35 protein-coding genes, 1 tRNA gene and 1 pseudogene are annotated in these 40543 nt (G+C 67.5%); 17 read left to right on the forward strand and 20 right to left on the reverse strand.

The features are described 5' to 3' along the window. The 7 genes and pseudogenes from ACQKJZ_RS04690 to ACQKJZ_RS04720 form a co-directional block, all read right to left on the reverse strand. Positions 1 to 820: pseudogene (locus tag ACQKJZ_RS04690) on the reverse strand (methyl-accepting chemotaxis protein); the annotation flags it as partial. A 153-nt stretch (positions 821 to 973) separates the two neighbouring features. Next, positions 974 to 1483: a lactoylglutathione lyase gene (gloA, locus tag ACQKJZ_RS04695; RefSeq protein WP_427730151.1), complete on the reverse strand. Its 510-nt coding sequence runs from the start codon at positions 1481 to 1483 to the stop codon at positions 974 to 976. Positions 1484 to 1563: 80 nt separating this feature from the next. Beyond that, positions 1564 to 1989 (reverse strand): organic hydroperoxide resistance protein, encoded by a 426-nt coding sequence (locus tag ACQKJZ_RS04700; RefSeq protein WP_312490940.1) that lies wholly within the window; start codon positions 1987 to 1989, stop codon positions 1564 to 1566. A gap of 75 nt (positions 1990 to 2064) precedes the next feature. Beyond that, positions 2065 to 3453: an efflux transporter outer membrane subunit gene (locus tag ACQKJZ_RS04705; protein WP_427730152.1), complete on the reverse strand. Its 1389-nt coding sequence runs from the start codon at positions 3451 to 3453 to the stop codon at positions 2065 to 2067. After that, positions 3450 to 4628, reverse strand: a complete 1179-nt coding sequence (locus ACQKJZ_RS04710) for an HlyD family secretion protein (RefSeq protein WP_427730153.1) — start codon at positions 4626 to 4628, stop codon at positions 3450 to 3452. The genes ACQKJZ_RS04705 and ACQKJZ_RS04710 overlap by 4 nt, the downstream gene beginning before the upstream one ends. A gap of 3 nt (positions 4629 to 4631) precedes the next feature. Then, on the reverse strand, positions 4632 to 6278 hold the full coding sequence (locus ACQKJZ_RS04715) for an MFS transporter (RefSeq protein WP_427730154.1): 1647 nt from the start codon (positions 6276 to 6278) through the stop codon (positions 4632 to 4634). 215 nt (positions 6279 to 6493) lie between these two features. Then, a complete protein-coding gene (locus tag ACQKJZ_RS04720) occupies positions 6494 to 9013 on the reverse strand; it encodes a PAS domain S-box protein (RefSeq protein WP_427730155.1) in 2520 nt (839 codons plus the stop codon). A 262-nt stretch (positions 9014 to 9275) separates the two neighbouring features. Between ACQKJZ_RS04720 and acs the strand changes: the two genes are divergently transcribed. Beyond that, on the forward strand, positions 9276 to 11228 hold the full coding sequence (gene acs / locus ACQKJZ_RS04725) for an acetate--CoA ligase (RefSeq protein ID WP_427730156.1): 1953 nt from the start codon (positions 9276 to 9278) through the stop codon (positions 11226 to 11228). Between the two features lie 135 nt (positions 11229 to 11363). On the opposite strand, the gene ACQKJZ_RS04730 is transcribed toward acs, so the two are convergent. Continuing rightward, positions 11364 to 12230 carry a peptidylprolyl isomerase gene (locus tag ACQKJZ_RS04730; RefSeq protein WP_427730157.1) on the reverse strand — a complete coding sequence of 289 codons (867 nt, stop codon included), beginning with the start codon at positions 12228 to 12230 and terminating at the stop codon, positions 11364 to 11366. A gap of 94 nt (positions 12231 to 12324) precedes the next feature. Between ACQKJZ_RS04730 and ACQKJZ_RS04735 the strand changes: the two genes are divergently transcribed. From ACQKJZ_RS04735 to ACQKJZ_RS04765, 7 genes are all read left to right on the forward strand, one after another. Then, positions 12325 to 12415 (forward strand) — tRNA-Ser (locus ACQKJZ_RS04735). A gap of 349 nt (positions 12416 to 12764) precedes the next feature. Next, complete coding sequence (locus ACQKJZ_RS04740; protein ID WP_427730158.1) at positions 12765 to 13292, forward strand: beta-carotene hydroxylase; 528 nt, start codon at positions 12765 to 12767, stop codon at positions 13290 to 13292. Further along, the gene (locus ACQKJZ_RS04745; protein WP_427730159.1) at positions 13289 to 14074 is read left to right on the forward strand and encodes a fatty acid desaturase; all 786 of its coding nucleotides are present in this window, start codon (positions 13289 to 13291) and stop codon (positions 14072 to 14074) included. Before ACQKJZ_RS04740 ends, ACQKJZ_RS04745 begins: the two co-directional genes overlap by 4 nt. Then, positions 14071 to 14844 carry a sterol desaturase family protein gene (locus ACQKJZ_RS04750; protein ID WP_427730160.1) on the forward strand — a complete coding sequence of 258 codons (774 nt, stop codon included), beginning with the start codon at positions 14071 to 14073 and terminating at the stop codon, positions 14842 to 14844. Before ACQKJZ_RS04745 ends, ACQKJZ_RS04750 begins: the two co-directional genes overlap by 4 nt. Before the next feature lie 286 nt (positions 14845 to 15130). After that, positions 15131 to 16288 (forward strand): OprO/OprP family phosphate-selective porin, encoded by a 1158-nt coding sequence (locus ACQKJZ_RS04755; protein WP_427730161.1) that lies wholly within the window; start codon positions 15131 to 15133, stop codon positions 16286 to 16288. A 335-nt stretch (positions 16289 to 16623) separates the two neighbouring features. Continuing rightward, the gene (locus ACQKJZ_RS04760) at positions 16624 to 17235 is read left to right on the forward strand and encodes an OB-fold-containig protein (protein WP_427730162.1); all 612 of its coding nucleotides are present in this window, start codon (positions 16624 to 16626) and stop codon (positions 17233 to 17235) included. Continuing rightward, on the forward strand, positions 17232 to 18887 hold the full coding sequence (locus tag ACQKJZ_RS04765) for a flotillin family protein (protein ID WP_427730163.1): 1656 nt from the start codon (positions 17232 to 17234) through the stop codon (positions 18885 to 18887). The genes ACQKJZ_RS04760 and ACQKJZ_RS04765 overlap by 4 nt, the downstream gene beginning before the upstream one ends. A gap of 664 nt (positions 18888 to 19551) precedes the next feature. Here ACQKJZ_RS04765 and ACQKJZ_RS04770 read toward each other — a convergent pair. The 6 genes from ACQKJZ_RS04770 to ACQKJZ_RS04795 all read right to left on the reverse strand — a co-directional run bounded on the left by ACQKJZ_RS04770 (position 19552) and on the right by ACQKJZ_RS04795 (position 24495). Then, entirely contained in the window at positions 19552 to 19776 is a 225-nt protein-coding gene (locus ACQKJZ_RS04770; RefSeq protein ID WP_312489087.1) for a hypothetical protein, read from the reverse strand. Positions 19777 to 19797: 21 nt separating this feature from the next. Further along, positions 19798 to 20802: an SDR family oxidoreductase gene (locus ACQKJZ_RS04775; RefSeq protein WP_427730164.1), complete on the reverse strand. Its 1005-nt coding sequence runs from the start codon at positions 20800 to 20802 to the stop codon at positions 19798 to 19800. Positions 20803 to 20929: 127 nt separating this feature from the next. After that, complete coding sequence (locus ACQKJZ_RS04780) at positions 20930 to 22189, reverse strand: methyl-accepting chemotaxis protein (RefSeq protein WP_427730165.1); 1260 nt, start codon at positions 22187 to 22189, stop codon at positions 20930 to 20932. Positions 22190 to 22403: 214 nt separating this feature from the next. After that, positions 22404 to 22586, reverse strand: coding sequence for a DUF1289 domain-containing protein (locus ACQKJZ_RS04785; protein WP_427730166.1), 183 nt, complete (start codon positions 22584 to 22586; stop codon positions 22404 to 22406). 11 nt (positions 22587 to 22597) lie between these two features. Continuing rightward, a complete protein-coding gene (locus ACQKJZ_RS04790) occupies positions 22598 to 22735 on the reverse strand; it encodes a hypothetical protein (protein WP_427730167.1) in 138 nt (45 codons plus the stop codon). Beyond that, positions 22732 to 24495 carry a M14 family metallopeptidase gene (locus tag ACQKJZ_RS04795; RefSeq protein ID WP_427730168.1) on the reverse strand — a complete coding sequence of 588 codons (1764 nt, stop codon included), beginning with the start codon at positions 24493 to 24495 and terminating at the stop codon, positions 22732 to 22734. The genes ACQKJZ_RS04790 and ACQKJZ_RS04795 overlap by 4 nt, the downstream gene beginning before the upstream one ends. 261 nt (positions 24496 to 24756) lie before the next feature. On the opposite strand from ACQKJZ_RS04795, the gene ACQKJZ_RS04800 reads away from it, so the two are divergent. The 6 genes from ACQKJZ_RS04800 to ACQKJZ_RS04825 all read left to right on the forward strand — a co-directional run bounded on the left by ACQKJZ_RS04800 (position 24757) and on the right by ACQKJZ_RS04825 (position 31956). Beyond that, a complete protein-coding gene (locus tag ACQKJZ_RS04800) occupies positions 24757 to 26799 on the forward strand; it encodes a TonB-dependent siderophore receptor (protein WP_427730169.1) in 2043 nt (680 codons plus the stop codon). A gap of 135 nt (positions 26800 to 26934) precedes the next feature. After that, entirely contained in the window at positions 26935 to 27675 is a 741-nt protein-coding gene (locus ACQKJZ_RS04805; RefSeq protein ID WP_427730170.1) for an ABC transporter ATP-binding protein, read from the forward strand. Continuing rightward, positions 27672 to 29111 (forward strand): ABC transporter permease, encoded by a 1440-nt coding sequence (locus ACQKJZ_RS04810; protein ID WP_427730171.1) that lies wholly within the window; start codon positions 27672 to 27674, stop codon positions 29109 to 29111. The genes ACQKJZ_RS04805 and ACQKJZ_RS04810 overlap by 4 nt, the downstream gene beginning before the upstream one ends. After that, entirely contained in the window at positions 29108 to 30370 is a 1263-nt protein-coding gene (locus tag ACQKJZ_RS04815; protein WP_427730172.1) for a DUF3526 domain-containing protein, read from the forward strand. Before ACQKJZ_RS04810 ends, ACQKJZ_RS04815 begins: the two co-directional genes overlap by 4 nt. Positions 30371 to 30452: 82 nt before the next feature. After that, positions 30453 to 31013, forward strand: coding sequence for a pseudouridine synthase (locus ACQKJZ_RS04820; protein WP_427730173.1), 561 nt, complete (start codon positions 30453 to 30455; stop codon positions 31011 to 31013). Positions 31014 to 31125: 112 nt separating this feature from the next. After that, on the forward strand, positions 31126 to 31956 hold the full coding sequence (locus ACQKJZ_RS04825) for a 23S rRNA (adenine(2030)-N(6))-methyltransferase RlmJ (RefSeq protein WP_427730174.1): 831 nt from the start codon (positions 31126 to 31128) through the stop codon (positions 31954 to 31956). A gap of 12 nt (positions 31957 to 31968) precedes the next feature. Here the strand turns inward: ACQKJZ_RS04825 and kynU are convergent, their stop codons facing one another. From kynU to ACQKJZ_RS04840, 3 genes are read right to left on the reverse strand one after another with little or no spacing between them, the layout of a single operon-like run. Then, positions 31969 to 33207 carry a kynureninase gene (gene kynU, locus ACQKJZ_RS04830; protein ID WP_427730175.1) on the reverse strand — a complete coding sequence of 413 codons (1239 nt, stop codon included), beginning with the start codon at positions 33205 to 33207 and terminating at the stop codon, positions 31969 to 31971. After that, on the reverse strand, positions 33204 to 33851 hold the full coding sequence (kynB, locus tag ACQKJZ_RS04835; RefSeq protein ID WP_427730176.1) for an arylformamidase: 648 nt from the start codon (positions 33849 to 33851) through the stop codon (positions 33204 to 33206). Before kynB ends, kynU begins: the two co-directional genes overlap by 4 nt. 8 nt (positions 33852 to 33859) lie before the next feature. After that, a complete protein-coding gene (locus tag ACQKJZ_RS04840; protein WP_427730177.1) occupies positions 33860 to 34684 on the reverse strand; it encodes a tryptophan 2,3-dioxygenase in 825 nt (274 codons plus the stop codon). Positions 34685 to 34834: 150 nt separating this feature from the next. Here ACQKJZ_RS04840 and ACQKJZ_RS04845 point away from each other — a divergent pair, with 150 nt between their 5' ends. After that, on the forward strand, positions 34835 to 35332 hold the full coding sequence (locus ACQKJZ_RS04845) for an Lrp/AsnC family transcriptional regulator (protein ID WP_427730178.1): 498 nt from the start codon (positions 34835 to 34837) through the stop codon (positions 35330 to 35332). On the opposite strand, the gene ACQKJZ_RS04850 is transcribed toward ACQKJZ_RS04845, so the two are convergent. Then, positions 35326 to 36573 carry an MFS transporter gene (locus ACQKJZ_RS04850; protein ID WP_427730179.1) on the reverse strand — a complete coding sequence of 416 codons (1248 nt, stop codon included), beginning with the start codon at positions 36571 to 36573 and terminating at the stop codon, positions 35326 to 35328. The two genes, ACQKJZ_RS04845 and ACQKJZ_RS04850, sit on opposite strands and share 7 nt — an antisense overlap. A gap of 238 nt (positions 36574 to 36811) precedes the next feature. Here ACQKJZ_RS04850 and ACQKJZ_RS04855 point away from each other — a divergent pair, with 238 nt between their 5' ends. Further along, complete coding sequence (locus ACQKJZ_RS04855) at positions 36812 to 37519, forward strand: hypothetical protein (RefSeq protein ID WP_427730180.1); 708 nt, start codon at positions 36812 to 36814, stop codon at positions 37517 to 37519. Between the two features lie 42 nt (positions 37520 to 37561). Here ACQKJZ_RS04855 and ACQKJZ_RS04860 read toward each other — a convergent pair whose 3' ends face one another. Beyond that, positions 37562 to 38752: a methionine gamma-lyase gene (locus ACQKJZ_RS04860; RefSeq protein ID WP_427730181.1), complete on the reverse strand. Its 1191-nt coding sequence runs from the start codon at positions 38750 to 38752 to the stop codon at positions 37562 to 37564. A gap of 23 nt (positions 38753 to 38775) precedes the next feature. Here ACQKJZ_RS04860 and ACQKJZ_RS04865 point away from each other — a divergent pair, with 23 nt between their 5' ends. Beyond that, a complete protein-coding gene (locus tag ACQKJZ_RS04865) occupies positions 38776 to 39321 on the forward strand; it encodes an Lrp/AsnC family transcriptional regulator (protein ID WP_427730182.1) in 546 nt (181 codons plus the stop codon). A gap of 27 nt (positions 39322 to 39348) precedes the next feature. Here ACQKJZ_RS04865 and ACQKJZ_RS04870 read toward each other — a convergent pair whose 3' ends face one another. Next, entirely contained in the window at positions 39349 to 40089 is a 741-nt protein-coding gene (locus ACQKJZ_RS04870; protein ID WP_312489972.1) for a FadR/GntR family transcriptional regulator, read from the reverse strand. Positions 40090 to 40543 lie beyond the last annotated feature (454 nt).

Raw genomic sequence — 40543 nt, forward strand, 5'->3', positions numbered from 1 at the left:
CGATGACGCTGATGATTTCGGAGATTTCGCTGGAGGCGCGCTCGATGCCGGCCATGGCATCGACCGCGCGGCGCACCACCTCGCCCGACTGTTCGGCCTCGACCCGCGCATCGGCGACCGCGCGGTTGGCGCGGTTGGCACCCTCGGCGGTCTGGCGGACGGTCGAGGTGATCTCGTCCATCGCGGCGGCGGTTTCCTCCAGGCTGGCGGCCTGCTGCTCGGTGCGCTGCGACAGGTCGTCCGAGGCCTGGCGGATGTCGCTGGCGCCCGAATTTATGCCGTGGGTGGAGGCGATGACGGTGCCCATCGTGCTCGCCAGCGCCCCGACCGCGCGATTGTAATCGGCGCGCAGCTTTTCATATTCGGCGGGGAAGGCGCTATCGATCGCCTGGTCGAGATTGCCCTCGGCCAGTTCGCCCAGGCCCTTGCCCAGCGCGGCGACGACGACCTGCTGCGCCTGCGCGGCCTGTTGCACGGCGACGGCATTGTCGCGGAACACGGCCACCGCCTTCGCCATCCGACCGATGCAGTCGCGATAGTCGATATAGGGCACATCGCTGTGCACATTGCCGGCGGCCAGGCGTTCCATGGCCTCGACGCTGCCCACATAGGGGTTGCAAATCAGTGAACGGCTGACGCGCGACACGACCAGCGTGGCGAGTAGCACGCCCACCGACACGATGATCGGCAAGGTCGGCGCCACGCCACCATTGGCCACAATGGTCGCAATCAGCCCAGCGGTCGCCAGCCCGCCATAGACGACGGTCAACACGTCGAACTTCTGGCGAACAGGTGCCGTTTTGGCGAACCAGGTAATCATGAAGGTCCCTCCATCGACCGCGAGTGGGAGACTCGCATTCGGTCGGGAAGGGATTACGAATCCCTTTCCTTCCTCTTCGATCTGACCGTTATGGTCCGAACCGGTAAATATCCGGTTGCGGAACCATTTTTCGGTCGGGAAGGTACTGGATCGTCAGCGCGGCGGCAGGCTGTCCTTCATGCCGGCGGCCGAGAGAATCTCGATCCAATAGCCGTCGGGATCAGTGATGAAGGCGATATCCTTCATCTTGCCGTCCTGCGGCCGCTTCTTGAAGGGCACGCCCAGCGACTCGAAGCGTTCGCAGGCGGCGGCGACGTCGGCGACGCTGATCCCGATATGGCCAAAGCCGCGTGGATCGGCATTGCCGTCATGATAGCCCTTGAAATCGGGGTCCGACTCGGTGCCCCAATTGTGCGTCAGCTCCAGCGTGGTCTCGCGGTCGAAAATGAAATGCGCGCGCTCGGCCGGGTCCTCGGGGATCGTCTCGCCGTCCTTCAGATAGGCGAGGAAATAGAGCGAGAAGCGCATCTCCTCGAAATCCAGCTTCTGGAGCAGAGTCATGCCCAGCACGTCCCGGTAGAAGGCGAGCGACGGTTCGGGATCGCGGATGCGCAGCATCGTCTGGTTGAGGGTGAAGGATTCGGTGCCGGCGGGGCGGGTCATCGAGCGGTCCTTTCGTGAAAAAAAGAGGCCCCCCGCCAGAAGCGAAGGGCCCGAAGGTGTCACATACGGTAAGGGTCGACTCAGGCGAGTGTCAGGCCGACATCGACATTGCCGCGCGTAGCATTGGAATAGGGGCACACCTGATGCGCGGCGTGCATCAGCCGCTCGGCATCGGCGCGGTCGACGCCGGGCAGGTTGATGGTCAGGTCGGCGGTGATGCCATAGCCGCCCTCGTCACGCGGACCGAAGCCGATCTCGGCGGTGACGGTGGCGTCCTGGGGCACCTTCACGCCTTCCTTGCCCGACACGGCCTTCATCGCGCCCAGGAAACAGGCCGAATAGCCGGCGGCGAACAGCTTTTCCGGGTTGGCGCCTTCGCCGCCCGGGCCGCCCATTTCCTTCGGGACGACCAGCTTGACGTCGACCGTGCCGTCCTCAGTCCGCGCCGCGCCGTCACGGCCGCCGGTTGCCGTCGCCTTGGTCTTGTAGATGGCTTTCACGCCCATATCGGCACTCCCAGGTTAAGATTGATCCGGGGGCACAAGCGCGTCAGGGCGGATGGCGTTCCCCTTTTTCCATGTTCAGCGCGCGGTCGCCCGGATCGCCGCGTCCGACCAGCCGCCGCCCATCGCCTGATAGAGGGTGATATAGGCGGTCAGCTGATTGGCCTGCGCCTCGGCGAGCGCCAGTTCGGCGTTCAGCAGCCCGCGCTGCGCATCGAGCTGTTCGAGATAGGAGGAATAGCCCGCGCGGTAGCGGTTGGAGGCGATGCGCAGCGCATCGGCCTGGGCGGTCCGCTGCCCGGCCAGCGCCACCGCCTGCTCGCCCGAGCGGCGGACCGAGGCCAGGCTGTCGTCCACCTCGCGAAACGCGGTCAGCGCCGCACGGCGATAGGTATAGGCCGCCTGATCGCGCCGCGCCGCGCTGGCATCGGCCTGGGCACGCAGGCGGCCGGCGTCGAAGATCGGGGCGAGCACGCTGCCGCCGAGCGAGAAAATGGTGACCGGGTCCTTGAGCGCGCTCGACAGGACGACGCCTGCCGTTCCGGTCAGCCCCAGGCTGGGCAGCATCGCCGCGCGCGCGCTGTCGAGCGAGCGGTCGGCGGCGACCAGCGCCTGTTCGGCCTGGAACAGGTCGGGGCGGCGGCGCAGCAGGTCGGCGGGCAGGCCATCGGGGATGGCGGGACGGACCAGCCGGTCGATGGGCAGGCCACGCGCGATCGGCCCCGGCGTGCCGCCGACCAGCACGCTCAGCGCGTTCTCCTGCCGCGTGACCGCCAGTTGCGCGGCGGCGACCAGCTGCTCGGTCGAGCGATATTCGCCTTCGGCCTGCCGCAGCTCCAGATGGGAGGTATAGCCGGTTTCCGCGCGCCGCCGGGCGATGCGCAGCGCGTCGGCGCGGGCGGCCAGCGTCTCGCGCGCGATATTCAATCGGTGGTCGAGCGCGCGTAACGTGACGTAACCGCTGGCCACCCCGCTGGCGAGCGCCAGCCGGACGGTATCGCGTGCCGCCTCGGTCGCCAGCAACTGCGCGCGCGCCGCCGCGCGGGCGCTGCGCAACCGGCCGAACAGGTCGAAGTCATAGCTGGCCTGGACCAGCGGCTGCGTCCCGAAGGCGTCCAGCCCGGTGCCGAGCGCGGTGACGGTCCGCGCCTCGCTGACCGGCAGGCCGGCGGTGATGTTGGGGGACAGCTGCGCCCGCGCCAGCCGCTCCTGCGCGCGCGCCTCCTCGACCCGTGCGGCGGCGCTGCCCAGATCGGGGCTGTTCGCCAGCGCGGTGGTGACGAGCGCGGTCAGTTGCGGATCGCCGAACGCCTGCCACCACTCGGTCGCGATCGGGCTGCCCGGCCCCAGTGTCGTGCGCCAGGCGGGGGGCGCGACGACCGCGCTGGCCGCCGGCCGTTCGGGACGCGGGCCGATACAGCCCGCCAGCAGCAGGGCGGCGATCAGGGAAGGGGCGGCGCGCCTCATCGCACCACCGGCCCGCCGGCGGTATCGACACTGGCCTGCACCGACATGCCGGGACGCAGACGCGCCGCCAGCGATTGGCCCGGATCGACGCGGATGCGCACCGCGATACGCTGCGGCACCTTGGTGAAGTTGCCGGTGGCGTTGTCGGACTTCAGTACCGCGAACTCGGACCCGGCGGCGGGCGAGATGCGCTCGACCCGGCCGGTCAGCCGGGCGTTGTTCAGACCGTCGACGGTGAAGCTCGCCGGCTGGCCCACCGTCATGCGCGCGGTCTGCGCTTCCTTGAAATTGGCGATGACCCAGGTTTCGGGCGGCACCAGGAACATCAGTTGCGATCCGGCGGTGACATATTGGCCCAGCCGTACGCCGACCTCGGACAGGCGGCCTTCCTCGGGGGCGCGGACGATGGTGTTGGCGAGGTCGATCTGCGCCAGCCGCCGTGCGGCCTCCGCCCCCGACACGCCCGCCTGTTGCCCGCCGCGTCCGACGACGACGGTGCGCACGTCCTGCTGTGCGATCTCACGCGCCGCCTTGGCCTGACGCAGCGCGGCTTGCGCCTGGCGCAGCGCCGCCAGCGTCTGGTCGCGTTCGCGCAAGGATACCGAGCCGTCGGTGACCAGGTCGTTGACGCGCGCCATATCGGCCTGCGCGCGCATCAGTTGCGCCTCGGCATTGGCGACGGCGGCGTCCTGCGCCGACAGGCTGGCGGTGCGCGACGCCTGCGCCTGGCGGCTATTGGCGAGCGTGGCCTCCTGCGCCGCGACCTGCGCGGTCGCCTGGTCGACGCGCTGGCGATAGATGCGGTCGTCGATCCGCACCAGCGGCTGGCCGGCGCGCACCGTCTCGAAATCGCGGACGAGGACGGCGGTGACATAGCCGCTGACCTGCGGCGCGATCACGGTGGTGCGACCGCGGACATAGGCGTTGTCGGTCGACTGGACGCTGCTGGAAAAGGGCGGCAGCCGCCAGGCCGCCAGCACCGCCGCGATGCCGCCGACGACCAGCAACAGGATCAGCGCGCGCGACCGCCACCCGCCCGAGGGCGGCCGCCATCCCGACGCCGGCGGCGGCGCGGGTGGGGGTACGGGGGCGGCGCTGGCGGGTGCGGCCCCAGCCTCGGCGGCGGCCTGTTCGGTCATCGGCGTGGGGGAGACGGGCGAGCGGGTGTCGGTCATGGCTCAGGCCTTGGCAGCGGCGCGGGCGCGCCGATTGCGCCGCCAGGTCAGCAGCGCGAGGAACAGGGTGACGGCGGCCGCAAGCGCTGCGACCAGGCGGAAGACATCGTTATAGGCGCGGATATTGGCCTCACGCGTGGCGGCCTGCGACAATAGCGCGCCGCCCTCTGCGCGTGACAGGGTGGGGTCGGAGACGACGCCCGACACGCGCACGCCGCCGGCCTGGATACGCTGCGTCACCTGCGGATCGGTGGGGTCGATATTCTGCACGATCGCGGCGCTGTGCGTCTTTTCGCGGACCACCTGATAGGTGCCGAGCAGGGCGGTGCCGCCCAGCCCGCCGACCGAGTTGAGCATCCCGAACAGCGCGATGAAGCTGATCACATGCCCGGCCCCCTGTTGCAGCGCGCGGGTCATGCCGAACAGCAGCGAGGGGCCGAGGAAGAAGGTCGTCGAAAAGGCGATGAGCGCCTGTGTCGCATAAAGCTGCGGCGCGCGGGTGAGGTTCGTCGAGAAGCTGTCGGCGAAGGCCGCGACGGCGACCAGCGCGATCGCGAACATGACGGGATGGGTCAGTCGCGTCACGTCCAGCGTCACCGCGCTGGCGACGACCCCGCCGACCGAGGCGATGAAGACGATGGTGAACAGCGTCCCGAACTGGTCGTTATTCTGGCCCAGCGTGGTCAGCAGGCCGACCGCGGCGTAATTCTGTTCGGACAGGACGATGCGCGCCATCAGCGTGACGATGGCGAAGCGGATGATGTCGACCGACCCCAGCCAGCGGGTGTTGAGCAGGGGATTGACGCGGTTATGCTCGATCCACAAAGCGGCGGCGAGCAGCGGGATGGCCAGGACCAGCGCCCAGCCGATCCATTCGGCCTGTGTCCACCACACCAGCCGCCCCTGGCCCAGCACCGCGCAGATCAGCCCGATCGCGGGCGCGTAGAGCGCGAAGGTCAGGAAATCGAGCGGCTCGAACGCCTTCAGCCGCTGGGTCGGGGGCAGGCGAAGCGCGACGATCGCGGCCAGGCTGATCGCGGCCAGCCCGAACTCGAACATATAGAGCGTGCGCCACTGCGACATGGCGAGCAGCTCGGGCGAGAACAGGCGCGCCAGCGGCGTCGCGCATTGCGGCACGCCGATGCCCAGCACGATCGCCTTCAGCCGCCATTTCGCGGGCAGCGCCTGCATCATGTAATAGAGCCCCAGCGACGACAGCGCCGCCGCCGCCATGCCGCTGGCCGCGCGCACCGCGATGGCGGTGCCGAAGTCGCGCACGAACAGATGCGCGAAGGCCAGGACGGTATAGAGCCCGACGAACAGCAGCGCGAACGGGCGCAGGCCGAATTGCTGGCGGAACTTGATCAGCAACAGGTTGATCGACGCGTTGGTCATCACATAGGCGATGGGCAGCCACGCGATCTCGGTCGGGTCCAGCCCCAGCGCGCCCTGCAACTGGATCGTGTTCACCTGGACCATCGCATTGCCCAGCCCGCCGGTCAGCCCGATCAGCACCGCGATCAGGCCATAGGCCAGCCGGCGGCGCAGCGGATGGTCGAAATTGCCGGGAGAGCCGGGAATGGTCGGCCGTTCATGGGGAGCGAAGGACCATTCCTCCTCGCTCCAAAATTGCCGAAACCGCGTCGCCATTGCTGTCCTTTCGCGCCGCCGCGCAAAACGCGCAAGTCGGGGAATCGGGCGCGGGCATGGAACGCCCCCAGGACAAACCGCCAGGATCGGGTCGAATTGGGGAGGACGGCGCACTTGATCGTCATCGGAACGGGCGCATGCGAAGCACGTGCGCGCTTGTCGCGTGTCGGACATCGTGACCCCGTTCCGCCCCGCCACTCTACCGGGGCCCGGGATCACCCGTCCAGCATCGCCCTTATCCGTGCCGCCAGATCGGCGAAGTCGAACGGCTTGGTGATCAGCGCGACGCCGGCGTCCAGCCTTCCGCCATGAACGATCACGTCGCGGGCATAGCCGGTGGTGAACAGCACCTTCAGCCTGGGATGAAGCGCCCGCGCGGCGGAGGCGAGGTCGGCGCCGGTCATGCCGCCGGGCAGGACCACGTCCGAAAAGAGCAGGTCGATGCGCGCCGCATCGGGGGCCTCCAGCAGCGCGAGCGCCGAGGCGCCGTCATCCGCCTCCAGCACGTCATAGCCCAATTCGCGCAACGCCTCGGTTGAATAGGCGCGGACATCGGCGTCGTCCTCCACCACCAGGATCGTTTCCGATCCGTGGACCGCGCCCCGGGCATCGAGCGGCGCCTCGACGGCGGCGTCCACCTCTCCCTCGAAACGCGGCAGGAACAACGAGACGCAGGTCCCCTGGCCAGGCTTGGATTCGATCTGCACCTGCCCGCCCGACTGCTTGGCGAAACCATACACCATCGACAGGCCCAGCCCGGTGCCCTTGCCGACCTCCTTGGTGGTGAAGAACGGCTCGAACACCCGGCCCAGCGTCGCGCGGTCCATGCCGGTGCCGGTGTCGCTGACATCGATCGCGACATAATCGCCCGGATCGGTGGGGTAGGGGACAGGGCCGGCGGCCATGGCCGCATGCCCCTCCAGCCGGGCGTTCCGCATGGTGATCGACAGGGTCCCGCCATGCGGCATCGCGTCGCGCGCATTGACTGCCAGGTTCAGGATGGCGCTTTCCAGCTGGTTGGGATCGGCCTCGGCCGGCCACAGCCCGCTTTCCGCCCGGATGTCGAGCGTCACCTGCTCCCCCAGCGTCCGGGTCAGCAGGTCGGACAGCCCGTCGACCAGCCGTACCGCATCGACCGATTGCGGCGCCAGCGGTTGACGGCGCGAGAAGGCGAGCAGCCGCTGGGTCAGCGTCGCGGCGCGCTTGGCCCCCGTCATCGCGTTGGTCGCGGCGCGCCTGGCGCGGGGGTGTTCGTCGGCGGGCAGCAGCCGGTCGAGCATCTCCAGATTGCCGACCACGACCTGGAGCAGATTGTTGAAGTCGTGCGCGATGCCGCCGGTCAGCTGGCCGACCGCCTCCATCTTCTGGCTCTGGCGCAGTTGCGCCTCCATATCGGCCAGTTTTTCCTGCGCGGCCAGCCGTTCGGACACGTCGGTCGCGAACTGATACGCTCCGATCGGCGTGCCGTCCGCGGCGATCAGCGGGCTGAAGCGAAGCTCGTAATGCCGCCGCTCGCCCCATTGGTCGATCAGCGCCTGGATGACGGAGAAGTCCTCGCCCGCCAGCGCGCGCGTCCAGTAATCGCGCATGACCGACAGGATCTCGGGCCGCGTCGCCATCGCCTCGCCCTTGTGCTGGCCGATATGCGGGCGCACGCCGAAAATCCGCTCGAAATCGTCCGACGCGGCGCGGTTGATCGCCAGATAACAATGATTGAAGCCCAGGACCTGCACCATCGTGCCGGTCGAATCGATGATGTCGGCGAACAGCTTGCGCTCGGCCAGCGCCTCGGCGACGCGGCGTTCCAGCACGGCGTTGACGTCGCGCAACGTCGCCTCGGCCCGGCGGCGCTCGTCGATGTCGAACACCGATCCGACCATGCCCATATACGCGCCGTCGTCGATCCGGGGGATGGCGCTGATGGTTGCCCAGTGATGGCCGCCCTCGCGGTGGCGCAGGCGGAACTCCAGGTTGAGTGCGACCCGGTCGCGGGTCGCGGCGCGAAAGGCGTTCTCGACCGCCGCGCGATCCTCGGCATGGACCGCCTTGATCCATTGGAAGTCCAGGCCCTGCTCCACCTCGAAGCCGGTCTGGGTGGTCCAGGCGCGGTTCATGTAGATGCAGCGGCCATCGGCCCCCGTCATCCACATGATGATCGGCGAATGATCGGCGACGTTGCGGAACCGCGCCTCGCTCTCGCGCGCGGCGACGATGGCGATCTCTCGCTCCTGCCGGTCGCGCATCCGGGCGCTGCTGTCGATCACGGTCGCCAGCACGCCGGCCGGGCGCCCCTGTTCATCGGCGATCGGCGTATAGTCCAGATCCAGCCAATGCTGCGCGCTGGTGCCGTTATGCTCCAGCATCAGCGCCTGGTCGCGATAGGCCAGGCTCTGGCCGTTCAGGCCCGACAGGATCACATGTTCGTTGAAGGCGCGCGCCTCTGGCCAGGCATCGAACAGGCGCTCGCCCAGAATGGCGGGGTGGCGGTTGCCGGAAAAGGCGGCATAGCCGGCATTGTAGATCAGGATGCCCTCCGGCCCCCAGATCGTGGCGATCGGAATGGACGAGGCGAGCGCGATGCCGATCGCGGTCATCCGGCTCTGCGGCCAGGACGCGATGGGCCCGAGCGGCGTCGCGGCCCAGTCATGGCTGGCGATCAACCGCCCCATCTCTCCGCTACGCGCCAGGATCGCGGCGAAGCCCGCAGGAATATCGGCAAGGGCCGTCACGGTCATGCTTCGTCCGCCTCCCTCGAACGTGGCGCCATTGCTGCTGTAGCGTTGCTTTGGCGGGAGGAACAGAGGGGGGCGGTGTGATCTTGTGGTGGATCAATCGTAAATGTTTTCCGGCAGAAACGACCCGTCCGCCCCGTCGATGACCGGCCCGTCCGCGCCGCCGTTCATCGGATCATCGCCCCGACATCACGTGCCGCCATGGAGCCAATAGGCATCTGCCCGGTTCGACTGCTAAAGCATGGTCCAAAATCAGGAGAGACGGATGAGCGCACATCTTTACCCCGTACCGGATTGGGCCGATCGCGCGTCCATGGACGCCGGGGCCTATGCCAGCGCCTATGATGCCGCGAAGACCGACCCGGACGGCTATTGGGGCGAACAGGCCCGTCGGCTCGACTGGATCACGCCCTTCACCACCGTGAAGGACACCAGTTTCGACGAGGCCGATTTTCGCATCAACTGGTTCGCCGACGGCCAGCTGAACGTCGCGGCCAACTGCATCGACCGGCATCTGGCGACCCGCGCCGATCAGGTCGCGATCCTGTGGGAAGGCGATGCGCCGGGCACCGAGCGGCGCATCACGTACCGCGAACTGCACGGCGAGGTCAGCCGCCTCGCCAACGTGTTGAAGGACCTGGGCGTCGGCAAGGGCGACCGTGTCACCCTCTATCTGCCGATGATCCCGGAAGCGGCGTTCGCGATGCTCGCCTGCGCGCGGATCGGCGCGATCCATTCGATCGTCTTCGGCGGCTTTTCGCCCGAAAGCCTGGCCAATCGCATCGTCGATTGCGAATCGCGCATCGTCATCACGGCGGACGGCGGCTGTCGCGGGGGCAAGGCGGTGCCGCTCAAAGCCAATCTCGACGCCGCGCTGGAGCATCACGGGGCCGCGGTCGATCATGTCGTGGTCGTTCGCCACACCGGCACCGATGTCGCGATGAAGGAGGGGCGCGACCGGTGGTACGGCGATCTCGTCGATGCCGCCCCCGCCGACTGCCCGCCCGAGCCCATGGGGGCGGAGGACCCGCTGTTCATCCTCTATACCAGCGGTTCGACCGGCAAGCCCAAGGGGGTGCTGCACACCAGCGGCGGCTATCTGCTCTGGGCGTCCTATACCCATCAACATGTCTTCGATTACCGGGATGGCGAGGTATTCTGGTGCGCTGCCGATGTCGGCTGGGTCACCGGTCACAGCTATGTCGTCTATGGCGCGCTCGCCAACGGCGCGACGACCCTGATGTTCGAGGGGGTGCCCAACTATCCCGACCACAGCCGGTTCTGGCAGATCGTCGACAAATACCAGGTCGCGACCTTCTATGCCGCGCCCACCGCATTGCGCGCGCTGATGCGCGAGGGCGACGAATGGGTGAAGAAGACCGACCGCTCCTCGCTTCGCGTGCTGGGTTCGGTGGGCGAGCCGATCAACCCGGAAGCGTGGGAATGGTTCTACCGCGTGGTGGGCGAGGAACGCTGCCCGATCGTCGACACTTGGTGGCAGACCGAGACCGGCGGCCACATGATCGCCCCCATTCCCGGCGCGGTGCCGCTCAAGCCCGGCTCGGCCACCAAGCCGCTGCCCGGCGTGCTGCCGCAGATCGTGGATGCCGAGGGCAAGGTGCTCGACGGCGCGGTCGAGGGCAATCTGGTCATCGCCGACAGCTGGCCGGGGCAGATGCGGACCGTCTGGGGCGATCACGATCGCTTCTTCCAGACCTATTTCACCACCTATCCGGGGAAGTATTTCACCGGTGACGGATGTCGCCGCGACGAGGATGGCTATTACTGGATCACCGGGCGCGTCGACGACGTCATCAATGTCTCGGGCCACCGCATGGGCACCGCCGAGGTGGAATCGGCGCTGGTCGCGCATGCCAAGGTCGCCGAGGCGGCGGTCGTGGGCATGCCGCACGACGTGAAGGGGCAGGGCATCTACGCCTTCGTCACGCTGAACGCCGGGGTCGAGGAGGACGAGGCGCTGCGCACCGAACTCGTCCAGTGGGTTCGCCGGGAGATCGGGCCGATCGCCACCCCCGACGCGCTGCAATTCGCGCCGGCTCTCCCCAAGACCCGCTCGGGCAAGATCATGCGCCGCATCCTGCGCAAGATCGCCGAGAATCAGGTTGATGCGCTGGGCGACACCTCGACCCTGGCCGATCCGGCGGTGGTGGACCATCTGGTCGCCAACCGGGTCGAACCGGGGAAGAAGGCGGCGTGATCCGCCACGGGGCCGCGCCTGCGGACGCGGCCCCGCTTACCCTTGGCCTTGGGCCGCGCTCACGCTGAGGGAGGGATGGGGCTCGGCCCAGGATCGTCCTTCGGTCGGCGCGGCGTCGAAGGCCGCGCCGACCGATCACGGCGCCTTGCGCACCGGGGGCAGGGCCGCGCAGATGTCGACGCCCCCCGCCGGCACGGTGAAAAAGTCATTCCGCCGGTTCTCCCGCGCCTTGATCCAGGCGGCGAAGCGCGGGCCGGCCGTTTCGCGATATTGATACCGCGGCCGCTCGGCGGCGGGCAGTTCGCTCGCCAGCCGCGCCGACACGATCGGCAGCCGCTGCGCCTCGTCCTTGTAGAAGCCCAGATCGCCTGTACCGCGCGGCAGGGTGGACAGCGCCTCCATGCCGTCGATCACCCGGCCGACCACGGCGATATTGCGATCGAGCGCACGCGGCGAATGGCCGATGATGGTATAGAGTTCGGCACCCGACCCCGTGCTGGGCGCCAGATCGCGCGCGACACCGACCATGCCATAGCAATGCGGCATCCATTCGGACTGGGCATCGCCGGCCAGCGGCCATCCGTCGCGGCTATAGCCCGCCCAGGCGGCATAGGGATCGGGCCGGCTCAACCGCGCGACCGCGCTGTTGCCGGGGCGGACATATTCCGCCGGCGGATTGGCTACGATGCCGGGCGGCAGCGGCTTCTTCTCGGTCGCATCGCCCCATTGCGCGACGTAATTCTCCTGCACGCGGTAGACGCTGGTCCCCGCATCCCACCAGCGCGCCCGCGCCAGCGCACGAATATTGGCGACATGCACCGGTGCCTGCCCGGCGGCGAGCCGCATCGTGACCGTCCGCCCGTTGGACAGGGTGAAGACCAGCACCTCGTTATCGGGCACCGCCACCCAGTCGCCGGGCAGCGGGTCGCCGGCCTGTACGGCCGGGGCGGGGGCGGGCGAAGCCTGCGCCAGAAGCGCGGCGAGCAGAAGCGCGATCGTCATGGCCGAAAGACTGCCCCAGCCGCCCGCCCCACGCAATCGCTTGCGCGCCGCGAGGAAGCGCATTAGGGGCGCGTGTTCCAGGCATGACTCATGCGGAGCGGTGGCCGAGTGGTCGAAGGCGCTCGCCTGGAAAGTGAGTATACGGCAAAACCGTATCGAGGGTTCGAATCCCTCCCGCTCCGCCAGATCTCTTTGATTTATCGAATAAAACCTAAAGCGCGAATTTCATGCCCGCGTTCGGTTTGGCTCTCTGGGCCGAACATGCGCGCTGGTGAAACGTGCGTCGGGTGATTCCGAACCCATCCGCTTTGCATATGCGGATGACAGGAGGACGCATGTGAGGGGCAGGGCCCATCATCCGTGTTCATCAATCGGTGCGATAATTACTGCGGCATTCCGCGACGCCCCCGGCACGGTCGGGGTCGCACGAATTTACCGCCGCGTGACCCTCGCATCGCGATCGCGGAAGGGATATGTGGGGGGCATGATGAAATCGCCGCATCCGACCCGCCGCGCGCTGGGTGACGACGCCTGATGTCGTGGTTCGAGAAACTCGCGATCGTGGTCTTCATGGTGTTGTTCATGGAGTGCTTCGCCTGGGCCGCGCATCGCTATGTGATGCACGGTTGGGGCTGGGGCTGGCACAAGTCGCATCATGAGGAACATGACGGCTGGTTCGAGAAGAACGACCTGTATGCGATCGTCTTCGCGATCGTGCCGATCATCCTGTTCACCGTCGGCCTGAAATGGGAACCGCTCTGGTGGGGGGCGCTCGGCATCACGGTATATGGCGGCATCTATGCGTTCGTCCACGACATGCTGGTGCACCAGCGGGGGGGATTTCGCTGGGTCCCCAAGCGCGGCTATTTCAAGCGCCTCTTGCAGGCCCATCGCCTGCACCATGCCGTCGAGGGCAAGGATGGTACCGTCAGTCACGGCTTCCTGTTCGCGCGCCGGCCCGCGGTGCTGAAGGCCCAGCTGCGCGCCAATGCCGAGGCGGCGCGCCGTACGTCGGGGTCCGGCAAGGTCGCGACGATGGCGTCGATGGACGGGGATCGGTGAATTCCGCGTCCCGCCCTGCCGACGCGGCGCTGATCCGGCAGACCGGGATCGGCGTTGCGTTGTCCGCAATGATCATCGCGGCATGGCTGACGATCCATGTCGTGGGCATCTTCTTCTGGCGGTGGAGCCTGGCGACCATCCCGCTCGCGATCGTCGCGATCGTCGTGCAGACCTGGTTGAGCACCGGCCTGTTCATCGTCGCCCACGACTCGATGCACGGCGCCTTGGCTCCGACGCACCCACGGCTCAACCGCGCGATCGGCGCCATCTGCCTCTCGCTCTATGCCTGCCTGTCCTATGCGACTCTGCTGCCGCAGCATCATCGCCATCATGAGAATACGGGGCGGGCGGGTGACCCCGACTTCCATGGCGGCGATCCGCGCCTCGCCGCATGGTTCGTGCAGTTCTTCCGAACCTATTATTCGCACGGCCAGATCCTGAGGATCACGCTGGTGGCGCTGGCCTATACGCTGCTGTTCGGCGCGCCGCTCGGCAACATCGTCCTGTTCTGGGCCGTGCCCGCGCTGGGGGCCGTGGCGCAGCTTTTCATATTCGGCACCTGGTTGCCGCACCGCGAGCGGCCGGTGCCCTTCGCGGATCGGCATCGGGCGCACAGCCTGTCACTCGGGCCGATCCTGTCGCTGCTGACCTGTTTCCACTTCGGCGGATATCATCACGAACACCATCTGTTTCCCGGAACGCCCTGGTGGGGCCTTCCGGCGCGGCGCCGCGCGAACCAGCGGCGGCCGGCCGAACACCGCACGGCCGGGGGGCGGGCATGATCCTTGCCATCACCCTGTCCGCCGTGGCGATGACCGCGATCGTCGGCATCCGCTATCTGATCGTGTCGGGCGCATTCGCCTGGGTCACGGTCCGCAAGCATCCCGGCCTGTACGCCGGTCTGGACCCGCAGGTGCGCCGTGAAATCATCTGGAGCCTGGCGTCCGCCGCCCTGTATGGCATTCCGGCAGGCGTCGTCGCCTGGGGATGGCAGCATCATGGCTGGACCCGGGTCTATACCGACATCCATGCCTATCCGATCTGGTACGCGCCGCTCTCGGTGCTGCTGTACCTTCTGCTGCACGACACCTGGTTTTATTGGACGCATCGCTGGATGCATCGCCCGGCGCCGTTCAAGCTGGCGCATGCGCTGCATCATGCCAGCCGACCCCCGACCGCATGGGCCGCCATGGCGTTCCATCCGATCGAGGCGTTGAGCGGGGCGGTGGTCATTCCCCTGCTGGTCTTTTTCGTACCCATCCATGTCACCGGTCTGGGCATCGTGTTGACGATCATGACGGTGATGGGGGTGACCAACCATATGGGGTGGGAGATTTTTCCCCGCTTCATGTGGACCGGCCGCTTGGGCGGCTGGCTGATCACCGCCAGCCATCATCAGCGGCATCATGAGCTTTATGGCTGCAACTATGGCCTGTACTTCCGCCATTGGGACCGGCTCTGCGGCACCGATCGCGGGGTCGGTGGCTTCGAACGCGAACACGCGCGCGCCGCACGCCGGGCGATGGCGGCAGGAACGGCTCCCGCCGAATAAGCCGGCGCGAAGAATGCCTGCGGGCGCCGATCGCAAGCGGGCAAATGTGCGATCGAAGGGCAACGCCGCTATGCGGGTCTGGATCTTACCGGTCGTGCTGCCGTTGGAGTGCGGGCGGGCCAACCATCGATAGTGATCGGCGGCCGGTTACCATGCCGGGGCCGAAGGCGTTTTCGAAGGCCAGCCCCATCGCTCGGGAGTCAGGATGCCCATCATCGCCAAAACTATCAGGCGAAGGCCAAGATGGCTTATCGCTCCCCTCATCGGCTGTACCGCCGGCATTGCGATGCCCTGCGCCGCACAGGAGGGTGGCAACGGCGATCTGCGGGCGGTCACGATCGAGCCGAATGTCCTGGTGCAACTGGATGCCGGCGGTCCGATCGGGCGACATGGCGCGGGCGACGAACCGGGCGGCGGGGTCAATTTTCGTCGCGCCCGCCTCGGCGTCGTCGGCGACCTGCCGGCGGGATTCGAATTCACGGTCGAATGGGATTTCGGCGGTCGACCGGGTGGCAAGAACAGAATCTACGAGGCCAGCGCAGCCTGGGCCGGTATCGACGGCCTATCGATACGGGCGGGCGCCTTCGAGCCCAACTTCTCGCTGCAACAGGATCGCTCGGCCCAGGCGCTGCTCTTCCTGGAACGAAGCGCGGTCATCGACGTCACGCGGCAGATCGCCACGGACACCGCACGCGTCGCGTTGCAAGCGCGCGCCAATGGCGATCGCTGGTTCGCCTCCGCAGCGGTAACCGGCGGTCAGGCCGGGCCCGGCTATGACGGATCGGAACGCGGCGCTGCCTTGCGCGTCACCGGACTGCCCGTCCGCACGGACGATCTTACGATTCATACCGGCATTTCGCTCGCCAAGTCGTTCCGGCCCAAGCGGGGCAGCGGCGTGGGCAAGGAACGCGGTTTTTCATTCACCGCCATGCCGGAATTGTCGCTCACCGCCGGTAACCCGACGCTCGACACGGGATCGCTCACCGCCAAAAGCGGCTATGCGGCGGGGCTGGAAGGGGCGATTTCGTGGCGGCGATGGCAGGCGCAAGGTGAGATATACCGCATCGGCGTCGACCGGACGGGGGGACACCGGCGCTTTTCGGGCTGGTATGTGGAGGCGTCCCGGGTGCTGACCGGCAGATCGCGCGCGTACCGGGTGGACAATGCGACCTGGGACGCGCCGCGTTCGCCGGAGGACCGCTTCGATCCCGCTGCCGGACGCTGGGGCACCGTCGAGGCGGGCGTGCGCTATTCCACGCTCGACATGAACGACCGCGACGTGCGTGGCGGCCGGCAACGGATCTGGACGGCGGGGCTCGCGTGGTGGCCGACGCAGCGCTTCGCATTGCAGGGGCAGGTTCAGACGGGGACGTATTCCGATGCCGGCGCTGGCGACGATCCGGCTTTCCAAACCCTGGCCCTCCGCGCCCAGTTGGACCTGTAGGTTCGAACGGGGCGGCGGCGAGATCGGCGACTAGCCGCGGAGCATCCGTGCCCTGGGTGCGGACCGCTGGACATGAGCGGTGCCCGTTTGCCGGCATCGATCGTATCGGCAGTTCCCGGGGCAAGATAAGCAATGGACTTGCTCCCTGCGAATACATCGCCGCAATCTGAAAATTCAACGACGGACCGATCCATCGTCAATCCGGCTCGCCAGAGACCATGGGCGACCTTAGGGCTGCGGTGACGAAATCCGCAACTATTCGGACGGCTGCGTCCGGTTTAGCTTGCCCTCTCACCGGCTGTCGTTAATCTGTCCCTGTAACGGGGGACTGCGACGTGCTGGATTTATTGGTTGCGCCGCAAACGGTGGTATTTACCGCCGCGCTTATACTTATGCTCGCAATTGGTCTGGTCGAAGCGCTCGGGCTGGGCGCGAGCGGGCTGGACCTTGATCTGGACCTGGATTCCGGGCTGCTCGATTGGCTGGGGGTGGGTCGCGTTCCCCTGCTGGTTCTGCTCGTGGCGTTTCTGGCCAGTTTCGGCGTCGTCGGACTGGGCACGCAGCAGATCGCGCAGGCCGTGCTGGGCGGGTTTCTGTCCCTCTGGTGGGTCATTCCCGGCACCGTCATCGCGGCCTTTCCGATCACCGCCGGTCTTGGCCGGGTACTTGCGCGTCTGATGCCGCATGATGAGACCACGGCGTTCGACGTCGACGATCTCGTCGGACGGCGGGGCGTGGTCACGGTCGGTCGCGCCACGGCTGGCAATCCCGCCCGCACGCGCATCCTCGACCCGCATGGGCAGGCGCACCACGTGCTGGTCGAGCCCAATGATCCCGCCGCGATTTTCGAGGAGGGCGATACCATCCTCCTCGTCCGTCGAGAGGGCGCGCATTTCCGCGCGATCCTCCATTCGTCTCCACGCCATACCGACTGGATGAAGATATGAACGATCTGGTTCCCGCCGGGGCGGGTGCCGTGCTCCTGTACGCCGGCATTCCGTTCCTCGCCCTTGTCATCATCGGCATCATCACGGCGCGGCTCTACAAGCGCGCGTCGAAGGAAATCGCATTCGTTCGCACGGGGTTCGGAGGCGAGAAGGTGGTGATGAACGGCGGTGCGCTGGTGCTGCCGGTGTTGCACGAGACGATGCCGGTCAACATGAACACGGTGCGCCTCGCGGTGGAGCGGCGCAACGGCGATGCGCTGATCACGCTCGACCGGCTGCGCATCGATGTCCGCGCCGAATTCTATGTGCGTGTCCGCCCCGACCGCGAGGCGCTGGCCACTGCCGCCCAGACACTGGGTCAGCGCACGATGCACCCCGAGGCGTTGAAGGAGCTGGTCGAGGGTAAGTTCGTCGACGCGCTCCGCTCGGTGGCGGCGGGCATGACGATGAACCAGTTGCACGAGCAGCGCAGCGAATTCGTCCAGAAGGTGCAGCAGGTATCGTCCGCCGACCTGGCGATGAACGGGCTGGAGCTGGAAAGCGTGTCGCTGACCGGGCTGGACCAGACCTCGATCGAGCATTTCAACGCCAATAACGCGTTCGACGCCGAAGGCCTGACCAAGCTGACCGAGCAGATCGAATTGCGCAAGAAGACGCGCAACGACATCGAGCAGGATACCCGCGTCCAGATCGAGGCGAAGAATCTGGAGGCGAGTCGTCAGTCCTTCACCATCGCCCAGGACGCCGAGTTCGCGCGGCTGGAGCAGGAGCGCGAGTTGGAGGTCCGCCGGGCCGAGCAGGCCAGCGAGATTTCGCGCCAGCAGACCGAGCGCGAGCGTGAAGCCGAGCAGGCCCGGATCGTTGCCAAGCAGCAGACCGGCGCCGCGCAGATCGAGGCGGATCGCGCGGTCCAGGAGGCGCGCATCGCGCAGGAGCAGGCACTGGCCATCGCGCGGCAGGAGCAGCAGATCGCCGTCCAGAACAAGAGCCGCGAGGAAAGCCAGGCCAAGGCGCAGGCGGACAGTGCCCGGGCCGAGGCCGTGGCTGCGGAGGAAAAGGTCGCCACTGCGCGGGAAACCGAGGTGGCAGAGCGCGCCAAGCGGATCGAACTGATCGACGCCGCGCGCGAAGCGGAGCGAGCGGCCATCGCCATCCGCGTCGCAGCCGAAGCCGACGCCAAGGCCGCGATCGATCGCGCCCAGGCGCTGCGGGCGGCAGCCGAAGGTGAGGCGGAGGCCGAAAAGCTGCGGGCGGAGGCGGCGCGCATCCGTTTCGAGGTGGAGGCCGAAGGGCAAAAGGCCGTCAACGAGGCCGCCAATCTCCTCTCCAACGAGCAGGTCTCGCTCCAGACCAAGCTGGCGCTGCTCAAGATATTGCCGGATCTCGTCCGCGAAGCCTCCAAGCCGCTGGAGGCGATCGACAGCATCAAGATCGTTCAGGTCGATGGGCTGTCCGGTGGAGGCGCCGTCAGCGGCAACCAGTCCTCGACGCCCGCCAATGACGGCAATCTGGCCAACTCGGCGGTGTCGGCGGCGCTCCGGTATCGGGCGCAGGCGCCGGTGATCGACGGCCTGATGAAGGAGCTGGGCTTCGATGGCGCGACGCTGGACAACCTGATCCAAGGGGCGACCCGCGAAGCGGGTGCCGAATAAGGCGCGGGTCTTCTATGCGAACATGAGGTTGATGATCGGGGCGGCACGGCGATGCCGTCCGCCCCCACGCCGTCGGCGCGTGAACGAAGCTTTGCGGTCGGCTTGCTCCGCCGCGCCGGCGCCGCAAAGAGCTGATGGGACTGACGTTTGCGAACCATGGCGTTGAGGGTGACAAGGATTTGTCCGGCGGCGGCGAATGGAAAAGGGGACACGGACCAGTGTGCCCTGGCTACGACTGGGCACATCGCATGGCCGGGGAACTGGGAAGATCGGTCGGCAGCTCACGACCGAACGCCATGCCCGTGGCGATGCCACGGCATGCCGGCAAACTTTCTTTCCGCGCTGGGCAAGGCAGAGGACGAGACACGCTTGCGACGCTTGCGCGACCGGCTCGTCCAATCTTTGCGCTATTCCATGAGACGCGCGCGGGGCGCGGCATAACCGCAGGGCGGAAGGCTAATCCTCGCGAATGTCAGGATAGCTGTAGGGGGAGGGGCATCGTCCGCCGTGCCGGTGGCGAAGACCGCTATGTCTCCCGGAAACACTTCCGCCCTGGCCCAACGGTCCCAGCCGATATGGATGAAGTCGGGCGGACCGAACACCTGCACCGCGCGGGTATATTCGTCACCGCGAAAACCCACGAAGTGCAGGGCCATGAGCCGGTCTAGACGCCCTGGCGGCGTGCGCCGGTGATCATGCGGCGGGCGATGTCGCGCACCGCGTCGTCGTCCTTGTCCGCGCCGTCGGTCGGGTCGCCCAGATGGTCGAGGCTGGATTCGAGGAAGTCGAGCAGGCCGGGATGGTGCGCCTCGACATATTCCATCGTCTTGAACAGCAGATGTTCGGTCGCGATCTCGCGCCGGCGGGTCTGTACGGTCGGGTCGGTCATCGAAAAGGTCTCCTTGGTCGTTCAGGATTTGCGCGGTGCGGCAAGACGCGAGACGCCCCATCCCGCCAGCGCGCCGACGCCCGCCAGGCCCGAGGCGATGCCCAGCTTGAACAGGTCGCGCTGGCGCGACGTGAAGAATTCGCGGCGGTTGTCGATCGCGCGGTCGGTGCCGTCGCCGTCAATGCGCGCGGGGCCGGGGACGGGCTCGGTCAGGTTGCCGGGCTTCTCGCCGATCGGCCCGCCCAGCTGGTCCTTGGCGAAGCTCGCCGCCTGGCGATCGGCGAAACCGGGGGCGAGCGCCTGCGCGATCGCCATCTGGAAGGTCGAGCGGCCGACCCAGATTTCCCGCTCGGGCTTGTCGATCGCCGCGACGATCGCCTCGGCGCAGAGCCGGGGGTCGAACAGCGGGTCGGGCAGGATCTGTTCGCGCCCGGTATGGTTGCGCGCCCAGCCGGGTTGCGGTGTGTTGACGGCGGGCAGATAGACGACACTGAGGCTCACCGGCACCTCGTCCGCGATCAGCTCGGCGCGCAGCGAGTCGGTAAAGCCCGAGACGGCGAACTTGGCCGCGCAATAGGCGGCCTGTAGCGGCACCGCGCGGATGCCCAGGCCCGACGACACCTGGACGATCGCACCACGCCGGCGCGGCTTCATGTGCCGTAGCGCCGCCAGCGTGCCATGCACCTGGCTGAGATAGGTGGTGGCGGTCACGCGCGCATATTCCTCGGCGCTGATCCGGTCGGCGGGGGCGACGACGGTCGACATGGCGTTGTTGACCCAGGCCGTGATCGGGCCCAGCTCGCGCTCGATCCGGTCCGCCGCGGCGTCCACCGCGCCCGCATCGGCGACATCGGCGCTGATCGCCAGCACCTGTCCGCCGTGGCGGGCCAGCATCGCCCGCGCTTCCCCCAGCCGCTTCGCATCGCGCGCGAGGATCGCGACATTCCATCCGGCCTTTGCCAGCCGCTCGGCGGTCGCCAGGCCGATGCCCGCGCTGCCGCCCGTTACCACCGCCGTGCCTGTCATCGTCGATCCTTTCCCATTGCCCTTGCCGGACGCGCGTGGCGGGGAATGGTTTCCGGGGACGGGCAACGCGCTGGCGGCGGCGACCGTGAAGGACCGCCGCCCAGGCCGGAAGCACGCGGCGAATATGCTATTGCAGCGGGGCCTGCGTGTAATGCCGCATCAGACGGTCGGCATGTTCGCGCAGCAGGCTGGCCGCGCCGAGAACCTCCCCGCTATAGCCGTCGACCTCCTGCGCGCACGCCCCGATCTGGCGCGCGCCGCCCACCATATGGTCGATCTCCTCGCCGACATGGATGCGGGTCGTCGCCTGCAAGGCGGATGTCGCCTTGATCCGGTTCGAACTGCCGCGGACGTCGGCGACGCGCTCGGTCAGCAGCGCGCAGCGGTCGATCACGCGAGTCACCGTCCGTTCGATCGACCGCAGCTCGGTCAGGATGTGGTCGGTCGCGTCGGCGGTCAGGCCCGCCAGCTGGCGCACCTCGCTGGCGACCACCGAGAAGCCGCGGCCCGCATCGCCCGCACGCGCGGCCTCGATCGAGGCGTTGAGCGCGAGCATCTTGGTCTGCGAGGCGATGGACGATATCTCGCTGGCCACCGATCGGATGCCGTCCAGATGGACGGCCAGTCCCTCGGCGGCATGGCGCATCGTATTCGTATCCTCGCCGGCCCGTTCGATATCGACCGAGGCGCTCACGATGCCCTTTTCGACATCATGGCCCAACAGCACCAGTTGGCGCACGCCCTGGCCCGCCGCGTCGGAGCGTACCGCCCCGGCCTTGGCCAGGTCCGTCAGCGATTTCGCCCTGCTGGCAAGATGCGAGGCCGCACCGTCCAGCCGGGCGGCGACGGCCAGCACCTGTTCGGCCTCGGCCTGACGCTCCAGCCGCTGGCGCCGCGTCACCAGCCGCTCCATCACCATGTCGGCCAGCATCGCCAGATGGATGCGCTCGGACGCGTCAAGCCCGTTCGGGCGCGGCTTGGGATCGAAGATGCACAAGGTGCCGATGTTGAACCCCGCCGGCGTCGTCAGCGGGGCCCCGGCATAGAAGCGGATGAACGGCGCGCCCAGCACCAGCGGATTGTTCGTGAACCGACCATCGGCATGCGCATCGGGCACGACCATCACGGCATCGCCCAGAATGGCATGTGTGCAAAAGGCGGCGTCGCGATCCGTCTCGCACACATCGATGCCGATGCCCGCCTTGAACCACTGACGGTCATCGTCGATCAGCGAGACGGTGCTGGTCGCCACGTCGAACATGCTTTGCGCCAGTCGGACGATGTCGTCGAACACACGCTCCGACGCGCTGTCCAGGACCTGGTAGGACACCAGTTCGGCCAGGCGCGCCGCCTCGTTGTCGGGCAGGGGAAAGGAGCGTTGGGTCACACCGGTTCTCGTATCGCGATCGTCGCAGGAAGGGGGCGGGCGGCGGACCGGTCCGTTATGACGGGATATTGAGGGACATATCGCGTGTCGACCATATTGCGCGGGGGCGGGGATGGGCCTTTAGGACGACGACCTTAACAAAAAATTCCGTCGTGCGGCGCGTGACACCCGCCCGGCCGGGGCCCCGGCTTCCGCCCGAGCCCACGCGACCGGATCACAGATCGTCGGCGACGACCCGCACGCCCCGCGCGTCGAGCTTGTCCAGACGTGCCGGCAGCGTCCTGCTGATCGCCAGCAGCCGGGGGCGCGGTGCCTTTTTCCATTCGCGACATTCGGCCAGCGTCCGGCCGCATGCCACGCACCAGCCGGTTCGGCCGTCGAAGCGGCAGACGCTCACACAGGGGCTCTTCATGCGCGTGCGGCCCATGCGGTCATGCCGGGCCCGGCGGCGGCCGAGCCCCCGCGCGGGCGGCGCGGCCGGACGATCGGGGCCGCCACGGACTTGTCGCGCGTCACGGCAGCGCCGCCATCCTGCATGTTCATCATTCGCCGCCGAGTTCGCGCGCGATCGGGTAGCGAAGCGGATAGGGATGACCGGGACCGGCCTGCGCATAGAGCCAGGCGAGCCGTGCATCGGGATCGGCCGCGAATGCCGGCTCGGCGCGCAGCTTCTCGTCGAACCGGCGCCTGACTGCGGGGTCGGTCGCCAGCAGCCGTTCGCCGAGCGCCGCGAGCACGAAGGCATCGGTGCTGGGGGCGGGACCCAGCATTTCGGGGAAGAAGCCCCATGCGAGGAACGAATCCTGGCTTTCGGGCTCCAGCAGCGATGCGGCCAGCAGGCCCAGCGGCTGGTCGGCGGGAACGCGCACGCTGCCTTCGGGCATCACCATCTCCGCCACCTGATGGTCGAACCGGGCGGTGATCGGATACCGCCCCTCGATCGGTTGCGACAATCGGGGGTCGATCAGCCGGACGCGATCGAGGGCCAGCGTGCGCGGCGTCTGGATCGTCTCGAAACGGATACCGTGCAGACGCAGCCGTTCGGTCACGTCGTCATAGGCCGGCGGGATCCACCACGCCTTGGGCAGCCGGACCGTCTCGGTCGGTCGCTGGCCGATGATCGGCATGCGGAAGGTGACCGGCTTGCCGAGCCAGCGCTGCTCCTGCCGGCCCGAGGCGGGGGAAAGATAGGTGTCGAACGCCACGCCCTTGAAATTCTCGATCCACCCGATCGGGGTGGGGTCGGGCGTCCACCGGGTCAGCAACGCATCCGGCCGGCTCGCCCGGTCGGTCGCCTTGGCCGCCGCGATCCGCGCCGCATCTTGCGCGGCGATCTTCAGCGCGGCCTCCAGCAGGACATAGGTCCCCAACACCCGCTGACGATAGGGTTTGAGCATGTGATTCTCGACCAGCACGGTCGGCATGCCGATGAAATCGCCATAGCCGGTCGAATAGCGCGGCCCCTCGGGGGCATAGCGGATGCCCTTTTCGGGATGCCGCGTGTCGATCGGGCTGGGATAGATGATCGGTATATGCCCGGCCTTTGTCAGCGCCGCCTGGACGGCGGGGCCGAAGCGATCCTCCAGCCAGTCGGCGGTGGCGCGGTGCCGCGCATAGGTGCCCCACCCGGCATAGGTGAAGGTGATGTCATACTGCATGTCGAAGCCTTCGCTGACATGGCAGTCGATATAGAGGATCGGGTCCAGCGACCGGATCAAGCCGATCATCGTACGCGATTCGGGCGCATCCAGCTTGGCATAGTCCCGGTTGAGGTCGATGTTGCGCGCATTGGCGTCCCGCCCCTTCTCCGCCGGGCCGCGAACATGCGGGAAGTTGTAGGCACTCATCCGTTCGTGCCCGTCGATATTGTAGATGGGCACGAAGACCAGATCGACCTTGTCGAGAAGGCTGCCCTTCCCGCGCAGGGCGATGTCGCGCAGCAGCATCAGGCCGGCGTCCTTGCCGTCGATCTCGCCCGCGTGGATGCCACCCTGCACCAGCACCACCGGCTTGCCCGTTCCGCCCTTGCTGGCCCGGACATAGACCATCTCGCGCCCCTCTCCGGTGCGCCCGAAACCCTGCACGGTGATGAGCGGCGAGGCCGCGTCCAGGCGGGCGAGCCACGCACGGACCTCGGCATAGCGCGGCGTGGTGCGAAACGCCGATGCCTCGGCGGGGGTGATCCACGGGTCGTCGGCTTTGGCGACCAGGGCTTCGCTAGCGCCGGACCAGGGCAGCGCGGGCGGCAGCGTCGAGGGCGGTTGGGGCACCGTTCCCTGCGCGGCGAGCGTGGCGGGAATGGTCATCAGGATGGGGCCAAGGAAACGAGCGACATTCGGGTGCAAGGGGCGCCTTTCATAGGTGGGTGCCGATCCGCTGGGAGCGACCATATCGCCGGCATCGCGGCGCGGTGTCCATGGGATGGCGGTGTCCATGCCAAGTTGCTGTTGCGTTGCAGCGGAGCCTCTTTATGATACGTTGCAACATCCCGCAACATGGCGGCGCCCGTCCGTGCGCCCTATCCCGGAGTACCGATGTCTTTCCGTTTCCCACGTCCGCGGTCGCACATGTCCGCCGTCGCCTTCCTCGTCGCATTCGGCCTCGCTCCCTTTTCGGCGGAGGCCCAGGACGTGGCCGAACGGGATGATGACAGTGATATCGTCGTGCTCGGCACCCGCGACACGGTCGATCGGACGCAGTCGTCGGACCGCGTCACCGAACGCATGTCGCAGTCGAGCCGTTCGATCGAGCGCGACATCCTGGATGCGGCGGGGACATATCGGTTGAGCGACGCGCTCGAACTCGTCAGCGGGTTCAGCCAGCAGAACAACCGGGGTGGCGTGATCGACAATTTCGCGGTGCGCGGTTTTCTCGGCACGCCCGACGGGGGCGCCGAATATTATCTGAACGGCTTTCTCGCCAATCGCGGCATGGCCCCGCCGCGCGACCCCGCGACGACCGAACGGATCGAGGTGCTGAAGGGCCCGGCGGGTGCGCTGTTCGGTGACATCGACCCCGGCGGGCGGGTCAATATCGTGACGAAGGTGCCGCGCTTCACGCCGCACGCCAACGCGATGGTCAGCTACGGCTCGTTCGACACGCGGCGCGTCGAACTCGATGCGACGGGGCCGCTGACGCGCACGCTGGCGGCGCGGATCGTGGTCGCGGGTGAGGACAGCGACGGCTGGCGCGACACCGTCACCCTGTCGCGCCGGGTGGTCGCCCCTTCGCTGACCTGGCAGCCGAGCGAGGCGGTCCGCCTGACCTATTCGGGTGAGTTCAGCCGGTTCGATACGCCGTTCGATCGCGGCATCCCCGCCATCGACGGCGATGCCAACGCGCTGCCGCGGTCGAACTATTATGGCGAACCGTCGAATGGCATCACCCGGTCGCGCAACGACCAGCATCAGCTCACCGGCCTGGCGCAGCTGGGCGCGGGCTGGACGCTGAACGGGGGCATGGTGTGGCGGACGGGCACGCTGCGCGGCCTGTCGGCTGATCAGTCGCGGATCGTGGGCACCGCCCTGTGGCGGCAGCGTCGTTCCCGCGACTTCAGCGTCGACGACCTGTCGGCCCGGCTGGAGCTTGCCGGGCAGATCGGTCGGCACCGCGTCAGCGCGGGCATCAAGGGCTATCGCTTCTTCTATGGCGAGCGCTGGATGCGCATCAATCCCTCCGCCGCCGCGCCCTATGCGATCGACCTGTACGATCCGGTCTATGGATCGGTGGCGGCGCCGCTTCGTCCCTTTACCAACAATGACGAAAGCCGCTGGGCGGGGACCTTCTATGTCCAGGACATGTGGGACGTCACCGACCGGCTGACGCTGGTCGGCGGTGCACGGATCGATCCGTACCGCCAGAAGATCGTCAACAACAATACCGGCGGCGTCGGGCGCAATATCGACGAACCCGTCAACTTCCGCATCGGTGCGCGCTACCGCCTGACGGATGCGATCGCGGTCCATGCCAATTGGGGCGAGAATTTCTCGCTCAACACCGGCACCGATCGCAACGGCGCGGGCTTCGGCCCCGAAAAGGGGCGCGGCTATGAGGTCGGGGTCGCCGCCAAGCTGCCGGGTATAGATCTGGCCGCCACCTGGTTCGACATCCGCAAGCAGGACATCCTGACGACCGATCCGGTCGACCCGAACTTCCTGGCACCGGTCGGCAGCATCGTCAGCCGGGGCATCGAACTCGACGCGTCGGCCCGGCTCGGCAACCGTTGGCAGATCGTCGCCAACTATGCCTGGCTCGATGCGACGGCGGACGACGCGGCCTTTCCGACGCCGGACGTGCTGAACGTGCCCGAACATTCGGGCACGCTGCTGGTGGTGCATCGCATTCCGACGATGCGCGGCGACTGGCAACTGAGCGGCGGGGTCGCCTATGTCGGCGACCGGGCGGGATCGCTGACGGCCCGGCCGATCGTGCTGCCCGAATATGTGAAGGTGAAGGCGGCGGTCGAAATGCCGCTGGTCGAGGGGCTGCGCTTCCGCCTGGAGGCCGACAATCTGCTCGATCAACGCTATGCCGCCAGCTCGTACAGCGCCTTGTGGATCTATCCCGGTGCGCCCCGCACGGTGCGCGCATCGTTGCGACTGGCGATCTGACGAGGATGGCCGGGGCGGGGCCGGCGTTCGCCAAGCCCGCCTCGGCGAGCGTATAACCGGCCCCGCCTGTCATGAGATATTGTCTCGCCAGATGTCATGCCGCAAAGGGGCCGAAACCCGATCATCGAGGTATCCATGTCGACCCCATCCCCCGCACCGATCCTCATCGACAATCTGACGGTCGCCTATGGCGAGCATCGTGTCCTCGATGGACTGTCCCTGACGGTCGAATCGCACAGCATCACCGCGCTGCTGGGCGGGAACGGCGCGGGCAAGTCGACCACCTTGTCCACGTTGCTGGGTTTCACCCGCGCGCGCTCGGGGCGGATCGCGGTGTGCGACGTCGATCCGGGTACAGACCCCGACGCAGCGCGCCGCCACATCGCCTATCTGCCTGAGAATGTGGCGCTGTACGAGCATCTGTCGGCGGTGGAGAACGCCCAATATCTGCTGGCGCTCAGTGACGAGCGGCACGGACGCGACGCGATCGTCGAGGCGTTGCGCGCCGCCGGCCTGCAGGAACGTGCCTGGGACCAGCGGCTCGGCGGCTTTTCCAAGGGGATGCGGCAAAAGGTGGCGATCGCGGTCGCATTGCTGCGCGCGGTGCCCGTGCTGCTGCTCGACGAGCCGACCTCCGGCCTCGACCCGCGCGCGACGGCGGATTTCAACGCGTTGCTCTCCGCCGTGCGCGAACGCGGCACCGCCGTGCTGATGGTGACGCACGATCTGCTCAGCGCGGCCGACGTCGCCGACGCGATCGCCTTTCTGGAGGCGGGCCGCGTCACCCATCAGGTGGCGGCGAGCGGGGCCGAGCGGTTCGACGTGCGGGCGCTCCACGCCCGCTTCCAGATCGGCGGCGCGGCGGTCGCCGCATGAGGATCGTCCGCCTGATCGCCCGTGACGAGTTGCGGCTGATGCTGCGCAACCGCGTCGCGCTGATCGCCTTCGTGCTCATCGTGTTGCTGACCCTGGTCGCGGTCGCCAGCAGCTGGTCGCACCAGCGCAGCGTCGCCGAACTGCGCGAACGGCACCAGCACGAGGCCGAGCACGCCTTCGACGCGCAGCCCGACCGGCATCCGCACCGGATGGTGCATTACGGCCATTTCATCTTCCGCCCGCTCAGCCCGCTCGCCGCCTTCGATCCCGGCGTCGACGCCTTTACCGGCAACAGCATGTTCCTGGAGGGGCATCGCCAGAACACCGCCAATTTCGGCGATGTCCGGCAAAGCTCGCTGCTGATCCGGTTCGGCCAGCTGACGCCCGCCTTCGTGCTCCAGATCGTCGCGCCCCTGCTGCTGATCTTCCTGGGGTTCGGCAGCCTGGCGCGCGAGACGGAGCGCGGCACGTTGCGCCTGCTGATGCTGCAGGGTGCGACGCGGCGACAGGTGGTGGCGGGCAAGCTGCTCGCGCTGGGCGCCGTGGCGCTGGCGGCGGCGGCACCGGCCATGCTCGGCCTGCTGGTCATCGCCGGACAGCCCGGCGCGCTGGCGCTGCCGATGCTGGTGATCGCGCTCGGCTATCTCCTGTATCTCGGCCTGTGGGTGGTGTTGATCCTGTTCGTCTCCGCGGTGGTCGGGCGCAGCCGCGACGCGCTGCTGGTACTGGTCGCGCTATGGGCGGTCACGACCGTGCTGCTGCCCCGGGCGGTGCCCGACCTGGCGAGCGGCGCGGTGCCGCTTCAGAACCGGTTGCAGACCGACGTCGCGATCGCGCGTGACCTGCGGCGCATGGGCGACAGCCACAATCCCGACGATCCCCATTTCGCGCAGTTCAAACAGGCGCTGCTCGACCGTTACCACGTCACGCGGGTCGAGGACCTGCCGTTCAACTATAAGGGCCTGCTGGCGGTGGAGGGCGAACGGCTGACCTCTGAGCTGTTCGACCGATATGCCGGGCGCAGCTTCGCCGCGCAGACCCGGCAGAATGGCTGGGTGAACGCGGCCGGGCTGCTCAGTCCCGCCATCGCGCTGCGCGGGCTGTCGATGGCGGCGGCCGGCACCGACTTCGCCGCGCACCGCCGCTTCCTGGAACAGGCCGAGGCCTATCGCTACGGACTGGTTCAGCGACTGAACCGGATGCAGGCGCAGGATGTCAGCTTTGCCGATGACAGCGCCACCGATGCCGGGGCCGACCGTCGCAAGCGGATCGGCGCGGCACATTGGCGGGCGATCCCCGATTTCCACTTCGTCGCCCCCACGGGTGCGACGCTGGCGCGGGCGGCGCTGCCCGGCCTGATCCTGTTGAGCCTGTGGCTGGTCGCCGCCAGCGCCCTGCTGGCGCTGGCGACCCGCCGGTTGGGAGCACGCCGATGACCCTGTGGCGGCATGAACTTCGCCTGTTGCTGGGCCAGCGGCTGAGCGCTTTCGCCCTGATCCTGCTGGCGCTGCTGACGGTTGCGGCGGTGGGCACTGGCATGGCGGAGGTCGCGCGCCAGCGCGCCGCCATCGCCGCGATCCCCGCCGCGCAGGCCGAGGATATCGGCGCGGTCGCCGATTATGTCGACCGGACCAAGGACGCCGGCAGCGCGGCCTATTACAGCTTTTTCCCGACCTGGGACGCGCCCGCGCCGCTGGCCTTCGCCGCGCTGGGCATGCGCGACGTCGCGCCGCACATCCTCCGGGTGCGGTCGCTGGGGCTGGAAGCGCAGATCTATGACGGCGATATCTTCAATCCCGAGATCGCGCTGCCGGGGCGGTTCGACTTCGCCTTCGTGCTGGTGTTCCTGGCCCCCCTGTTCGTGATCGCCCTGTTTCACGACCTGAAGTCGGGCGAGCGCGAGGCGGGGCGGCAGCGTACGCTCGACGCGCTGCCGCGTGGCGGCGGGGCGTTGTGGCGCCGCCGCACCGGGCTGCGCCTGCTCCTCCTCTGGGCGGCGCTCGGCCTGCCCTTCGCGGTGGCGGCGCTGGTCGAGGGGGTGGCGTTCGGCATCATCCTGCTCGTGCTGGGGGTGATCCTGGCCTATCTGTTGTTCTGGATCGCGCTGGCGGCCCTGGTCGGGTGGCTGCGCTGGTCCTCGGTCGCCAATGCCGCGACGCTGGCCGCCGCCTGGCTGGTGCTGGTGCTGATCGTGCCGACCCTGGGCAATGTCGTCATCGACAGGGTCATCCCCGTGGGGCAGGGGGCCGAGATCGCGCTCGCGCAGCGGGAGATCGTCAACCATGCCTGGGACATTCCGCGCGGGGATACGATGCGGCGCTTCTACGCCACGCATCCTTCCCTGTCGGATTCGGCGCCGCTGGGGGCGGCGTTCCATTACAAATGGTATCTCGCCTTCCACCAGAATGGCGACGACGCCGTCGCGCCCAAGGTGCGCGCCTATCGCGCGGCGTTGGAGCGGCGCGACCGCGCGGGGCGGGCGTTCGGCTGGGTGCTGCCCTCGGTGGGGGTACAGGCGCTGCTGACCCGGCTGGCGCGGACCGACCTGACGGCGCAACTGGCCTATCAGGATCGCATCCGCGCCTTCCACGCCCGGCTGCGCGACTTCTTCTATGGCTATGTCTTTTACGACCGGCCGTTTGGCCGAGCGGATTTCGGGCGCGTGCCGCGCTTCGACGACCGGGCGGGGGGCTGAACGCGGCCCTGCGACGGGATGGAAGCGCATCCGGTGGCATGCGGCACGAGACAGGGCTGCCGCCGGGCGGTATGAGCCGCCGATGGCCCGGTTGCTCCTGTTCAACAAACCCTTTGGCGTGCTGTCGCAATTCACCGATCGCGGATCGCCGACGGCCCGGTCGACCCTGTCGGACTTCATTGCGGTGAAGGGCGTCTATCCCGCCGGCCGGCTCGATCGCGACAGCGAGGGGTTGCTGCTGCTATGCGACGACGGGCGGCTTCAGGCGCGCATCGCCGATCCCCGCTTCAAGATGCCCAAGACCTACCTCGTGCAGGTCGAGGGCGATCCGCAGGAGCCGGAGCTGGCGCGCCTGCGGCAGGGTGTCCGGCTGAAGGACGGCATGACCCTGCCCGCCGAGATCGCGCGGATCGACGCGCCAGAGCTGTGGCCGCGCGACCCGCCGATCCGCGAGCGCAAGACCGTCCCCGACGCCTGGCTGAGCATCACCATCCGCGAAGGACGCAACCGGCAGGTGCGTCGCATGACGGCCGCGGTCGGGCTGCCCACGCTGCGGCTGGTCCGCTGGGCGATCGGCGACTGGTCCGTCGCCGGGATCGCGCCGGGCCGGTTCGAGACGATGTCCGGCGTAGGGCTAGGGTAACGGCGCAGCCTGTGGCACAGGCTCCGATCAGACGGGGCCCGACAGTCCGTCCGGCATCCGGCGGCGCCGGACGGATGGGGCAGGGGCCCATCGGCAGGGTTTTGGATTTCTCATGAATTATCGCCACTCCTTCCATGCGGGCAACAGCGCCGATGTCGTGAAGCACAGCCTGCTGATCGCACTCGTCCGGGCGTTGCAGCAAAAGCCGGGCGGGTTGACGCTGATCGACACCCATGCCGGGTGCGGGCTCTACGACCTGGGCGGCGAGCAGGCGCAGCGAACCGGCGAGGCGGCGCACGGCGTGCTGCGGGCCTTCGCCGACCCGGACCCCCTGCTGGAGGATTATCGGTCCGCCGTACGCGCGGTGAATGTGGGGGCGGAGCCGCATCTCTACCCCGGCTCGCCGCAGGTCCTGGCACGGCTCCTGCGCCCGCAGGATGTGCTGATCCTGAACGAGAAGCATCCCGAGGACGCGAAAACCCTGCGCGGCGCGATGCGCGGTACACCGGCGGCCGTGCATGAGCGCGACGCCTATGAACTCTGGCTGGCGATGTTGCCCACCCGTACGCCGCGCGGCGTGGTGGTGGTCGATCCGCCGTACGAGCAGACCGACGAACGCGACCGCATCGTCGCCACGCTGGCGGCGGCGCACCGCAAATGGGCGCATGGCGTGACCGTGATCTGGTATCCGCTGAAGGACCGCGCGACGCATCAGCGGTGGAAGGGGCAGCTGCACCGGCTCGGCATCGCCAAGTTCCTGTCGGTGGAGCATTGGCTGTACGATGCCGACCAGCCGGGCATCTATAACGGCGCGGGCCTCTTCATCATCAATCCGCCCTATGCCTTCACCCAGGCGCTTGCCCCCCTGCTCGAAGCGCTGCGCGCCGCGTTGGCGCCGGAGGGGCATCGGGGCGAGATCACGGCCGAATGGCTGCGCGCCTGAGGCGCCGCCGCTTCATGTCACGGCCCTGCGCACGGAATGTTCGGGCCGCCGCCATTCCTCGTCGGCCATGATGCGCGCGATCGTTTCGACCGCCATCCACACATCCTTGAAACGCGTATAGAGCGGGGTGAAGCCCAGCCGCAGCGCGTCGGGCGCGCGAAAGTCGCCGATCACGCCGTGAGCGATCAGGGCCTGGCAGATCGGATAGGCATCCGGGTGCCGATAGGACACATGGCTGCCGCGCCGGGCCGGATCGCGCGGGGTCATCAGTTCGAAACCGAACCGCGCGCAGCGTTCGTCCATGAGGGCGATCATCGTGTCGCACAGCGCCCGGGACTTGGCCCAGAGCCGGTCCATATCGACCTCGGCGAAGATCGATACGCCTTCCTCCAGAGCCGCCAAGCTGAGGATCGGGGGCGTTCCGCACAGGAAGCGGCCGATGTCGGGCGCCGGACGATAGTCATCGCCGAAATCGAACGGCGCGGCATGGCCGAACCAGCCCGACAGGGGGGAGCGGAGCGCGGCGTGATGGCGGGCCGCGACATAGAGGAACGCGGGCGCACCGGGGCCGCCGTTGAGATACTTGTATCCGCAGCCGATCGCGAGATCGACGTCACAACCGGCCAGGTCGACCTCGACGGCGCCCACGCTGTGGCTGAGGTCCCACAGGATGAGCGCGCCTTTGGCATGTGCGGCGCGGGTGATCGCGGCCATGTCATGCTTGTAGCCGGTCTTATAATGGACATGGGTCAGCAGGACGACCGCCACGTCCTTGTCGATGGCGTCGACGATCCGGTCCGGCGTCGCGGTCCTCACCTCGGTCCCCTCCACCGTCCAGGCGGCGCCGTCCGCCATGTAGAGATCGGTGGGGAAGTTGCCCGGCTCGGACAGGATGACGTGACGGCCGGGACGCGCCTTCAGCGCGGCGACGAGCAGCTTGTAGATGTTCACGGATGTCGAATCGGCGACGACGACGCAATCGGGCCGCGCGCCGATCAGCGGTGCGATCCGGGCACCGACGCGGCGGGAAGCGCTGGCCCAGTCATGGGTGTTCCACGACCCGATCAGCCCTTGCCCCCATTGCTCCGTGACGACATCGTTCAACCGCGCGGGGGTGGTCGCCGGCAGCGCGCCGAGCGAATTGCCGTCGAGATAGATCGTGTTCCTCGGCAAGAGGAACCGTTCGCGCATGGGTGCAAGCGGATCGGCCGCGTCGCGCGCCCGAATATCGGACAGGTTAATGTCGCTCATGCCGAAAACGCCCGCAGAACGGCGCGCACGGGCGAGGCATCGAGCCCGGCGAGCTTGAGGGGCAGCGCGATCAGCTCGTAATCCCCGGCCGCCACGTCATCGAGGACCAGCCCCTCCAAAATCCGCATGTCCGTTTCCCGCACCGCGTGATGCGCGGCGAGCGTCTTGGAATCCTGCGGATCGATCGAGGGCGAATCGATACCCACCAGCACCACGCCGCGCGTGGCCATCAGCCGCACCGCGTCGGGATCGATCACGGTGAAGTCTGACGCCCAGCGATCATGGGGAAAACGGTCATAGGTCCTGAAGAGCAGTCGCGTGACGGGGCCGGTCGTCGCGGATGGGGTCAGCGCCGCCGCGACCATCGCGGGCGTCACGATGCCGCCTTGGCCGCGAACGTCGATGACGCGGGCATGGCCGATATAGGCGGACAGATCGACCTCGGCCATCGCCGCGCCGGCGGGGTCATAGTGCAGCGGTGCGTCGGCATGGGTGCCGCTATGGGTCGACAGGCGCATCGCCGCGACGTTGACGGGGCATTGCGGGCCATAGGTCCAGGTCCGCTCCGCCGAAAAGCCGGTGTCGCCGGGCCATACCGGCAGGGCGGGTGACAATGTCTGGGATATATCCTTCACGAAGGTCATGGCCGGCCTCATAATTTGGTTCGCACCGTCAGGAGTTCGGGAAAGAACACCTGATCGATGACCTTGGCGAGATAGGGAACGCCGGCGGTGCCGCCCGTGCCCCGCTTGAATCCGATGATCCGCTCGATCGTCTTGAGATGGCCGAAGCGCCAGATCTGCAAGCGATATTCCAGGTCCACGAACTTCTCGGCCAGCTCGTACAGGTCCCAGTACGTTTCTGGATCGGCATAGACCCGCCGCCACGCCGCCTCGACCTCGGGAGAGGCGACATAGGGCTGGCGCCAGTCACGCTCCAGCCGGTCGGCGGGAATGGCGAAGCCGCGACGGGCCAAAAGCCGCAACGCCTCGTCATACAGGCTGGTCCGCGACAGCGCTTCGGTGAGGACCGCCTGCGCCTCGGGCGAACCCTGATGTGCGGCCAGCATCGCGGCGTTCTTGTTGCCCATCATATATTCGAGCAGCCGGTACTGGACCGACTGGAATCCCGAACTGCCGCCCAGACGGTCGCGCATCGCCGTATAGTCGGCGGGCGTGATGGTGGCGAGCGTCTCCCAGCTCTGGATCAGTTGCTGCTGCACCCGGGCGACGCGGGCCATCATCTTGAACGCGACATGCGTGCGATCGTCGATCAGCGCACACCGCGCGGCCTCCAGTTCGTGAAGGCACAGCTTGATCCACAGTTCGGAGGTCTGGTGGATCACGATGAACAGCAGTTCGTCATGCGCATCGGACAAGGGCGTCTGACACGTCAATATCTCGTCGAGCCGCAGATAGCTGGTATAGGTGGGCCCGCTGAGGGGCGGCGCCGGATGATCTGACTGCCTGCTTTCCATGGATACAGGGTAGCCCGATCAAGGCCAAACATTGTTCGCAATCGTTGGGCGCTATCGGCGGTGGCACCTGACGATGTTCGGCCTTTTGGTATCCGTGGCGAACGTTACCATGTCGCTTTTGCCGCAGGTTTTCGACGGGAGCGATCAAGCATGGACAGGGTCGATCTGGAGCTTCTGGCGGCGTTGGAGGCGCATGGTCGCCAGTCCTTCGCGACGCTCGGCGACGCCAGCGGCCTTTCGAAGACCTCGTCCTGGGCGCGGGTGCAGGCGATGGAGCGCGCCGGGGTCATCACCGGCTATCGCGCGGTCCTGGAACCATCGGCGCTCGGCTTGCCGTTGAGCGCCTATGTCTCCGTCATCATCGACCCCACCCGCCGCGATGCGTTCGAGCGCGCCGTGACGGACAATCCCGCGATCGTCGAATGTTCGACGGTCGCGGGTGAGGCGGACTATCTGCTGAAGATCGTGTGCACTGATGTCGGCGCCCTGGACGAAATGCTGCGCAGCGGCATCTCGCTCCTCCCCGGACTGCAGCGATCATCCACCACCATCTGCCTCAAGACCCTGAAGTCCGGCGGTTCTCTGGTGGCCGCCGCACGCGAACTGAAAGGCGGTGCCAGCGGCGGGCGGGGTATGGGCGGTCAGTGAAAGGTGCGCCCGTCCGTTTGCGGGTCGGCGGGATCTTCCAGAAGCTCGCCGGAGATGGGCGTCGTTCGGGGCAGTACCTGATAGGATCGCTGGTTTTCAGGCGGCACCACATCCCCCGCCCAGCGCCGCCACATGCCGAACAGGAACACGCCCCCGGCCAGGACCGCGAAGACCTGGAACAGGCCGGGTGGGCCGAGGGCGACCATGACGGACGACCCGATCAGCGGGCCGGTCGCCGCCCCGACCGAATAGACGAAGACCAGGCCCCCGGTCGCGCTGATCCGCTCCTTCGGCATCAACTGGTCGTTCGCATGGGCGATGCACAGCGGATAGAGCGCGAAGCTCGCACCGCCGAACAGACCGGCCAGGATCAGCCCTGCGCCGATGGGGGTGAGCAGTGACAGGGCGAACGCACTGATGGCGGCGCCGGCGGTCGTGCCCACGATCACCGTGCGCCGGTCGAAGCGGTCCGACAGGCGCCCGAGCGGCCATTGCAAGGCGACGCCCCCCAGGATCACGATGGTCATGAAACCGGCGGTATCCGCGACGGACAGCCCCAGTTCGCCCGCATAGACGGGCCCCAGGCCATAGAAGGCGCCCAGCATGATGCCGGTCAGCGCGACCCCGATGATCGCCAGCGGCGAGGTGGAATAGAGGCGCCGGACCGACAGGGGCGCGGTGGTCGCCAGGGTGGGGGTGTTCATCCGGGTCAAGGCCACGGGCAGGACCGCGAGCGATATGAGGAGGGACGCCAGGATGAACGGCAAGCTCGACGTCGACCCGGCGACGTTCAGCAATTGCTGTCCGCCGCCCTGGCCCAGATACAGGGCGATCATATAGCCCGCCAGCACACCGCCGCGCGAGGGCCCCTCCGCCTGATCGTTGAGCCAGCTTTCGAGGCACACATACACGCCCGCGACACAACAGCCGTCGACGAAGCGCAGCGCGAGCCACAACAGCGGCTGCTCGGTCAGCGTGTACACCAGGGTGCTGGCCGACAGCAGGGAGACCACGACCGAGAATGTGCGGATATGACCGATCCGTTCGACCAGCCGGCCGATGCGCAACGCCCCGGCGGCCAGCCCCGCGAAATAGCCGGTGGCGATCACGCCGATCAGGACCGGGCTGGTCCCGCTCGCCTGAAGACGCACGCTGATGAGGGTGGTCAGGAAACCCGCGCCCAGCATGAACAGGAAGATCGCGGTCAAAAGGGTGCGGACCGGGGCGAGGGCTGATATCATGCCGGGACAATGGCACAGGCGATGGGGTGTTCCATGGTTCACCGCTTGCCAGGGCTGGTCATGCGACGGGTGCCGTCGCGGGGGGGGCGGCGTGTTCATGGCCGCAATACGGTGAAGCGTGAAATTACAGGGTCGTCCCGTGTCGTCCGGCGTGCCCTGACCCCGTCTCATTCATTTCCCATATTGGCGGTTATGGTAGACGGAGCCCCGCTTGGTCCATCGGTTACGAGGAAAGACATTGACGGGTATGATCCGGTCGACCTTCATCGGCACGCTTCTGGCGATGCTCATCGGGTTGGCGCATCCCGCATCGGCGCAATTCTATCTGAAGAACTACGACCATGCCGCGTCGCTCGCCGCCGATGGCTTGCCGGTGGTGGTCGAGCCGCTGCCCGGTGCGACGGACGGCGAGAATGATGCCGCGCTGATCTGGACGATGCGCGCCGCCCTCAACGTCGCGGCGCTGCAATGCCAGTTCGAGCCGACGCTGCTCGCCGACGGCAATTACAACGCGATGCTGGTCGACCATGTCGAGGAACTGGCGGCGGCCTGGACCCTGCTGGGCATGTATTTCGACCGGGTCAGCCCGACGCCACGGGACGGGCGCGATGCGCTCGATCGCTATGGCACGCGGCTCTATTCGCGCTTTTCGACGGTTCGGGCGCAATATGAATTCTGCCGGGTGGCGGGCTCGATCGGCGAGGAGATCCTCTTCTCGCCCCGCGCCCAGCTGGCGGTCGTGGCGGGCGCGCGCATGAACGAGTTGCGCAGCAGCCTGATCTATCGCGGCGAACAGCTGTTCGACATGCGCCAGAAGCGCGAGACCGTCACGCTCCCCCGGCTGGACGCGGCATGCTGGGATCGAAAGGCGCGCTGGCGCGACCGCACCTGCGGCCCGGACCCCTGGGCGAAGGCCCCGATACCGGGCGAGAGCGCGGGCACATAGCGACGCACCAGGCATCGCGGGCCGCCATCTGCGGATGGGGGGCTATTCGGCGTCGAGCCCGGCCTCCAGATCGTTCCAGATGTCCCGCGCGTCCTCCAGCCCGACGGACAGCCGGACCAGATCGGGCATCACGCCGTGCGCGATGAGTTGCTCCACCGGATAGGTCGAGTGGGTCATGCTGGCGGGGTGCTGGATCAGCGTCTCGGCGTCGCCCAGAGAGACGGCGCGGGTGATCAGCGTCAGTCGGTTCATCAACCGCTTGCCGCCCTCATAGCCGGCATGAAGCTGGAACGCGATCATGCCGCCGGGCAGCGCCATCTGACGCTTGGCCAGATCGCGCTGGGCGAAGCTGGCCAGCCCCGGATAATGAACGGCGCGTACCGCCGGATGCGCCTCCAGCCGGGTCGCGATTTGCTGCGCCGAGGCGGCATGGCGCTCCACGCGCAACTCCAGCGTCTTCAGTCCGCGCAGGATGAGCATGGCGTTGAACGGCGACAGGACCGCGCCCGTCATGTCCTTCAGGCCGAACAGGCGGATCTGCTGGATATCGGTCGCGCGGCCCAGCACGACGCCCGCCACCAGATCGCCGTGACCGCCCAGATATTTGGTCGCCGAATGTACGACGAAGTCCGCACCGAGCGTGATCGGTCGCGTGATGACGGGCGTGGAATAGGTGTTGTCGACCACCGTCCACGCGCCGCGCGTCTTGGCCAGTGCGCAGACCGCCGCGATATCCACCAGCCGCATGTTGGGATTGGCCGGCGTTTCGAAATAGACCAGCTTGGTGTCGGGACCGAACGCCGCCTCCACCGCCGCCAGATCGGTCATGTCGACATGGGTGACGCGAATGCCGAAACGACCCAGGCCATGCTGCATGAAGGCGAAGGTGCAGCCGTACAGCGTGATATCGGTCAGGATTTCGTCGCCGGGTTGGAGCAATGTCCAAAGCGTCGCGGTGATCGCGCCCATCCCCGATGCGGTCGCCAGCCCGGCCTCCGCGCCTTCGAGATGGGCGATCCGCCGCTCCAGCAGGTCGAGAGTGGGGTTGGAGATGCGGCTATAGACATGGCCCGGCGCTTCCCCTGCGAAGCGTGCCGCGCCGTCCTCTGCGCTTTCGAAAGCGAAAGTGGAGGTCAGATGCAGCGGCGGCGTCAGTGCGCCGTCATGGTCGAGTGGATCATAACCGTGATGGATCGCGGCCGTCGCGAAGCGCAGTTCGGCATGGTTCGTCATCTGAAGGGTATTCCTGTCGGTTGATGCCGCGTCATAGCGCGGCCGCGTCGGGCAAAAATTGCGTTCTCTACCAGGAAAGGCTGACCGATTGGCAGAATCTGCTACGTTTGGTCATGGACGCGAAAGACCGGCAGATCATCCGCCTGCTCCAGCAGGATGGGCGGCTCACCAACCAGCAATTGTCCGAACAGGTCAATCTGTCTCCCTCGCCATGCCTGCGCAGGGTGAGGTTGCTTGAGGAGGCGGGGGTGATCCAGGGCTATGCGGCCATTGTCGACCAGCGGCTGTACGGCCTGCCGGTCACCGCGTTCATCCGCGTCCGCCTCGAACGGCATGGCCGCGATCTGGTCCGCCAGTTCGAAGAGGCTATTCGCCAGCTCGACGAGGTCATGGACTGTCACCTCCTGACAGGCGATGCCGACTATCTATTGCGGGTCATCGTCGCCGACCTGGAAGCCTATGAGGTCTTCATCCGGCGCAAGATGCACGCGATCGCGGGTATCGCCAGTCTGGATACGACCTTCGCTTATGGCGTGGTGAAAAGCAGCCGCACCTTTCCGTCGGGCTGATCGCGCGCCCTTGAAGCGGACCTGCCGCTATACCGCGTAGCGTTGGCGATGGGCCGCTATACGGGCGCGGGCCTGTTCCATTTCCTGCACCTCGGTAGCGGCCAGAATCGCGTCCAGCACATTGGTGAGGTGCTGACGCATCGCCGCCCGCGCGGCATCCGAATCGCGAGCGACGAGCGCTTCATAGATCGCCAGATGATCCTCCATCCGCGGTACGACGCCGGCACCATGCGCCTTGTCACTGAGCAGGCGATATTGGGGCGAGCGCGAACGCGCGTTCCAAAGCATCTCGACGCTGGCGACCATCGCGCTGTTCTGGGTGGCGCGCGCGATCGTCTCGTGAAAACGCCGGTCAGCCTCCTCGGCCAGGTCGACATCCTCGCCGCGCAGCATCTCGACCAGCGTCCGCAGCTCGGCCAGGGTTTCGTCGTCGATTCGGGACGCGGCCAGCGCGCAGACTTCGCTCTCGATGGCGCGACGGGCTTCAAGAAGCTCGAAGGGGCCGATATCGGTCTCGCCGGCATGGCCGCTGCTGGGGGTCGCGGCGATGACATAGACGCCCGAACCCATCCGCACCTCGACCAGGCCGTCGAGTTCGAGCGCGATGATCGCCTCGCGCACCGTGGGACGAGAGACCGAATGCGCCTGGGCGAGATCGCGTTCGGAGGGCAGGCGCTGGCCCACGCCATATTCGCCCGACAGGATACGGGCACTGATCGCCCGCGCGACCCGCTCATAAAGGCGGCTGGTTTCGGTCTTTACGGCCATGACCGGAGCTTATGCGGCCTGACCAGTTGCTGCAAGCCGGCCGATCTCTCTCATGTTGCGTGAGGAGCCGGTACGACTTTGGCTGATTCGGTTGTACCAAACGAACCGATTCGGTGTCCGCAGCGCGGGTCGTGCCGCATGGTTCCCACCAGCGGGCGTACCTGTATCTCCACAAGTGCCTGTAATCCCGAGCATTTCCCGAATTTTTACGAAAAAGTGAAAAGGGCTGTTGACGGTTTGGTGTGAGGGCGCCTAGAGGGGTTTCACCGCAGCGGTGGTCCACGGGACTGCCGGCTGCAGCTACGACAGACTGGCACACTGAGCGCCCTGGGAACGGGGAGTGGTGGTGTTGCCGGTGATTTGTTGTCGGGGCTCTTTGACATTGTAGGTTAGATGAAGGGACATGCGGGCGGCGGCTTGGCGGTTGTTCGGGGCATTCAAGGTGCTTCGAGAT

It is taken from the genome of Sphingomonas sp. NPDC019816 (assembly GCF_050274375.1).
Classification (GTDB): domain Bacteria; phylum Pseudomonadota; class Alphaproteobacteria; order Sphingomonadales; family Sphingomonadaceae; genus Sphingomonas.

What these genes read in the sequence shown, in the direction of transcription:
- gloA (WP_427730151.1), bottom strand. Translation starts at nt 1,483, where the DNA reads ATGACCCGCCCCGCCGGCACCGAATCCTTCACCCTCAACCAGACGATG.
- ACQKJZ_RS04700 (WP_312490940.1), bottom strand. Translation starts at nt 1,989, where the DNA reads ATGGGCGTGAAAGCCATCTACAAGACCAAGGCGACGGCAACCGGCGGC.
- ACQKJZ_RS04705 (WP_427730152.1), bottom strand. Translation starts at nt 3,453, where the DNA reads ATGAGGCGCGCCGCCCCTTCCCTGATCGCCGCCCTGCTGCTGGCGGGC.
- ACQKJZ_RS04710 (WP_427730153.1), bottom strand. Translation starts at nt 4,628, where the DNA reads ATGACCGACACCCGCTCGCCCGTCTCCCCCACGCCGATGACCGAACAG.
- ACQKJZ_RS04715 (WP_427730154.1), bottom strand. Translation starts at nt 6,278, where the DNA reads ATGGCGACGCGGTTTCGGCAATTTTGGAGCGAGGAGGAATGGTCCTTC.
- ACQKJZ_RS04720 (WP_427730155.1), bottom strand. Translation starts at nt 9,013, where the DNA reads ATGACCGTGACGGCCCTTGCCGATATTCCTGCGGGCTTCGCCGCGATC.
- acs (WP_427730156.1), top strand. Translation starts at nt 9,276, where the DNA reads ATGAGCGCACATCTTTACCCCGTACCGGATTGGGCCGATCGCGCGTCC.
- ACQKJZ_RS04730 (WP_427730157.1), bottom strand. Translation starts at nt 12,230, where the DNA reads ATGACGATCGCGCTTCTGCTCGCCGCGCTTCTGGCGCAGGCTTCGCCC.
- ACQKJZ_RS04740 (WP_427730158.1), top strand. Translation starts at nt 12,765, where the DNA reads ATGTCGTGGTTCGAGAAACTCGCGATCGTGGTCTTCATGGTGTTGTTC.
- ACQKJZ_RS04750 (WP_427730160.1), top strand. Translation starts at nt 14,071, where the DNA reads ATGATCCTTGCCATCACCCTGTCCGCCGTGGCGATGACCGCGATCGTC.
- ACQKJZ_RS04755 (WP_427730161.1), top strand. Translation starts at nt 15,131, where the DNA reads ATGCCCTGCGCCGCACAGGAGGGTGGCAACGGCGATCTGCGGGCGGTC.
- ACQKJZ_RS04765 (WP_427730163.1), top strand. Translation starts at nt 17,232, where the DNA reads ATGAACGATCTGGTTCCCGCCGGGGCGGGTGCCGTGCTCCTGTACGCC.
- ACQKJZ_RS04770 (WP_312489087.1), bottom strand. Translation starts at nt 19,776, where the DNA reads ATGACCGACCCGACCGTACAGACCCGCCGGCGCGAGATCGCGACCGAA.
- ACQKJZ_RS04775 (WP_427730164.1), bottom strand. Translation starts at nt 20,802, where the DNA reads ATGACAGGCACGGCGGTGGTAACGGGCGGCAGCGCGGGCATCGGCCTG.
- ACQKJZ_RS04790 (WP_427730167.1), bottom strand. Translation starts at nt 22,735, where the DNA reads ATGATGAACATGCAGGATGGCGGCGCTGCCGTGACGCGCGACAAGTCC.
- ACQKJZ_RS04795 (WP_427730168.1), bottom strand. Translation starts at nt 24,495, where the DNA reads ATGACCATTCCCGCCACGCTCGCCGCGCAGGGAACGGTGCCCCAACCG.
- ACQKJZ_RS04800 (WP_427730169.1), top strand. Translation starts at nt 24,757, where the DNA reads ATGTCCGCCGTCGCCTTCCTCGTCGCATTCGGCCTCGCTCCCTTTTCG.
- ACQKJZ_RS04805 (WP_427730170.1), top strand. Translation starts at nt 26,935, where the DNA reads ATGTCGACCCCATCCCCCGCACCGATCCTCATCGACAATCTGACGGTC.
- ACQKJZ_RS04810 (WP_427730171.1), top strand. Translation starts at nt 27,672, where the DNA reads ATGAGGATCGTCCGCCTGATCGCCCGTGACGAGTTGCGGCTGATGCTG.
- ACQKJZ_RS04815 (WP_427730172.1), top strand. Translation starts at nt 29,108, where the DNA reads ATGACCCTGTGGCGGCATGAACTTCGCCTGTTGCTGGGCCAGCGGCTG.
- ACQKJZ_RS04820 (WP_427730173.1), top strand. Translation starts at nt 30,453, where the DNA reads ATGGCCCGGTTGCTCCTGTTCAACAAACCCTTTGGCGTGCTGTCGCAA.
- ACQKJZ_RS04825 (WP_427730174.1), top strand. Translation starts at nt 31,126, where the DNA reads ATGAATTATCGCCACTCCTTCCATGCGGGCAACAGCGCCGATGTCGTG.
- kynU (WP_427730175.1), bottom strand. Translation starts at nt 33,207, where the DNA reads ATGAGCGACATTAACCTGTCCGATATTCGGGCGCGCGACGCGGCCGAT.
- kynB (WP_427730176.1), bottom strand. Translation starts at nt 33,851, where the DNA reads ATGACCTTCGTGAAGGATATATCCCAGACATTGTCACCCGCCCTGCCG.
- ACQKJZ_RS04840 (WP_427730177.1), bottom strand. Translation starts at nt 34,684, where the DNA reads ATGGAAAGCAGGCAGTCAGATCATCCGGCGCCGCCCCTCAGCGGGCCC.
- ACQKJZ_RS04845 (WP_427730178.1), top strand. Translation starts at nt 34,835, where the DNA reads ATGGACAGGGTCGATCTGGAGCTTCTGGCGGCGTTGGAGGCGCATGGT.
- ACQKJZ_RS04850 (WP_427730179.1), bottom strand. Translation starts at nt 36,573, where the DNA reads ATGATATCAGCCCTCGCCCCGGTCCGCACCCTTTTGACCGCGATCTTC.
- ACQKJZ_RS04860 (WP_427730181.1), bottom strand. Translation starts at nt 38,752, where the DNA reads ATGACGAACCATGCCGAACTGCGCTTCGCGACGGCCGCGATCCATCAC.
- ACQKJZ_RS04865 (WP_427730182.1), top strand. Translation starts at nt 38,776, where the DNA reads ATGCCGCGTCATAGCGCGGCCGCGTCGGGCAAAAATTGCGTTCTCTAC.
- ACQKJZ_RS04870 (WP_312489972.1), bottom strand. Translation starts at nt 40,089, where the DNA reads ATGGCCGTAAAGACCGAAACCAGCCGCCTTTATGAGCGGGTCGCGCGG.